Source organism: Afifella sp. IM 167 (assembly GCF_020144925.1).
In the GTDB taxonomy this organism is placed as follows: domain Bacteria; phylum Pseudomonadota; class Alphaproteobacteria; order Rhizobiales; family Afifellaceae; genus Afifella.
In genome coordinates this window covers 1-56,619 of the sequence record NZ_NSLC01000013.1, presented here as the reverse complement: position 1 = coordinate 56,619, position 56,619 = coordinate 1, and the positions used below count along the sequence as shown (strand labels likewise).

The window sequence follows — 56,619 nt, the reverse complement described above, 5'->3', positions numbered from 1 at the left end:
CCGTTGCGGCCTGCCGGCACCGCAGGCCTTCACCTTCGACCATGGGCTGAGGCAGGAGGCGCGCGAAGAGGCCGCCATGGTGGCGGCGGCATGCGACAGGCTCGGTATTTCCCACCACCTTCGTACCTGGCCGGCGGCCGAGCGGCCGGAAACCGGCATCCACGCCGCGGCCCGGCTTGCCCGTTACGCGGCGGCGATCCTTGTCGCCCGGCAAGCGGGTCTTGGCGCAATCGTGACGGCGCATCACCGCGATGACCTTGCCGAAACCGTGGTGATGCGGCTTGCCCGGACTTTAGAGGCGCGGGCGCTCACCGGCATCGAGACGCGCCTCTCCCAGCCGGGCTTTCCCGAGATTGTGCGTCCCTTCCTCCGTATTTCCGGGGCCCGGCTCGGGGCGAGCCTTGCCCGGCTCGGCCTTCCCGCCGTCCAGGATCCCAGCAACAGCGACGCCGCCTATGAGCGCTCGCGCATCCGCGCCGCAATGCCCGCCCTCGCGGCGGCCGGCATCGATGGGGGGCGGCTTGCCGAATTCGCGGCTCGCCAGAGGAAGGCCGCGTGCGCCGTGGAGGAGGCGGCGGACCGCATCCTTGCCGATGCCGAGGTCTCCGCGGACGGGACCATCTTACTTTCCAGGCCGCTCGACCGGCGCGAGGCGGTGGGGACGGCCGCCTGGAGCGCGGCTCTTCGGCGCCTCCTCATGGCTGCGGGCGGCCGGACAGCTTCCGCGGGCGGCGCGCGGATCGAGGCGCTCGACCGGCGCTTTATCTCGTCTCGGCAGGAGGATGGCGGCTGGACGCGCCTGACACTTGCCGGCGCCGCGATCGATCTTAATGCCGACCGGCTGGTTTTCGCCCGCGAATGGGGAAGGGCGGGCCCCGCACCCACAGCGGCCGAAAGAGAAAGATCGGTCGTCTTCGATGGGCGCCATATCGTCGCGCCGCACACGCTCGCCGGTCCGGGTACGTGCATCGCCGGCTTCGGGCGTACCGGCAGGGGCGGGCGCGGCGAGCGCACGTTGCCGGCGCTTTTTGCCGGCGAGCGCCTCCTTGCGGTGCCGCCCTGTCTGGCGGAGAAGGCGCCCAAAGGCTGCCGCACCGACCTGGAATCCACGGAGCTGGTTGGCCGGCGGCTCGCCGATCCCCATATCGGAGGTCTCTACGATCGACTGATCGTGGAAAACCGCTTGCCCGCCACGACCGGCGAGAGGCACAATTCCCACTGACGGCATGGCGCCTTGCCCGTCCGCGGGGGACGTAACGCTTGCACGGCAGAGCTTTCAGTCTTTGCCTTCACATCAACAACCTTGCAACCTATCTAGAAGACAGTCGCAAGGAAGCCCGCACGGATCCGGCGCTCGTGAGGCGCCACGGGGAAGCCAGTATGAATCAGAATTTCCGCAATTTCGCGCTGTGGATCGTCATCCTCCTGCTGCTCGTCGCTCTGTTCAATCTGTTCCAGAGCCCCTCCCGCCAGGGAACGACGCAGGAAGTGACCTACTCGCAGTTCCGCAGCGAGACGATGGACGGCAACGTCAAGGCCGTGACCATCTCCGGCCAGAAGATCGCGGGCACTTATCGCGACGGCAAACGCTTCACCACCTACGCGCCTCCCGGCTCGGAATATGTGACGCTGCTCGAAGACCACGACGTGACGATCCGCGCGGAACCGGACGAGGACCAGATGTCCTTCCTCTCCGTGCTCATTTCCTGGTTCCCCATGCTGCTGCTGATCGCGGTGTGGATCTTCTTCATGCGCCAGATGCAGGGCGCCGGCGGCCGTGCCATGGGCTTCGGCAAGTCCAAGGCCAAGCTCCTGACGGAGGCGCATGGGCGCGTCACCTTCGAGGATGTGGCCGGCGTCGACGAGGCCAAGGAAGACCTGGAAGAGATCGTCGAATTCCTGCGTGACCCGCAGAAGTTCCAGCGCCTGGGCGGCCGTATTCCCCGCGGCGTGCTCCTGGTCGGCCCTCCGGGTACCGGCAAGACGCTGATCGCGCGCGCCGTGGCCGGCGAGGCGGGCGTGCCCTTCTTCACCATTTCGGGCTCCGACTTCGTGGAAATGTTCGTCGGCGTCGGCGCGAGCCGCGTGCGCGACATGTTCGAGCAGGCCAAGAAGAACGCCCCTTGCATCATCTTCATCGACGAAATCGACGCCGTTGGCCGGCACCGCGGTGCGGGCCTCGGCGGCGGCAACGACGAGCGCGAGCAGACGCTGAACCAGCTCCTCGTGGAGATGGACGGCTTCGAGGCCAATGAAGGCATCATCCTGATCGCCGCCACCAACCGGCCGGACGTTCTCGACCCGGCGCTCCTGCGCCCGGGCCGCTTCGACCGCCAGGTCGTGGTGCCGAACCCGGACGTGGTCGGCCGCGAGAAGATCCTGAAGGTGCATGCCCGCAAGGTGCCCCTGGCGCCCGACGTGAACCTGAAGACGGTGGCGCGCGGCACGCCGGGCTTTTCCGGCGCCGACCTCATGAACCTCGTCAACGAGGCGGCGCTTCTGGCCGCCCGGCGCGGCAAGCGCCTCGTGACCATGCTCGAATTCGAGGACGCCAAGGACAAGGTGATGATGGGCGCCGAGCGGCGTACCCTCGTCATGACGGAGGACGAGAAGCGGCTGACCGCCTATCACGAGGGCGGCCACGCCATCGTGGCGCTCAGCGTTCCCTCCACCGATCCGGTCCACAAGGCGACGATCATTCCGCGCGGACGTGCCCTCGGCATGGTCATGCAGCTGCCGGAGCGCGACCAGCTCTCCATGACCTATCAGCAGATGACCTCGCGGCTCGCCATCATGATGGGTGGGCGCGTGGCCGAGGAGATCACCTTCGGCCATGACCGGGTCACCTCGGGCGCGGCCTCGGACATCGAGCAGGCGACCAAGCTCGCCCGCGCCATGGTCACCCGCTGGGGCTTTTCGGAAGAGCTCGGCCGCGTCGCCTATGGCGACAACCAGGAAGAGGTCTTCCTCGGCCATTCCGTGGCGCGCCAGCAGAACATCTCCGAGCAGACGGCCCAGAAGATCGACCGGGAGGTCCGCCGCCTCGTCGACGAGGGCTACGACAAGGCCCGGGAGATCCTGACGGAGCAGCACGACCAGCTGGAGACGCTCGCCCAGGGGCTTCTGGAATACGAGACGCTGTCGGGCGAGGAGATCAAGGCGCTCCTCAACGGCAAGCGGCCCGTGCGCGAGGATCCGAGCGACGACGTGCCGCCGGCCAAGGGTTCTGCGGTGCCGGCGACCGGCCCGCGGAAGAATCCGGGCGGGGAGGGCGATGCGGGCCTGGAGCCGCAGCCGACCTGACCCTTTCGGCGCGGCGCCGTTGCTTGGCGTGCAACAGGCGAGACTTGTTGCACAAATGCTGTGGCGCCCGCTGATACAGTTCGATACATATTTTGAGGCCCGGAGGAAGCTCCGGGCCTTTATGATTCATTTGAGAAACATGCCGGCACGTTGGGGTGCATGACCGCACGCAAGGTCGAAAGCACGACCGGAGCCCAGGGCAAGACGCGCCTGAGTGCTCGACGCAAGCCGGCCGCGGGGCAGGAAATTATGCGACGTTATTTTGGCACGGACGGCATTCGGGGAACGGCGAACAGCTATCCCATGACGCCGGATGTGGCGATGAAGGTCGGTCAGGCGATCGGCCTGCACTACCGCAACGGCCATCGTCAGCGGGTGGTGATCGGCAAGGATACGCGCCTTTCCGGCTACATGATCGAGAATGCGCTGGTCGCGGGCTTTACCTCCGTCGGCGTCGACGTCTTCCTGCTCGGCCCGATTCCGACGCCGGCCGTCGCCATGCTGACGCGCTCCATGCGCGCCGATTACGGCGTCATGATCTCCGCCTCGCATAACGCCTTCGCCGACAACGGCATCAAGATCTTCGGTCCGGAAGGCTTCAAGCTCTCCGACCAGGTGGAGACGGCGCTCGAGACGCTGATCGATTCGGACCTCACGCGCCGGCTCGCCGGCCCGCGCGAGCTCGGCCGCGCCAAGCGGGTGGACGGCGTGCTCGACCGCTACATCGAATTCGCCAAGCGCACGCTGCCGCGCCAGCTCTCCTTCGACGGACTGCGCATCGTCGTCGACTGCGCCAACGGCGCCGCCTACAAGGCCGCCCCCGCCGCCCTGTGGGAGCTCGGCGCGGAGGTGGTGGCGATCGGCGACGAGCCGGACGGCTTCAACATCAACGACGATGTCGGCTCCACCGCGCCGCAGGCGCTCGCCCGCAAGGTGCACGAGGTCCGCGCCGATGTCGGCATCGCGCTCGACGGCGATGCCGACCGCGTCGTCATCATCGACGAGAAGGGCGAGGAGGTCGACGGCGACCAGCTGATGGCGGTGGTCGCGTCCTACTGGAAGGACGAGGAGCGGCTTGCCGGCAACGGCATCGTCGCCACCATCATGTCCAATCTGGGCCTCGAACGCTTCCTCGGCGACCTTGGCCTGTCGCTCGCGCGCACGCCGGTCGGCGACCGCTACGTCTCCGAATACATGCGCCGGCACGGCTTCAATGTCGGCGGCGAGCAGTCGGGCCACATCATCCTGTCCGACTTCACCACCACGGGCGACGGCCTCGTCGCGGCGCTGCAGGTGCTGGCGGTGGTGTGCAAGGAAGGCAAGCCCGTCAGCGAGGTCTGCCATCGCTTCGATCCGGTGCCGCAGGTGAAGCGCAACGTGCGCTACAAGGGCAACCAGCCCCTCGACAGCGAGGACGTGCAGAAGCTCATCATCGACGCGCAGACCAAGCTCGGCAATTCCGGCCGGCTCGTCATCCGCCCCTCCGGCACGGAGCCGGTGATCCGGGTGATGGGCGAGGGCGACGACAGCGTCGTCGTCAAATCCGTGGTCGACGACATCGTGGCCGCGCTCACCAACGCGGCCTAGGGGCGAGACCCGGGGCGGAGCCGGCCGCTTCGCCCTAAGGTGCTGATGCGGTTGCGACACACCGCCTTGCGCCACGAAGGACGTTGACTTCGCTGGCCGACTTCGCCACCTGTCAGAGCATGCAGAAACGTCCGTGCCTCGCCGATCTGGCCATCGCCGCCGGCCCCGCCGAGCGGCGGCGCTCGGTTGCCGTCACCCTCGGTAACGTCACCGTCGGCGGCGATCATCCCATCGTCGTCCAGTCGATGACCAACACCGACACGGCCGACATCGATTCCACCGTCAAGCAGATCGCCGCTCTGGTGCGTGCCGGCTCCGAGCTGGTACGCATCACGGTCGACCGCGAGGAAGCTGCGGCCGCCGTGCCGACGATCCGCGACAGGCTGGCGGCGGCCGGCATCGACGTTCCGATCATCGGCGACTTCCACTATATCGGCCACAAGCTGCTTGCCGAATATCCGGGCTGTGCCGAGGCGCTCGCCAAATATCGCATCAATCCCGGCAATGTCGGCTTCCGCAACAAGCGGGTGAGCCAGTTCGACGCCATCATCGAGACGGCGCTGAAACACGACAAGCCCGTGCGTATCGGCGTCAACTGGGGCTCGCTCGACCAGGAGCTCCTGACGCTGCTCATGGACGACAATGGCCGCGCCGAACGCCCGATCTCGGCGACCGCGGTGATGCGCGAGGCGATGGTGCGCTCGGCGCTGCTGTCGGCCGCGCGCGCCGAAGAGCTCGGCATGGGGCGCGACAAGATCATCCTGTCGGCCAAGGTCTCCGACGTGCAGCAGCTGATCGCGGTCTACCGCATGCTCGGCGCGCGCTGCGACTATGCCCTGCATCTCGGCCTGACGGAGGCCGGGATGAGCTCCAAGGGACTGATCGCCTCCTCGGCGGCGATGGGCATCCTCCTGCAGGAAGGCATCGGCGACACGATCCGCTATTCGCTGACGCCGGAGCCGGGTGGCGACCGCACGCTGGAGGTGAAGGCCTGCCAGGAGCTGCTGCAGACCATGGGCTTCCGGCAGTTCCTGCCGATCGTCTCGGCCTGTCCGGGCTGCGGGCGGACCACCTCCTCGCTCTTCCAGGAGCTGGCGCGCGATATCCAGAAGCACATCAACGAGCGCATGCCGGCCTGGCGCGAGGCCTATCCGGGCGTGGAGAGCATGGCCGTCGCGGTGATGGGCTGCGTCGTCAACGGGCCGGGCGAATCCAAGCACGCCGATATCGGCATCTCGCTGCCGGGCACCGGCGAACATCCGGCCGCACCCGTCTTCATCGACGGCGAGAAGGCGACGACCCTGCGCGGGCCGAACCTTGCCGCCGATTTCACCGCCCTGGTGGAAGACTATGTCGCCCGGCGCTATGGCGCGGAGGCGCAGCGCCAGAACGATGCCGCATGAGGCGGGCCGTCTGGCGGCCCGCTACCTTCAGGTCATCGAAGACGACATCGTCCCCCTGACGGAGGCGGGCGTCGAAAAGGGCAACAAGCTCTTCGGCGCCGCCATCCTGCGGAAATCGGACTTCTCGCTCGTCGTCGCTGGAACCAACCAGGAGAGGCTCAATCCCCTGTTTCACGGCGAGATCTCGGCCCTCAACGCCTTCTTCGCCCTGCCGGCAAGCGAGCGCCCGGATGCGCGCGAGTGCCTGTTCCTGGCCACCCACGAGCCCTGCTCGCTCTGCCTTTCGGCGATCACCTGGGCGGGCTTTGACAATTTCGCCTATCTCTTCGCCTATGAAGATACCCGCGACGCCTTTTCCATCCCGCACGATCTTGCCATCCTGCGCGAGGTCTTCGGCGTCGAAGGGGGAGCCTATCGCCACGACAACGCGTTCTGGAGCGGGCGCTCGCTGGCCGAACTCATCGCCGCCGCCCCCGAAGAGGAGCGGCCCGGTCTTGCCGCGCGCGCGGAGGCACTGTCGAAGGTCTATGCCAGGCTGTCGGATATCTATCAGTCGAGGAAGGGCGAGGGCCCCATCGCGCTCGCCTGAGCGGCGCGTGGCCGCCGCCGGCCTCCTTCTCGTGATCGCCCTTCTGCCCGGCCAGAGCCTTGCCTTCGACGAGGGCGCGGCCATCGGCATCGGGCCGCCGGCGAGCGTCGTGCCGAAGCTCGAACCGGTCGCGGCCGAGCCCGCCGCGATCTGCCGGGCGATCGAGCTGCAGGCGCGGCGCTTCGGCTTCGGCGCGGATTTCTTCGCCCGCCTCATTTTTCAGGAGAGCCGCTTCGACGCCAATGCCGTCAGCCCCAAGGGAGCGGAAGGCATCGCCCAGTTCATGCCGGCGACGGCCCGCGCGCGCGGGCTTGCCGACAGCTTCGACATCGCCGCGGCGCTCTACCATTCGGCCGCCTATCTGCGCGAGCACCGCCGCATCTTCGGCAATTGGGGCCTTGCGGCGGCCGCCTACAATGCCGGGCCGAACCGCGTGCGGCGCTGGCTTGCGGGAGAAAGCGGCCTGCCGGCCGAGACCGAGGGCTTCGTCTACAAGATCACCGGCGCGCCGGCCGCGACCTTCCGCGAGAGGCAGGCCGAACTCGGCGACCTTCGCCTCGACGACAAGCTTTCCTTCCTGGAAGCCTGCGAGAAGCTTCCGGTGCGGCGTACCTCGCCCAAGGTGGCGGGCCTTCAGAGCGGCCCTTGGCATCCCTGGGGGGCGCAGGTGGCGGGCAGCTTTTCGCAGGCGGCGGCGCTTGCCGCCTTCGAGCGCATCCGGGCGCGCGCCGGCGGGCTGATCGACGACACGCCGCCCATGGTGGTGCGCGATCGTACCCCCGGGCGGGGCAGGGCGCCGGTCTATGCGGTGCGCATCGGCATGGACAGCCGCCAGAAGGGCGCCAAGCTCTGCTTCATGCTGCGGGCGAAGGGCCTTGCCTGCGTCATCATGAAGAACCGCTGAGGCATCAGGCTGACCGCAGGAGCGACATGAGCCGGATCGACGATCTGACCGATATCGAAGAGGGGCTGAGGCAGCTCGCGGCGGCCGACGAGCGGCTCGCCCTCGTGATTGCCCGCGCCGGCGACGTGCCGCTTCGCCGCCGCATGGGCGGCTATGAGGGGCTGGCGGAGATCGTCGTCTCCCAGCAGCTCTCCAAGGCGGCGGCCGATACGATCTGGAAGCGGCTGCTGGCGCGGCTCGATCCCTTCGCGCCGGAAACGGTGCTCGCCGCTGCCGACGAGGATCTGCGCGTGTGCGGCCTCTCGCGCCCCAAGGTCCGCACCCTGCGTGCGCTCGCCGAGGCCGCCACCGCCGATTTCCGCTTCGAGGAGCTTGCCGACCTTCCGGCCGAGGAGGCGATCGCCGCCATGACGGCGCTGCACGGCATCGGCCGCTGGACGGCGGAAGTCTATCTCCTCTTCTGTTGCGGTCATGCCGACATCTTTCCGGCAGGCGACATCGCGCTGCAGAATGCGGTGCGCCATGCCTTCGAAATGGAGGAAAGGCCGCCCGAAAAGGCGCTGCGCGAGATCGCCGAAGGCTGGTCGCCCTGGCGCGGCGTCGCCGCCCGCCTGTTCTGGCGCTACTACGCCGTCACCACGAAACGAGACGCGATACCTGTTGGAGCTCCCTGAATGCCGATCACCATCCTCGACGGCCCCCGCCTTCCGCCCCGCTCGGGCGGGCCGGCGAAAAGCCTCGTCGTCTTCCTCCACGGCTTCGGCGCCGACGGCAACGACCTCATCGCCATCGGCCGCGAATGGTCGCGGCTCCTGCCGGACGCGGCCTTTGCCGCCCCGCACGCGCCGGAGCCCTGCGTCGCCTCGCCGGCGGGACGGCAATGGTTCGACCTCACCCAGCGCGATCCTTCCGTCTATGCGCGGGGCGTCGCCGCGGCCCGCCCGTCGCTCGACCGTTTCCTCGACCAGGAGATGGAGCGGCATGGGCTGGATGAGGCGCGCACCGTCCTCGTCGGCTTTTCGCAGGGCACGATGATGGCGCTGCATTGCGGCCCGCTGCGCCCGAAGCGGCTCGCCGGGATCGTCGGCTTTTCAGGCCTTCTGGCCGACCGGCAGGCGCCGGCCACGCCGGGCGCGCACAAGCCGCCGGTACTCCTCCTGCACGGCGACGCCGACGACCTCATCCCGGTGCAGGCCATCTTCATGGCGGCGGAGGGCCTGTCGCAGGCCGAGATCCCGGTCGAATGGCATATCAGCCAGGGGATCGGCCACGGTATCGGGCCGGACGGGCTGGAACTGGCGGGGCGCTTCCTGACCAGGGTGCTGCCCGGCTAGGGCGCTCCGGGCGTGCCGGCGGCCGAAAAATGTCGTCGCCGCCGCGTTGCAACATGACTGTGCATGGCGCTTCACAAGGTTGTCATGGAGCGTATAGACTATATGCAGCGATGACGGGGCGAGGCTTGATTCCGGTGGTCGAAGCACGGCGCAATGACGATACACGTCTCGCCTAACGCGCATCCTGCGCTCGTCCTGAACGCCGATTACCGGCCGCTCAGCTATTATCCCTTGTCGCTCTGGTCCTGGCAGGACGCCATCAAGGCCGTGTTTCTCGACAGGGTGAACATCGTCTCCGAATACGACTTTCAGGTACGAAGTCCGAGCTTCTCGATGAAGCTGCCCTCCGTCGTATCCCTGAAGACCTACATCAAGCCCTCCAGAAACCCTGCCTTCACGCGCTTCAACGTCTTCCTGCGCGACCGCTTCGAATGCGCCTATTGCGGCTCGGAAGACGACCTCACCTTCGATCACCTCGTGCCGCGCTCAAGGGGCGGGCAGACGACCTGGACGAACGTCATCACGGCCTGCGCGCCCTGCAATCTGAAGAAGAGCAACAAGAGCTGCGAGGAGATCAAGATCTGGCCGCGGCACATGCCCTTCGAGCCGACGACGCACGACCTGCACAGCAACGGCCGGCTCTTCCCGCCGAACTATCTCCACGAAAGCTGGATGGACTATCTCTACTGGGACGCCGAGCTGGAGCCCTGATCCGCCCAGCCGTCGCGCCCCGGCTCATGCGAGCTCTGCCTCTTTCCTGTTCCGCCAGCCGCTCGCCAACCGTGCCATCAACCTCGCTTTGGCGGCGCTGCCGCTCGCTTCCGTCAGCCTGGCGCGCCTTCTTTGAGAAGGCCTCAGGCTGCGAAGACGGCTCAGGCCTTCCTGGCGCTCGCCTTGATGCCGAGGAAGGCGACGACGAAGAGGAAAGCGGAGGCAAGGACGTTCCAGCCGGCGAAGGAAAGGCCGAGGAAGCGCCAGACGGCCTCGTCGCAGCTCGGGCCGACATGGCCGGCCTGCAGCGAGTTCAGCATCGAGCCGGCGCTTGACGGGCCGCTGGTCGCGCCGCAGGTGGCCGGCCCTTCCCAGAAGTGCCATTCGACGCCGGCATGATAGATGCCGAGCCAGGCGCTGACGAGCATCAGCAGCGTCAGGAGACCGAAGAGGAGCGCCAGCAGCGGCGGCGGCGCCTTGACGAAGGCAGCGGCGAGCGTGACCGCCGCGAGCGGCAGGGCGATGTAGTAGGGGATGCGCTCGCGCAGGCAGAGCGCACAGGGCTCGTAGCCGCCGATATGCTCATAGCCGAGGAAGGTGAGGATGGTGGCGGCGGATGCCACCAGCAGGATCAGGGCGAGGGCGCGGGGCGAGCGGATGAGGGCGGCCATCAATGGGCTCCCGGAAGAAGGTATTTCACGACGACGAAGCCTCCGATGAGGAGCGCCAGGGAAACGGTGAAGACGAGGCCGAGGCGCTTTTCGATGAAGGCGCGGATCGGCGGGCCGAAGGCGTAGAGCAGACCGGCGACGGCAAAGAAGCGGATGCCGCGCGCCACGATGCTCGCCACGATGAAGACGGGAAGCGACAATCCCGTGGCGCCCGAGGCGATGGTGATCACCTTGAAGGGAAACGGCGTGACGCCGGCGATCAGCACCGCCCAGGCGCCCCATTCGTTGTAGCGTGCCGCGAAATTGCGGAATTCATCGCCGTAGCCGTAGAAGGCGAGGATCGGCTGGGCGAGCGCCTCGTAGAGGAAGGCGCCGATGAGGTAGCCGGCAAGGCCGCCGATCACCGAGGCGATCGTGCAGACGATGGCGTAGAACCAGGCCTTGTGCCGGTTCGCCAGCACCATCGGAATGAGGAGCGTGTCCGGGGGGATCGGGAAGACGGAGCTTTCCACGAAGGCAACGCCCGCCAGCGCGGCGGTCGCGTTGCGGCTCGCCGCAAGGCTCATCGTCCAGTCGTAAAGTCGGCGCAGCATCGCTTCATCCGATAGGGGCGGGATGGCTTATCGCCTCCGCCCTCTTTCCGCTCAAGCCTTATCTGCGGTGACGGTGCGTCCGGGCGTTGCCGGGCTGCGATCCTGTCGCCGCCCGTTCCGTGGCAAAGGCGTCAAACACGATCTTGCGCCATCGCGGCCGAGCGCCTAATCAGCGCCAAGGCTGCGGGCGTGGCGGAACTGGTAGACGCGCCGGACTCAAAATCCGGTTCTGGTGACAGAGTGTCGGTTCGATTCCGACCGCCCGCACCATCCCCGCGTTTCAATCCTTCTCCATCAGCACCGCATCCAGCCGCCAGGTCGCTTCCGCTTCCAGGGCGAACTCGCTCATTTCCCTGTCGATGCGGAACACCTGGACCGACTTGAAGCAGTTGCCGGCGCCTTCGCAGCGGCAGTGGCTCGTCTCCATGTAGTCCCGGCCGCTATAGGCGAGGAAGCGGACGAGGTCGGCGCGCAGGGCGAGCGTGCCCCATGGCAGCTGATCCGACAGGCAGGCGATGGCGGAACCGGTCTCGCAGCCGAGGGCGACGAAGGTCGGCGTGAAGCAGCCCCCGGAGCCGCAGGTGGCCGGCGTATGCGTCGGCCGCAGCAGGGCGATGTTGCCCGAAAGCCCGTCGCGCGCGACGAGGTCGGCACGGGCGGGTTCGGCGAGAACCGTTTCGAGCTCGCCCGCCTCACCGATCCAGCCGGTGAGAAGCGCGGCGTCGTCGCCGAGCGGCGGCTCTTCCGCGGCCTTCCTGAAGAAATCGCGCAGGGCGCCTTTCTCCGGCGTCGCCTGGCTGGAGGAGAAGCCCTTTCCCAGCTCCAGCGCGCTTCGCTCGCCTGGGCCGACACATTCCTGCGGCGCCGGGCTGGAGAGGCCGAAGGCGAATGGCGCCTCGCCCGCCCTTGCGGGCAGGGCGGCTAGCAGCGCGATGGCGAGCGCGCCAAGCGCGAGGGGGAACGATCGGGGCGGGCGCATGGGCTTCTCCGGGGCGATGCTGCGGCCAAGGTTCGCAGAGGAAAAGCGCGGCGTCGAGCCTGCCGGAGCCGGCGCCGCGGGACCGGGGCCGCGCCTCGACGGGGGGCGCCGGGCGCGCCGCCGGCCAAGAGGCTTGGAAGTCGGCGCGGGGCATGGTTTCTTCTGCGCTTCCCGCCGGGCGCACGAAAGAACGGATCGGCGGCAGGCAAGGGGGGCGACACCGCCGCATGGAATGGCTCACAGAGCATAAACTGCCGATCGGCCCGCTCGCCCGCGACGTGGTCGACTGGCTGACGGCCAACGCCTCCGGCTTCTTCGACGCCATCTCCTACGGCCTTTCGCAGATGATCGACGCGCTGCTCTACCTGCTGCAGGCGCCGCATCCGCTCCTCGTCGTCGGGCTCACCTCCGCCTTCGCCTTCCTGCTCAAGCGCAGCCTCGGCTTCACGCTCTTCACCGCCGCCGGGCTGATCCTCATCATCAATCAGGGCTACTGGGAGGAGACGACGGAGACGCTGGCGCTCGTCCTTTCCTCGGCGATCATCTGCATGGCGATCGGCGTGCCGATCGGCATCCTGGCGGCGCGCCGGCCCTGGCTGATGCAGGCGCTGCGGCCGATCCTCGACCTGATGCAGACGATCCCGACCTTCGTCTACCTGATCCCGGCGCTGATCCTCTTCGGCCTCGGCATGGTGCCGGGCCTGATCGCCACGGTGGTCTTCGCCATTCCCGCGCCGATCCGGCTGACGCAGCTCGGCATCTCCTCGACGCCCCGGCCGCTGATCGAGGCGGCCGACGCCTTCGGCGCCACGCCCTGGCAGCGACTTTGGAAGGTGGAGCTGCCCTATGCGCTGCCGCAGATCATGGCGGGGCTGACGCAGACCATCATGCTGTCGCTCTCCATGGTCGTCATCGCCGCTCTCGTCGGGGCCGACGGGCTCGGCGTGCCGACGCTCAGGGCCCTCAACCAGGTCAACATTGCGCGCGGCTTCGAGGTGGGGGTCGCCATCGTCCTCGTCGCCATCATCCTCGACCGGCTGTGCCGCGGCACGGAGGATCGCAAATGAGCGCCCCGGCGAGCGAGGAGACCAAGCGTCCGGTGGTGCGCTTCGACAATGTCGACATCGTCTTCGGCGACGAGCCGAAGACGGCGCTGCCGCTCATCGATGCCGGCCTCAGCCGGGCCGAGATCCAGGAGCAGACCGGCCAGATCGTCGGCGTCAAGCATGCCGATCTGGAGGTCTATGACGGCGAGGTGGTGGTGCTGATGGGGCTTTCGGGCTCCGGCAAGTCGACGCTGCTGCGCGCCGTCAACGGCCTCAACCGGATCACCCGCGGGGAGATCCACGTCTTCGACGGCGACAAGGACATCGCCGTCCATTCCTGCAGCGGGCGGCGGCTCAGGAAGATCCGGCGCAACCGCGTCTCGATGGTCTTCCAGCAATTCGCGCTCCTGCCCTGGCGCACCGTGCGCGAGAATGTCGCCCTCGGCCTGGAGCTCTCGCATGTGGGAAGACGGCGGCGGCGCAAGGATGTGGAGCGGCAGCTCGACCTCGTCGGCCTCGGCGGCTGGGGCGACAAGCGCGTCGACGAATTGTCGGGCGGCATGCAGCAGCGCGTCGGCCTTGCCCGCGCGCTCGCCAACGACGCGCCGATCCTTTTGATGGACGAGCCGTTCTCCGCGCTCGACCCCCTGATCCGCGACCGGCTGCAGGACGAGCTCCTCGATCTGCAGACCCGCCTCAAGCGCACCATCATCTTCGTCTCCCACGATCTCGACGAGGCGCTGAAGATCGGCAACCGCATCGCCATCATGGAGGGCGGCATCATCGTCCAGGTCGGCACGCCGCAGGAGATCGTGCTCAATCCGGCGAGCGACTATGTACGCGCCTTCGTCTCTCACATGAACCCGCTCAACGTGCTGCGCGCCAAGGAAGTCATGCGCCCGGCGGGCGGCGGCGAGGCGATCGAGCTCAAGGACGGCCTTGTGCTGACGCCGGACGGGAAGGTTCTGCGGGACGGCGAGGCGGTGGCGACGGCGCCGCTGGAGGCGCTGGAAACCGGCACGGCCAACGGGGCGGATGGCGGGGCGGCTGGCGCGGATGGCGGGACGGCCAATGGCGCCGGCGCGCCGGCCTGCATCGTGGTGGAGAGCGGCACCAAGCTGCGCGACCTCATCGATGCGCGCCTCAGGCATCCCGGCCCCTTCCTGGTGCGCAACGGGGACGGGTTTTCCGGCGTGATCGGCGACGAGGAGCTGTTCCGCGGCCTGACGCGCGAGCGCAGCGCGCCCGTGCCGGAAGCGGGCTAGAACCTCCAGGCGACCAGAAGCGCGCCGACGGCGATCGCGCCGATGCCGAGCCAGTTGAGCCCCGACAGTTCCTCGCCGAGGAAGAAGGTGCCGAAGACGGCGACGAGGACGATCGACAGCTTGTCGATCGGCGCCACCTGCGAGGCGTTGCCCAGTTTCAGCGCCCGGAAATAGCAGAGCCACGAGGCGCCGGTCGCGAGCCCCGACAGGACGAGGAAGACGTAGCTTTTCGCCGAGATGTGCGGCAGGGCGCGAAATTCGCCGAGGCCGGCGAGAATTGCGCCCAGCGCCACCAGGATGACGATGGTGCGGATGAAGGTGGCGAGGTCGGAGCTCATGTCTTCCACCCCCACCTTGGCGAAGATCGCCGTCAGGGCGGCGAAGACGGCGGCGAGCAGGGCCCAGACCTGCCAGGAAAGAACGGGTGAGGACATATCTTCTCCCTTCCGGTTGCCTGTGCGCCTGCCAGATGCGCCCGAAGTGTTGAAGCGTGCCAGCCAAGTGTGCCCGATTCGCGCCCCCGACATTGACAAAGCGCGGGGGCAACGCCTATCTCACGCCCGAACCAATTGGGCGCGCCGGACGGCGCCGCGAGATAGACCGATGAAGATTCGCAATTCTCTGAAGACGCTGAGAGACCGCCACCGCGACAACCGCATGGTTCGCCGCAAGGGCCGCGTCTACATCATCAACAAGACGCAGAAGAAGTTCAAAGTCCGCCAGGGCTGAGGCTTCCTTCACGCGCTTCATCCGTCCTTTGACGGCGATGCCGGAACGCCCTAGCTTTCCGGCATGACGGGATTCCTGCGTCCGCTTCTGCTCGCCGCTCTCCTCGCCGCCGCTGCCGTTCCGGCCGGTGCCGCGGACGACATGGCGCGCACCCACCCCACCTCCATTCACGAGCTTTCCACCGATCAGCTCTTCGAGATGCTGAAGGTCGCGCCGAGCGAGGCGGCGGCCAAGCCGGCGGAAGCGGAGATCCTGCGCCGCCTCGGACAATCCGGCAGCGACACGGTCGACCTGTTCATGTCCTGGGCCGTCTCGGCCATCAACGACGAGGAATACGGCGCCGCGCTCGACGTCCTCGACCGGGTCGTGACGCTTGAGCCCGGTTATGTCGAGGGCTGGAACAAGCGCGCCACGGTGCATTTCGCCCAGAAGGAATACGGCAAGTCGATCGCCGACATCGAGAGGGTGCTGCGGATCGAGCCACGCCATTTCGGCGCGCTGGTCGGCCTCGGGCTGATCCTCAAGGAGATGGAGGAGAACGAGAACGCCATCTCCGCCTTCAAGGCGGCCCTAGACGTCTATCCGCATCTGGAGAAGGCGCGCGAATTCCTGGAGGAGCTGCAGAAGGAAGAGGCCGGCAAGTCTATCTGACGCCGCCGGCCTTTCGCTGCAATGGCGCTCAGACGCCCGTCATGCCGTCCGGGCTGACGAAGGCAAGCCGCAACAGGTTGGTGGAGCCCGGCGTGCCGAAGGGCACGCCCGCCGTGATGATGATGCGCTCGCCGGGGACGGCGAAGCCCTCCTCGTGGGCGATGCGGCAGGCGCGGTCGACCATCTCGTCGATGTTCATCACATCCTCGCTGACGACGCAGTGCAGGCCCCAGACCAGGGAGAGCCGCCTTGCCGTCGAGCGCACCGGCGACAGCGCCACGATCGGCACGAAGGGCCGCTCGCGCGAGGCGCGCAGCCCGGTCGAGCCGGAGGAGGTGAAGCAGACGATGGCGCCGAGCGACAGCGTCTCGGCGATCTGGCGCGCCGCGGCGGTGATGGCGTCGGCGCCAGTGGCCAGCGGCTCGGGGCGCTGGGCGTTGATGATGTTCGGGTAGTACTGCTCGCGCTCCACCGCCTCGGCGATGGAGTTCATCATCTTCACCGCCTCGACCGGATATTCGCCGGAGGCGGATTCGGCCGAGAGCATGACGGCGTCGGCGCCCTCGAAGACGGCGGTGGCGACGTCGGAGACCTCCGCGCGGGTCGGCGCGGCGGCGGTGATCATCGATTCCAGCATCTGGGTGGCGACGACGACCGGCTTGCCGGCGGCGCGGCCGGCGCGGGTGATGCGCTTCTGGATGCCGGGGACCTTCTCCACCGGAATTTCCACGCCGAGATCGCCGCGCGCCACCATGATGGCGTCGGCGAGCTCGATGATCTCGTCGAGCTGCTCCACGGCCTGGGGCTTTTCGATCTTGGCGAGCACGCCGGCACGGCCGCGGGCGAGCTTGCGGACCTCGGCGATATCGTCCGGGCGCTGGATGAAGGACATCGCCACCCAGTCGATCGTCTCGCCGAGCGCGGCCTCCAGGTCACGCCGGTCCTTCGGCGTCAGCGCGCTCGTATGCAGCGTCGTGTTCGGCAGGCTGACGCCCTTGCGGTTGGAGAGCTTCTTGCCGGAAATGACCTCGGTGACGACATGGTCGCCCTCATGCGTCAGCACCTTGAGGCGCACGCGGCCGTCGTCGAGGAGGATCATGTGGCCGGGAAGCAGCGACTCCATGACGTCGCGGTGGGGGAGCTGGACGCGATGCTCGTCGCCCGGCGCCGGATCGCTGTCGAGGATGAACTTCTGGCCGGCCTCGATCTCGATCGATTCGTTGGCGAATTCGCCGATCCGGAGCTTCGGCCCCTGCAGGTCGACCAGGATGCCGATCGGGCGGCGATGATCGGATTCGACCTGGCGGATCAGCTTCACCAGCCGGCGCATCTCGTCGTGGGTGGCATGGCTCATGTTGATGCGGAAAATGTCCGCACCGGCGAGAAACAGCTCGCTGATGGCCTCGGCCGTGTTGGAGGTCGGGCCGAGCGTCGCGAGAATCTTGACCTTGCGCTTGCGCCTCATTGGCCGGCGCCTCCGCTTGATTGTTCCGTCAATTGCACAGTCCAACTTGCCTGTTCACCGGTATCGACCTCGAAGAAGCCCGTGCGCTGAAAGCCGCGGGCGACGCAGTCGCCGACACCGGAAATGGTGAATTCCTTGTCGCGCGTGCACATGAAGGCGCGGCCGCCCCATTCCCCGCCGCGATCGTAGTCCACCGCATAGATGTAGTAGTAGCGCGCCGAGAGCGCTCCTGCGAGGAGCGTCTCGCACACGCCCGGATCGATGTTCCACCAGCCTTCGGTCTGCCAGCTGCTTTTGCCCTTGTAGCCGATGGCGACTCCGACCCGGCTCGGCGTCTTGTTGCAGAGCCTCAGATCGGCGGCGGCTGGCGTGGCGGTGGCGGCAAATATGGCGCCGAAGGCGATGGCCGCCAGTCCGAGACGTATTGGCGTCATCACGTCGTCTCGACCTTTGTCTGCTTCTGGCTGCCCCACCGCGCTTTTGCGCGAGAGCGCCCCGGCTTGTCAACGATGCCGGGCCCGAAGGATTCCGGCGCTCAAAGAGCTGCGGGGACGGGCCGAGGGTTGCGCGGGCGGGCAATGGCGATGCCGGCGAAGATGGCGGCCGCGCCGATCGCCTGCAGAAGGCCGATCGATTCGGAAAGAACGAGCCAGCCGAGAGCTGCCGCCGCGACGCCTTCCAGGAAGATGACGAGCGAGGAGAAGGCGGCGGGCAGGTGGCCGAGCGCCAGGGCAAGCAGGCCCTGACCGCCGGAATGGCTGACGATGGCGAGGGCGAACAGCGCGGCGACGCCGCCGAGGCCCGCCGGCCAGAGCTGGGTTTCCATGGCGAGGGCCTGAAGGCCGAGGAAGAGCGCCGTGACGATGGAGGAGAGGAAGAGGGTCCGGCCGCCGCCCGCTCCGCGCCGGGCCTTGCGCACGGCGAGGAAATAGGCGCCGAAGAAGAGCGAGGTGACGAGGCCGTAGAAATCGCCGAGCAGGTGTTCGGGCTGGGCCGAGAGGCTGTCGCCGAGGAGGAAGCCGCCGCCGACAAGGCACAGGAGAAGGCCGAAGACGAGTTGGCGTCCCACCGCCTCGCCCAGGAAGAGCCCGGAGCCGAGAGCCACCCAGACCGGCGCGAGCGTTGCCATGAAGGTGGCGTTGGCCACGCTCGTATGAAGGATCGCCAGATGCCAGAAGGTGAGGTCGCCGGCGAAAAAGAGCCCGGCGAGCGCGACGGGCCAGAAGATCTCCTTCAGCGGCGCCTGCGGCGGCAGGCGGCGCGCCTCCAGCCACGACCAGAGCCAGAGGAAGGGCAGGGCGAGGGCGACGCGCCAGAAGGCGCTGGTCATCGGGCCGACCTCGGCGAGGCGCACGAAGACCGGGGAAGCGCCCATGGCCACGGCGCCGAGGACGAGGGCGGAAAGCGGCACCAGATCGGCCGCGGCCTTCGCCTGTCTGTCCTCGCTCGAAAGGGCCAATCTCGTCTCCGCCGCGCCTTGGCGGGAAGGCCGCGCGGGTCTATGTAGGGTGGATCGGCCCTATCACGGGCCGCTCCCCTTGCGAAAGCGTTTCGCCTCATCACGATGACGGATTCAAACGTCGCGCGCGCCGGTAAAGGGGCCGCGCCAGAAGAAGCCTTTGTCAGCCTGTCGGGCAACCTGTCCGGCGGCCTGCTGATCCTGTGCGACCACGCCACCCGGAAGATACCGCCGGAATATGCCGAGCTCGGCATGCCGCAGGCCGAGCTGGAGCGCCATATCGCCTACGACATCGGCGTCGGTCCCCTGACGGAAGAGCTTGCGGAGCGGCTCGACGCGCCCGCCATCCTCACCCAGTTCTCGCGCCTCATCATCGATCCGAACCGGGGCGAGGACGATCCGACCCTCATCATGCGGATTTCCGACGGCGCGCTGGTGCCGGGCAATCGCGGCGTCGACGCGGCCGAGCGGGAGCGCCGGCTCGATCGCTTCTACCGGCCCTATCACCGGACGGTAGAGGAGACGATCGACGCCATGGTCGAGGCCGGCCGGCCTCCGGTCATCTTCTCGGTCCATTCCTTCACGCCCGTCTGGAAGGGCATGCGCCGGCCCTGGCATGCGGGCATCCTCTGGGACAAGGATCCGCGGCTTGCCCTGCCGCTCCTCGACCTCCTGCGCGCCGAACACGGGCTGCGGGTGGGCGACAACGAGCCCTATACGGGGGCGCTCCTGGGCGATACGCTCAATCGGCACGGCACCCAGCGCGGCCTTGCCCATGCGCTGATTGAAGTCCGCAACGACCTCATCGCCCGCCCGGCGGGCGTGGCGGAATGGGCCGAGAGGCTCGAGGCGATCCTGCGCGAGGTGCTGAAGGACGAGGCGCTCTACGAGATGCGCCAGTACGGCTCACATTCCGACGACGCGCCTTGAGGGAGCAGGCCATGGACGAGAACGAGAAGCTGACGACCGAACTGGAAGCCGCCGCCTTCCGCCGGCTGCTGGAGCATTTGCGGGCGCGGACCGACGTGCAGAACATCGACCTCATGAATCTCGCCGGCTTCTGCCGGAACTGCCTTTCCAACTGGTATCAGGAGGAGGCGGAGGCGCGGGGCGTTGCGCTCAGCAAGCCGGAAGCGCGCCAGGTCGTCTACGGCATGCCGTATGACGAGTGGAAGAGCCTCTACCAGACCGAGGCGAGCCCGCAGCAACTGGCCGAGATGGAAAAGAACCACCAGCACTGAGCGGGTGGGGGCCGGTCCGCCGAGGCGGCGGGACGGCGTGGAAAACGTGGAACAACGCGGCGGGACGTTGACCCGCCGGCGCTGCGGGGGCAGGGCTTCTTACTTCACGAGATTGGGGAGAACGACATGGCCGAGCAAGGCACCGGACCGGGCGGGGTCGCCGCCGGGCAACTGCGCGCCTTCATCGAGAGGATCGAGCGGCTGGAGGAAGAGAAGAAGGCCCTCTCGGAGGACATCCGCGATGTCTATGCCGAGGCCAAGGGTACCGGCTTCGACACCAAGGTGATGCGCCAGGTGATTCGGCTGCGCAAGCAGGACAGCGCCGAGCGGCAGGAGCAGGAAGCGCTGCTCGATCTCTACATGCACGCCCTCGGCATGGCGCCTTCCATCGACGAGGACGAGGCCGCCTGAGCTTCGCCGGCCGCGAGCCACGCCACGCATTTTCCAGCCGCTCCGCCGCAGGCGGGGCGGCATTTGCCTTTGCGCTTTCAGGTTGAAAACTTAACGCCGCAGAAACCACCTCAACGCTCAACTGTGGTCCAGGCCGGGCGAATGCGTTTCGACGCATGCAACCGGAACGACTTGTCAGAGCGCGGAGAGGTTGGCAGCGCAGATGCTTCTCGTCATCGACTTGATCGAAAGTGCAGCGGTGGTCATTCTGGCCGTCCTTTCGATCACCTTCATCGGATCCCGTCTCGACAAATCCTTCTGGCTGAGGGGGCTCGCCTGCGGGCTCATCTTCGGCGTCACCGGCCTCGTCAGCATGGCCTCGCCGGTATCGCCGGTGGCGGGCGTGGTCATCGACGCGCGCAATGTGGTCCTGGCGCTGTCGGCGGTGATCGGCGGGCCGGTCAGCGCCGCCATCACCGCCGCGATCCTGGGGGCGATGCGCGCCTTCTACGGCGGCTCCGGCATGATCGCCGGCCTCTTCAGCATCCTTATCGTCGCTCTCGCCTCGTCGGGGCTGTGGCTCTGGCTGCAGCGGCATCAGGGCGGGGTTCTCGGGATTCGCTCGCTCCTCGTCCTTGCCGTCATCGTCGGCTTCCTGCCGCTGATGAGCCTCGTTCTCCTGCCGGCGCTTCCGGCGCAGACGCTCTTCCTGATCGCCGTCCTCGTCGGGCCGGTGAACTTCGTCTCCATCGTCCTGCTCGGGCTCGTCTTCATGGGCGAGGCGCAGCGCCGCTGGGCGATGGGCGCCTATCAGGAAAGCCGTGCCCTGCTCGAGGCGGTGGTCGACAACGCGCCGGCGGTGCTCTTCCAGCTGAAGGAATTGCGGCCGGGCGCGGCGCGCTTCACCTATCTTTCGGCGGGCACCCGGCGCGTCCTCGGCATTAAGGGCGAGGATCTGATCAAAGACCCGAGTTCCGTCACGCGCTTCCTTTCCGCCGACGACATCGCCAGCCTCAGCGCGCGTCTGGCCGATTCCGCCCACGACATGAGCCCGTGGTCCACGGAGGTCGAGCTCAGCGTCGCCGCCGGCGCGCCCATCTGGGTGCGGATCTCCGCCAAGCCGCGGATCGATCCCCATGGCGGCGTTATCTGGGACGGTCTCCTCTTCGACATCACCGAGCGCAAGCGCGTGGAGCAGATGAAGAACGACTTCATCTCCACCGTCAGCCACGAGCTGCGCACCCCGCTCACCTCGATCCGCGGCGCGCTCGGCCTCGTCACGGGCGGCGCTGCGGGCGAACTGCCACCCAGCGTCACGCCGCTCATCAAGATCGCCCATTCCAACGCGGAACGGCTGGTGCGGCTGATCAACGACATCCTCGACATCGAGAAGATCGAATCCGGCCGCATGTCCTTCGAGCTGGTGCCGATGGCGCCCGAAATCGTCGTCAAGCACGCGGTGGAGGCGAGCCGCAGCTACCTGCCGGAGAAGGACGTCTCCATCCGCTTCGTCAACGAGGCGCCGGAGGCCATGGTGATGGCGGATGCCGACAGGCTGCACCAGGTGCTCGCCAATCTCCTGTCCAACGCCATCAAGTATTCGCCCCAGGGCGAGGAGGTGCTCGTCCACCAGCAACTCCTCGCCGGCGGCGGCCTGCGCATCTCCGTCATCGACCACGGCCCGGGCGTGCCGCCCGGCTTCCGCGACCGCATCTTCCGCCGGTTCGAGCAGGCCGATTCCTCCGCCACGCGCGGCCAATCGGGAACCGGGCTCGGGCTCAACATCGTCAAGGCGATCGTGGAGCGCCTCGGCGGGGCCGTCTCCTTCGAAAGCCGCCCGGATGTGGAGACCGCCTTCCATATCGACCTTCGCGAGCACGAGCACTCCGCAGTCCAGTCAAACGAGGCGGAGGAGGCCGATTCCATGGTGGGCCCCGTCCTCATCTGCGAGGACGACGAGGAGATGGCGGTGGTCATCAGCCAGCATCTGCGCGACCACGGCGTGCTTGCCGAAGTCGCGCCGGACCTTAAGGCAGCGGGCGCCGAGCTTGCCGAAAAGGAGTATCTCGCCGTCGTCGTCGACGTCGACCTGCGCGAGCAGAAGTGGCTCTTCCTGATGAAGGAGCTCTGCGCCCGGACAAGCCGGGACGGCACGCCGCTCATCCTGATGTCGGCCGATCTCGTTGAAGCGCGGCAGGCCCTCAACGGCTCGGCCGTCGGGATCGTCGCCTGGCTCGACCGGCCGATCGACGGGATCGGCCTGCGCCGTGCGGCCGCCGCCATCGCCGACAAGCTGCCGCAGCGCAGGCCCCAGATCCTGCATGTGGAAGATGACGACAGCCTCCTGAAGGTCATGTCGGCCGAGCTTGGCCCGGAGGTGCGCGTCATTCCGGCAAGGTCGATGCAGGAGGCCCGCCGCGAGCTTGCAAGGCGGAGCTTCGATCTCGTCATCCTCGATCTGCAGTTGCCGGACGGGCAGGGCGAGGACCTTCTCGATTCCATCCCTTCGGAAACCGCCGTCGTCGTTTTCTCGGCCTCAGATCCGGGCGAAGAGCTCTGCCGGAGGGTGCAGGCCGCGATGACCAAGACGCGCTTTTCCGAAACGGCGATCGGCAACCTCGTTCGCCAGCTGGCTTTCCGGCGCGGTGAAAGCTTGCCGACGAAGGCGCTCAAGCGCCCGATCGCCCGGGCGAGCTGAACGGGACGGTGTTGCGGGGAGCTTCGGCTGCCCGCCGGAGCCGCGTCCTGACCGTCGGCTGATCCGGCGCGGCTGCGCCGGAAAGCGGCTCGCCAGATCGGGCCTCACCTTCAGGGATCCGCCGGAACCCGGCGCAGAAGGAAAAACGGCCGCCCCGTGGGGCGGCCGTTTTCCATCGAACCTGGCTTACTGGAGGTCAGTGCAGCGAGGCGATCAGGAGATGCACCTGGTCCGGCCCGCCGAGCGCGGCGAAGTCGTCGCGCGCCGCGAAGCGGTCCGTGCGCAGCGGCTGCGGCGCGGCGACGGCGCGGGCCGCGCTCTCGCTCACGGGGATGGCGAAGAACTCCGCCGCCCCGTTCGGCCGCGGCGCCTTGAGCAAGGCGAAGATGAAGGTGCGGGTCGTGTCCTTGCCCATGAGACGGGACAGGGAGCCGGCATCCGGCCGCTGGGTGACGAGGCGCGGGCGGGCGCCGGTGGTATCGGTCTCGCCCGAATCCTGGGCGATGGCCGCGGCGAGACTGAGCGGCGCGAAGCGTGCCGTGCCGTTCCCCGCCGCCTGTGCGAGCCGCAGGCGATCCTGGGGTTCGGGCCGCGCATTGGGCGTGGCGTAGGCGAGCGTGCCGCCGGGCGTCTCCGGCCGGCGGGCGCTCTTGGCCCCGGCCGGGCCTGCGGCCGCCTCGATGGCCTGGAAGGGATCTTCCGGGGTAGCCGTTTCCCCATCCGCCATCGCGGCGGTGATGAGCGGCTGCTGGGTGTCGATCGTGCCCGGGGTGTCGACTGCGCGCGGAGTGTCGACTGCGCGCGGCGTGTCGACCGTGCGCGGCATGGGGGCGGCGGGTGCGGTGCCGACCGCGCTTGCAAGGACGAGACCCGCAATGGCGCCGCGTTCGGTCGGCCCTGCGGTGGCGGGATCGGCTTCGGCGAGCGCGCGCTCGTAAAGGGCGGTGAGCTTGCCCGCCTCGAGCGGCAGGTCCGGTTCGGCCGAAGCGAGCACGAACCCCTGCGGCCTTGCGTGTGGCAGGCCGGCATAGGCCATCAGGCCGAGCGCGTCGGAAGGATCGAGGGAGGGGCTTTCGGCCGCGGCGACCTCGATCGTGGAGACTTCGCTGGCGCGCAGCTCGGCGGGGGCTGCACGCGGCAGGAGCGCCGGAGCGACAAGGTCCACGGGTCCGGCGGGTTCGGCGGAGGCAAGGACCGTGGCGCGCGCGGCGGGAACCGGAAGCTGCGGCGCCTCTTCGGCCGTCTGGACGGGCGCGGCCTGAGCCGGCGCGGTCCGGGCGGGAGCCGTGCGCTCAGGCGCGGAACCCTCGTCCTCGTCGCCGTCGCTGAAGACGTTGTTCAGCCAGGCGACGACCGTGCCCTTCTCGCGGCGACCCGAGCCGCTGGCATCGGCAAAGGCGACCGTGCCCAGCGTGTCCTTCCTGCCGCCGCGTCCGTACTTGGCGAGGACCGTCTGGTAGCCGGCGAGCGGCTTTCCGTCGGAGGGAATGTGAAGGGTCTTGCCGTCCGGGAAGAGGGCGATGAGCTGCTGGCGCGTCATGCGCGGCCAGTGGCGGACGCTGCCGACATCGAGATGGACGAAGGGCGAGCCGGAGGTCGGATAAAAGCCGACGCCGCCGACCTGAAGCTTCAGCGCCGTCTCGCGCAGCTTCTTCAGCGGCACGCCCGGGATATAGAAGTCCATCGCCTTGCCGAGCGTGTGCTGGCTATGCTTGGCGACGCCCGAGGAGCGGCTGCGCAGCATATTGTTGGTCTTCAGCGAGCGGAAGGCGGAGACGACGTTGATCTCGCCGGTGGCGCCCGTCTCCTGGTAGACTTCCCAGACGAGATCGAAGAGCCGCGGATCCATGTCCGTCGGCTCGTTCTTGCGCCAGTCGCGCAGGAAATGGTTGAGGCGCTTCAGCTCGCTGCGGTCGTAGCGACCGTTCTTGCGGAACGTGAAGGTGCCGTGCTCGCCCGTGTGACCGAAATAGAGCTTGAGGGTCCTGTCGCCGGATCGCGCCAGAGACGCATCCGAGGCGCCCAGGACGAGGGCGAGAGCGAGAGCCGTGCGCGCCAAGGAGCCACGCAGGCGCGAGAGTTTGAACCCGGCCGATACCAGCAAGCGAAAGTGCCTTCTGTTTCGGGGATTTGCCCCTTCCCCATACCCCAGCAAGCGGAAGGTGCCAGTGTCGCGCACCCTGCTTAACTGCGCATTACCAAAAGGAAAGCTGTGGCGAAAATGCGACTGGAACGCCACTTTTTTGCCCACGGCCGTCCTTGGTTTACAAATTCAGCATCTCCTTCATGCGCGCATCGTAGCCGTAGACGTCTGGCACGGTCAAAAGCGAGCCGTCCGGCTGCGGCACCAGCGTGAAATACGCAAGGTGCACCGGCAGTCTCTTCGACAGGTTCACCTGCGTCTCCTGGCCGCCGAACATCTTCTTCAGCTTCTGCGAATTCCACTGGCTGTCTTCCGACAGGACCGCGTCGGCGAAGTCGAGCGGATCCTGGACGCGCACGCAGCCATGCGAATAGGCGCGCGAGGTCCGCTGGAAGAGGCTCTTGGACGGCGTGTCGTGCAAATAGACGGCATGCCGGTTCGGGAACATGAACTTGATGCGCCCGAGCGCGTTGCTCGCTCCCGGCGGCTGGCGCACGCGCAGGAGCTTGGTGTCGATCGAGTACCAGTCGATGCGCGTCGGATCGAGGTAATAGGTCTTGCCGCGAATATCGGCGAGGAGCTGGTAGCCCGTGGAGGCGAAGTAGCCGTAGGGATCCTGCCGGATCTGCGGCAGCATCTCCTTGGAGACGATCGAATTCGGCACGTTCCAGTACGGATTGACGATGATGTGGTCCATCTCGTCGGAGAAGACCGGCGTGCGGTTCGAGGGCTGGCCGACGACGACGCGCGTCTCGTAGAGCGTGCGGCCGTCGCGATAGACGCGGACCATGAATTCGGGGACGTTGACGAAGACGTAGAAGCGCCCGAGGTCGCGCGGCTCCCAGCGCCAGCGCTCCATGTTGATGGCGAGGGCGGCGATGCGCTCCTCGCGGCGTGCCCCGTTGAGGGCGGCGAGCGTCTGCGGTCCGACCATGCCGTCCACGGTCAGCCCGTTGGCCCGCTGGAAGGCCTCGACGGCCGCGGCAACGTCGGCATCGTAGCTGTCGAGATCGGCGCGATCGAGATAGGGCCTCAGCTCCGGATCGCGCATCTCGGGCGCCTGCATGCCGAGGCGCTGGCGCAGCACGCGCACGCGCTCGTCGTTCACCCCGGGCTTCAGCGTCTTGCCCGGCTCGATGCGCGGCATCGGCTTGCCGTCGTCCTCGGCGCGCAGCTCCGCCAGGTGGCGCTTGAGGACAGCGTACTGGCGCTGCGGGGGCTCGTAGCGCGTCACCGAGACGGCCGTATCGTCGGTGCCGGCCAGATCGGCCAGCGCGGCGGAGATGTCCGGCAGTTCCGGCTTCAGGAAGATGTCCTTCGGCGCGACGCTCGAGGGGTTGATGCGGCCGACGGAAAGATGGGTGATGAAACGCGCGGCGGCCTCGGAGAAGGCGACGTCGTCGCTGGCGATCTCCGTCAGTTCCTCAAGACGTGCGGCAGGCAGCTTCGCGTCCGAATAGGCGGCCGGGTCGAGCCCGTCCTTCGCCGCTTCCCGCATGCGCTCCAGGAGTGCCTCGGCCTGGCGGGTCGGCCGGCCGTCGCGCAGCCATGCCGGCTCGAAGTGGCGCGCCTCGTAGAAGGCGCGGATCTGCGAGAAAACCTTCTTCTCGCGATCGCCTGAAAAGCTGCGGTGATGGCCGAGTTCTGCCCTGATCTCGGAGGCGCCGAGCGAAATGACCGGCCCGGCGACCTCGGAGGCCGCGGCGCTCTCTTCCACGACATTGGCGAGGGTAATGGGCGTGCGTGACGGCACGGTCGCTGCCGGAGCGGCAAGAGCGGGCGCCGCCAGAAAGGAGCCCGCCGCCAGCAACGCCAGGAAAACCGTCTTCTTCTTCAGTGTCATGCCGTGTCTCCGCCCTGCCCGAGCAGGGGTTGCCGCGTATGGTTTCCGGCTTCAGGCCGCATCGGCCTCTGCAATGCCGTACTCTTTCAACTTTCGGTACAAGGTCGAACGGCCGATCCCGAGGCGGCGCGCCACCTCGCTCATCCGGCCACCGTAATGACCGACGGCGAACCGTATCGCCGCCTCTTCGAGCGTTGCGAGCGGGCGAAGTTCTCCGTCCCGATCGACGAGTTGCACCGAACCATAGAGTGACGGCGATTCTTTGTCAGCGCGGGGCGGGAGGTGGCGAAGCGTTTCGCTGCGCCCGTGATGCGCCGCGGCAACATCCTGTAGCGGCAGGCGTAACGCCGGAGCGGCGCCGGAGATTCCGGCGAGGCGCTCGGCCAGGACGGTTTCCTCGGCCTCGTTCTGCCAGGCCTTCACCAGCGCCGAGATGGCGCCGGCGTCGAGCGCGGTCTGGACCTGGGGGAAATCCCAGGGGCGCAGAAGCTCGCCCTCGCAGAGAATGACCGCCCGGTAGATGGCATTTTCCAGCTGGCGGATGTTGCCCGGCCAGGCAAATGCGAGGAGCAGCGCTTCGGCTTCCTGCGAGAGGCCTTTCAGGCGTGAGCGCCCTTCCTCGGCCGCAAAGCGTGTCAGGAAGGCCTGGGCGAGCGGGGCGATATCCTCCGGGCGCTCGCGCAGCGGCGGCAGCCAGATCGGGAAGACGTTGAGGCGGTAGAAGAGGTCCTCGCGGAAGCCGCCCTCGGCGACACGGTCGACAAGGCGGCGCGAGGTCGTCGCGAGCAGGCGGAAATCGGCCCTTTGGGACTTGTCCTGTGCGCCGGTCGAAAGGGTGCCGTCCTCCATGATGGCGGCGAGGCGCGCCTGCGCCCCGGCGGGAAGATCGGCGATCTGCTTCAGGAGAAGCGTGCCGCCCTGCGCCTCCTGCAGGCGGCCGCGGGTCGCCGGGCTGCCCGGGCGGGCGGGCGTGCCGAAGAGGGCGTCCTCGACGGCTTCGGGGGGCATCGCGCCGCAATTGAAGATGACGAAGGGCCGTGCCCGGCGCGGGCTTTCGCCGTGGATCGCGCGTGCCAGCCATTCCTTGCCGGTGCCGGGATCGCCTTCCAGGAGGATCGGGATCGCCGAGCGGGCCGCGCGGCGGGCAAGGTCGACGGTGCGGGCCATGACCGGGGCGTCGGCGGCGAGGTCGGTAAAGCCGACGACGTCCTCGCGGCCGTTGCGCAGGCGTTCCACCTCGCCCGTCAGCGCCGTCAGCTTGAGCGCATTGGCGATGGCGACGCCGAGGCGCTCGGGCGAGGCCGGCTTGACGATGAAGTCGAAGGCGCCGGCGCGCATCGCCGAAACGGCGGTGTCGATGCCGCCCTGCGCCGTCTGGACGATGATGGCCGGCGGGGCCGGCATCTGGCGCACGCGCTCCAGAACCGTCATGCCGTCCGTGTCGGGCATGACGAGGTCGAGGACCATGACGTCGATGCGGCTGGAGGTGGTGTCGGCGAGCCGTTCGAGGGCGGCCTCGCCCCCGGACACGACCTCGGGCAGGTGGCCGAAATGATGGACCATGTTCGCCAGGAGGCGAAGCGTGATCGGATCGTCGTCGACGAGAAGAATGCGTGCAGGCATCAGCGTCGCTTTACCGGGAAGCGTCTCATTCCGCTCCAAGCTGCACCATGTCCGGTTAAGACCCTGTTACCCATGTGGCCCAAATGGGACCGTACGTCGCAAAAGACGCGATCCAATGGGGTGCCGGTTGCCCAGAGGACGAAAATCGCCAGATGAATGGGGCGGAGCTCTCCCGCGGGGAGCCCAAGAGATGAATGAGGAGATGGCATATGCCGACAGATCACGTTCCTTCGCAGGTCGAGCCAGGCCGGAGTCTCGCCGAGGAGAGGGCGGAGGCGGTGCCTGAGGTGCTCGGCAGCCTGCCGGAATGGGACCTTTCGGACCTTTATCCCGCGATGGACGCGCCGCAGATCGCGGAGGACATTGCCTGGGCCGGCGAGGCGGCGGCGGCTTTCGAGAGCGCCAACAAGGGAAAGCTCGCCGACATCGCGGCAGCTGCGGACGGCGGCGACAGGCTGGCGGCGCTGATTTCGGAATTCGAGACGATCGAGGAAACGATCGGCCGGCTGATGAGCTTTTCCAGCCTCGTCTATTCCGGCGACACCTCCGATCCGAAGCGCGCCAAGTTCCACAGCGACCTGCAGGACCGCCTCACGGGCGTTTCCACCAAGCTCCTGTTCTTTCCTCTGGAGCTCAACCGCATCGACGACGCGGTGCTCGACAAGGCGCTGGAAAGCCCGGCGCTTGCCCATTTCAGGCCGTGGCTCGACGAGCTGCGCGAGGAGCGGCCCTACCAGCTCTCCGACGATCTGGAGCGGCTCTTCCACGAAAAGTCGCTGACGGGACGCGGCGCCTGGAACCGCCTCTTCAACGAGACGATGTCGAGCCTTCGCTTCCGCATCGGCGGCGAGGAATTGCCGATCGAGCCGACGCTCAACCACCTCACCGATCATGACGAGGCCAAGCGCAAGGAGGCGGCGGAGGCGCTGTCGAAGACGTTTCGCGCGCATCTGCGGACCTTCACGCTGATCACCAACGTGCTGGCCAAGGACAAGGCGATCTCCGATTCCTGGCGCGGTTTCGTCGACGTTTCGGCCTCGCGTCATCTTGCCAACCGCGTCGAGCCCGAGGTGGTCGACGCGCTCGTCCAGGCCGTCGCCGACGCCTATCCGCGCATCTCGCACCGCTACTACGCCATGAAGGCCGGCTGGCTCGGCAAGGACAAGCTCGACTACTGGGACCGCAACGCGCCGCTTCCCGACACGGTGAAGCGTACGGTCGGCTGGGAGGAGGCGAAGAAGACGGTGCTCGACGCCTATGCCGGTTTCGATCCGCGCATGGCGGAGATCGCCGGCCGCTTCTTCGACAGGAACTGGATCGACGCGCCGACCCGGCCCGGCAAGTCGCCGGGCGCGTTTGCCCATCCGACGGTGCCGAGTGTCCACCCCTACGTGCTGCTCAACTATCAGGGCAAGCAGCGGGACGTGATGACGCTCGCCCACGAGCTCGGCCACGGCGTGCACCAGGTTCTGGCCGGCCCGCAGGGGCTCTTGATGGCACAGACACCGCTGACGCTTGCGGAGACGGCCAGTGTCTTCGGCGAAATGCTGACCTTCCGCTCCATCCTCGACGCCGCGCCGTCGGCGAAGGAGCGGAAAGTGCTGCTCGCCGGCAAGGTGGAGGACATGATCAACACCGTGGTGCGGCAGATCTCCTTCTACCTTTTCGAGCGGCACGTGCATTCGGAGCGGCGCGAGGGCGAGGTGACGTCCGAGCGCCTCGGAGAGATCTGGATGAAGGTGCAGGAGGAAAGCCTCGGCCCCTCGATCCGGCTCGGCGAGGGCTACGACGTCTTCTGGACCTACATCCCCCACTTCATCCACGCGCCGTTCTACGTCTACGCCTATGCCTTCGGGGACTGCCTGGTGAACTCGCTCTACGCCGTCTATCTCGGCGCCGAGAGCGGCTTCCAGGAGCGCTATTTCGACATGCTGAAGGCCGGCGGCACGAAGCGCCATCAGGAGCTTCTCGCCCCGTTCGGCCTCGACGCTTCCGATCCCGCCTTCTGGATGAAGGGCCTGTCGGTGATCGAGGGGCTGATCGACGAGCTGGAGGAAGTGGAGGCGGCCTGAGCGTATCGGGTGCCTGACGCGCCTGTTGACGCAGCGTCGGCGCGGGCCGTGGCGCATTTTTTGGCGCGGCCGATTTTTGTGCTTGATTTTCGTCCGACAGGCTCCAAAATTCGAATCGTTATCAACAATTCGAAAGGAGGTGATCCAGTGTCGAGTGAGAATGGATGGCGGGAATTGCCTGCCGATCACGTGACGGTGGGGCAGCCTCTGCCGGTTTCGTGAGACGCGTGAATCGATTGATTCAAAAAGGGCATTCAACCGCCCGCTTCTCGCGGAGGGCCGCCAATCTGGCGGCCCTTTCGCTTTTTTGGGATGGCGTCTGGAGGCGCCTGCCGGGGTACCTCTTGAGAGGTGCCTCTGCCGGGCATGACAGCTTCAGCCGGTGCGACCTGCGGCGCGCTCAGAGCGATGCGCCGGCTGCTTTCATCCGTTCCTGGAAAACCTCTTGCAAGCGGGTCAGGAAGGCGCGCACGGCCGGATTGGCACGGCGGCTTTCCGGCCAGAGCGCGGTGATTTTGTGCCGCTCAACGGCGAAGTCGGACAGCACCGGTACGAGATCGCCCCGCGCCACATAGGGCGCCGCCAAAAAGGTCGCGCTGAGGCCGATCCCGCCGCGGGCGGCGGGCCGCGCTTGCGCGGGCGCGCCGTTTGCGCCAGTCCTCGGCGATGGCTTTTCCGTCCCCGCCTTTGCGATGACCTTGCTCTTTGCCGGCTTATGGGGCGCTGCTGCCGGCAGCGGCCTCCTCCTCGGCGCGCTGGCGGGCTATTTCCTTCGCCTTCCCCAGCGCCTCATCGCCGGGGCGCTCGCCTTCGGCGCCGGCGTCCTCATTTCCGCGCTCGCCTTCGAGCTTCTCGACGAGGCCTTTCAGCGGGCGGGCGTCCTGCATGTCGCCGCCGGCTTCATGGCGGGCGCCGTCTTCTTCACGCTGGCCAACCGTCTTCTCTCCGCCGTCGGCGCCCGTCAGCGCGGCCGCGATACGCGCAGGGCCGCCGCCGCCGAGGAGAGCCAGGGCGCGGCGCTCGCCGTCGGCGCGCTGATGGACGGCATTCCCGAATCCATCGTCATCGGGCTCGGCATGCTGGAAGGCGGCACGGTCAGCATCGTCACCGTCATCGCCGTCTTCCTGTCGAACCTTCCCGAAGGTCTGTCGGGCGCCTCCTCGATGCGGAGCGCCGGGCATTCGGCCGGCCGCATCTTTGCGATCTGGGGCGGGCTCGTCTGCGTGACGGGGATCGCCGCCATCGCCGGCTACGGGCTCTTCTCGCATCTTTCCCCGATCTGGCTCGCCATCGCGAGCGCGGTTGGCGCGGGGGCGATCCTGGCGATGCTGGTCGACACGATGATCCCGGAAGCCTTCGCGGAAGACCACGATTATGCCGGCGTCATCACCGCTTTCGGCTTCGTGCTTTCCTTCGTTCTGTCCAAGAGCTTCGGCTGAGAGACAATCGGCAGGTGAAGCCGGCGGCCGGGCGCCCTATCTAGGCGGTGCCAGACAACCGGAATTCGAACATGCCTGCTGATCCGCCGCGCGACACCCCGAACGATCCGCGCATTCGCGCAAGCGAGCCCGTGCGGGACCGGGACGAGGAGCGCAACCGCTTTTCCGGCCGTGCGGCGCGCTATGCGCGCGTCGGCGCCGGCGTCGGTGGCATCGCCGCCAAGATGATCGGCTCGCGCGCCTTCGGCGTGGAGATCGACCGAAGCCGCAACGCGGCCGATCTCGCGCGCGCCCTCGGCGGCCTGAAGGGCCCGATCATGAAGGTGGCGCAGCTTCTTGCCACCATCCCCGACGTGCTGCCGCCCGAATACACCGCCGAACTGGCGCAGCTGCAGTCGGATGCGCCGCCGATGGGCTGGGCCTTCGTCAAGCGGCGCATGACCGCCGAGCTCGGCGCCGGCTGGCAGAAGCGCTTCGCCGAATTCGAGCACGAGCCGGCCGCGGCCGCCTCGCTCGGCCAGGTGCACCGGGCAAGGGCCGAGGACGGCACGCTGCTTGCCTGCAAGCTGCAATATCCGGAGATGGCGAGCGCGGTGGAGGCCGATCTCGGGCAGCTCGGGATGATCTTCGCGCTGCACCGGCGCATGGATCCGGCGATCGACACGCGCGAAATGGCCGAGGAGATCGCCGCAAGGGTGCGCGAGGAGCTCGATTACGAGCGCGAGGCCGGGCATATGGCACTCTATGGCGCGATCCTCGCCGATGAACCGCGGGTGCGGGTCCCCGAGCTCAGGCCGGAGCTTTCCACGCGGCGCCTGCTCACCATGAACTGGCTTCAGGGCGAGCGGCTTCTTGCCTACAAGGACCATTCGCTGGAGGAGCGCAATTTCATCGCCTCGGCGATGTTCCGGGCGTGGTGGCACCCGTTCAGCCATTTCGCCGTCATCCATGGCGATCCGCATCTCGGCAACTACACCGTCTTCGAGGAAGACGGCCGGCCGGGCGGCATCAACCTTCTCGATTACGGCTGCGTGCGCATCTTCCCGCCGGGTTTCGTGGAGGGGGTGATCGAGCTTTATCGCGGCCTGCAGGAAGACGACCGGGCGCGCATCGTCGCCGCCTATGAGACCTGGGGCTTCCGGGGCCTTTCCAACGAGCTGATCGACATCCTCAACATCTGGGCGCGCTTCATCTACGGCCCGCTCCTAGAGGACCGGGTGCGGGCAATCGCCGACGGAGTCTCTCCGGCGCAGTACGGGCGGGGCGAGGCCTACCGCGTGCATCAGGCGCTGAAGGAAAAGGGGCCGGTGACGGTGCCGCGCGAATTCGTTTTCATGGATCGTGCGGCGATCGGGCTCGGCGGCGTCTTCCTGCATCTGCGGGCCGAGATGAACTTCTATCGCCTGTTCAACGAGGAGATCGAGGGGTTCGACTATCAGCAGGTGGCGGAGCGGCAGGCGAGCGCGATCAAGGCCGCGGGACTGCCCGCGCAAGAATTCGGATCGAATCGCGACAAGCGGCATTAATGCAGCAACGCGTATTTGAAACCGGAGACTCATTGTGAAGTCAGGAAAGATCGTCGCCGCCGCCCTCCTCGCCGGAACCGCATTCCTTGCCGGCTGCCAGACCGGCGGAGGCGGGAGAGAGATCGCTTCGCCCGTGGAAGGCCGCTGGGCTTCCAGCGACGGCGTCTTCGTCTCGACCTTCCGCCGCGGCTCCATGACCACGGCCGACGCGCAGACCGGGGCGCAGCTCGCCAACGGCAGCTATCAGATGACCGGCCCCTCGACCGTGGAAATCAGCTGGTATTCGATCGCCACCAACCAGCAGCGCGCGGCGACATGCACGCTGGTCACGCCTTCCAGCATGAGCTGCAGCCAGCCCGGCGCCTCCTTTACCCTCAACCGGGTCGGCTGAGCCCCCGCACAGCCCTTCCGCATGCGGCCATTTTCGGGCCGCATGCGGCATTTCGGGGCCGGGGTGGCGTTGCCCTCATTGGAACCGGCGTGGTAAAGGCGCGACCAAGACGTCCCGCCAATAGACGCAAGGGCTTGATTGATGGCTGAAAAGGCGACCACCCTGGAAGGTGCTGCAACCGATTTCGAGCAGCACGAAAAGACTTACGACACCTTCCTGTCGCTCACCATTCTCGGCATCATCCATGTGGTGTCGATCGTCATGATCATCGCGATCTTCGGGCTTGCCGGCGCTCTGTGGCTCGGCTCGATCGCCCTGGCGCTGACGCTGACGACGCTCATGATGGGCCTTTTCATGCGCGGCAACTGGAAGCCGGCGATCTTTTCTTTCGCCGTGACGCTCCTCTTCTTCCTGATTGCCGTCTGAGCAGGCACCCACAAAATGCGTATCGCAGTCCTCAAGGAGCCGAGGGGAGATGAACCGCGGGTCGCGGCAACTCCCGAAACGGTAAAGAAATTCTCCGGCCTCGGCGCACAGGTCGCCGTGGAATCGGGCGCGGGCGCGCGCTCTTCCATCTCCGACGAAGCCTATAAGGAAGCCGGCGCCGAAATTTCGGCGAACCGCGAGGCTGCGCTGAACGGCGCCGATATCGTGCTGGCCGTGCGCCGGCCGGAAGATCTCAGCGGCGTGCCGAGCGGGGCTGCCGTCGTGGCGCTCATGGATCCCTACGGCAACGAGGACGAGCTGAAGAAGCTCGCCGATGCGGGCCTTTCGGCTTTCTCGCTGGAGCTCATCCCGCGCATCACCCGCGCGCAGTCGATGGACGTGCTTTCCTCGCAGGCGAACCTTGCCGGCTACCGCGCCGTGATCGAGGCCGCGGAGGCCTATGGACGCGCCTTCCCAATGATGATGACCGCCGCCGGTACCGTGCCGGCCGCCCGCGTCTTCGTCATGGGCGCCGGCGTGGCCGGCCTGCAGGCGATCGCGACGGCCAAGCGTCTCGGCGCCGTCGTCACCGCGACCGACGTCCGGCCCGCGGCGAAGGAGCAGGTCGAGTCGCTCGGCGGCAAGTTCGTCGCCGTCGAGGACGAAGAGTTCAAGGCGGCCGAGACGGCCGGCGGCTACGCCAAGGAAATGTCGGCGGAGTACCGGGCCAAGCAGGCCGATCTGGTGCGCGAGCACATCGCCAAGCAGGACATCGTCATTACCACGGCCCTGATCCCCGGCCGGCCGGCGCCGAAGCTCGTCGATGCGGAGATGGTGAAGTCGATGAAGGACGGCTCCGTCGTCGTCGACCTCGCGGTGGAGCGCGGCGGCAACGTGGAGGGCGTGGAAGCCGACACCTCGGTGGTGAAGGACAACGTCACCCTGATCGGCATCGTCAACATGGCCGGCCAGATCGCGGCATCCGCATCGGCGCTGCTTGCCCGCAACATCTACGCCTTCGTCGAGCCGATGATCGACAAGGAGACGAAGAGCTTCAAGCCGAACCGCGAAGACCAGATCGTGGCGGCGACGCTTCTCACCCATGGCGGTGCCCTGGCGCACCCGCAGTTTGGCGGCGCGCCGGCTCCGGCCGAAACGCCCGCAGAGGAAAAGGGAGCATAAGATGGCGGACGAAACCGTCAGACAGGCCGTCGAGCAGGCGCGCTCCGCCGCCGAGGCGGCCAGGGAAGCGGCCTCACAGGCCCTCAACGCGCTCGGCGGCGAGGGCGGCGATGCCGCGGGCGCCGTCGCCCATGCGGCCTCCGGCGGCGTGATCGATCCCTTCGTCTTCCGCCTGTCGATCTTCGTGCTGGCGATCTTCGTCGGCTACTATGTCGTCTGGTCGGTGACGCCGGCGCTGCACACGCCGCTGATGTCGGTGACGAACGCGATCTCCTCGGTCATCATCGTCGGCGCGCTCCTTGCCGTCGGCGTCGATCTCGTGGGCGAGGGAACCGGCGTTGCGCGCTGGTTCGGCTTCTTCGCGGTCATCCTTGCCAGCATCAACATCTTCGGCGGCTTCCTCGTCACGCATCGCATGCTGTCGATGTACAAGCGGAAAGAGAAATAGGATGAGCCTTCTGCCGAACAGCGCAGCGGCTGCGGCCGCTGCTGAGGGGGCGCGCGTCTGATGTCGGCCAGCCTCACCGCCTTTCTCTATCTCGTCTCCGGCGTCCTGTTCATTCTGGCGCTGAGGGGGCTTTCGCATCCCGAAACGAGCCGCCAGGGCAACCAGTTCGGCATGGCCGGCATGGTCATCGCCGTGCTGACGACGCTGATCGGGCATCCGCCTTCCGGCTTCGGCTCCTGGGGCCTGATCATTCTCGCCATCGGTATTGGTGGCGGCATCGGCGCGTTGATCGCCAAGCGCATCGCCATGACGGCGATGCCGCAGCTCGTCGCCGCCTTCCATTCGCTGGTGGGCCTGGCCGCCGTTCTCGTGGCGGCAGCGGCGCTCTATGCGCCGGAAGCCTTCGGGATCGGCACCGTCAGCGATATCCACGGGGCGAGCCTCATCGAGATGTCGCTCGGCGTGGCGATCGGCGCGGTGACCTTTACCGGTTCGATCATCGCCTTCCTGAAACTCGACGGGCGCATGAGCGGCAAGCCGATCATGCTGCCGGCCCGGCATGCCATCAATATCGGCCTTGCCGCGGCTCTCCTCATCCTCATCATCGTGTTCACGGCGAGCGAGGCGCATGCCGCCTTCTGGCTGATCACGCTGGTCAGTCTGGCGCTCGGCGTTCTCATTATCGTCCCGATCGGCGGCGCCGACATGCCGGTGGTGGTGTCGATGCTCAACTCCTATTCGGGCTGGGCGGCGGCGGGCATCGGCTTCACGCTGGGCAATACCGCGCTCATCATCACGGGCGCGTTGGTCGGCTCCTCGGGCGCCATCCTCTCCTACATCATGTGCAAGGGGATGAACCGGTCCTTCATCTCCGTCATCCTCGGCGGCTTCGGCGGCGAGACGACGGCAGCGGCGGGCGGCGACGACGACCGGCCGGTGAAGCAGGGCTCAGCCGAGGATGCGGCCTTCCTGATGAAGAACGCCTCCAAGGTCATCATCGTGCCGGGCTACGGCATGGCCGTGGCGCAGGCGCAGCATGCGCTGCACGAGATGGCCAACATGCTGAAGAAGAACGGCGTCGAAGTGAAGTACGCCATCCACCCGGTGGCGGGACGCATGCCGGGGCACATGAACGTGCTCCTGGCCGAGGCGAACGTGCCCTATGACGAGGTCTTCGAGCTGGAGGACATCAACTCTGAGTTCGCGCAGGCCGACGTCGCCTATGTCATCGGGGCCAACGACGTGACCAATCCGGCGGCGCGCGACGATCCGCAGTCGCCGATCTACGGCATGCCGATCCTGGACGTCGACAAGGCCGGCACGGTGCTCTTCGTGAAGCGCTCCATGTCGTCCGGCTATGCCGGCATCCAGAACGAGCTGTTCTTCCTCGACAAGACGATGATGCTCTTCGGCGATGCCAAGAAGATGACCGAAGAGATCGTCAAGTCGCTCGACTAGAACGGGCTGCACCCTTTCGAGATCACGAGCCCGGCCCCTGCGGCCGGGCTTTTTCGTATCTGCGTTGGCTTTGGACCGCGGTGCTCCGAAGTGCGATCGCTAGGTATTTCATACTTATACTTGATAATACACAGTGTTTAGTGAAGTAATATTGAATATTAACAGGTTAATGATAATAATATTATTGACATATGAAATATTTTTGTCTCAATAGTGTCAAAAGGCCGCAATGGCCAAGTCTAGGGGGGCTTAGACATGACGGTGAGAACAAAGGGCGCTCCGTCCGATGCGGGGTGGAGGCCGGCTCTCGCCGCCGCCCTGGCGGGCGGCGCGATCGGCCTTGCGGCGTTGCTTGGGCCGGAGCTTGCGGGGGCGGATGAAACGCCTTCCGGTGAACAGCATCAGGACGAGGGCGAGCCGGCACTGGCGCAGGAAGAGGGCCACGCGCACGATGCCAGCGAGGCCATGCACGACAACTATATCTTCGGGCGGCCAGCCGAGCCGAGCGAAACGTGGCTGATCTCCATCGGCGGGCGCATCTACGACAATTGGTGGATGGCGCTGAACCGCGACGCGCCGGAGGAGACGCATCCGGGGTGGCCTTCGTCCAACACGCAGAAGGCCGGCGACGTGACCTGGCGCTGCTCGGCCTGCCACGGATGGGACTATCTCGGGGCGGACGGGCAGCACGGCAGCGATGACTACCGCACGGGCGTCGGCGGCGTGCGCACGGCCGAGGGCAGGGCGCTGGAGGAGATCGCGACCATCCTGCGCGACGAGCGCCACCGTTATTCGGAGGCGATGATCTCAGACGGCGAGGCGCTCTGGCTCGCCCGCTTCCTGAGCCGCGGCCAGCACGAGGCCGATGCCCTCATCGACAAAGCGAGCGGGCGCGCCCTGGGCGATCCCCAGCGCGGCAAGGAGATATTCCAGAATATCTGTGCGGCGTGCCACGGCTACGACGGCACCGCGCTGGACTGGGGCGAGGGGACCGCGCACGCGCATGTCGGCACGGAGGCGAACGGCAATCCGTGGGAGGTGCTGCATAAGATCCGCAACGGCAATCCGGGGCACGAAATGATCTCGCTGCGGGCCTTCACCATCGAGGACGCGGTCAGCGTCCTCACCTACGCGCAGAGCCTGCCTCGATAGGGCATTCGTCAGAGACAGCCGCCCGGACGCGCCTGCGCGCCTCCGGGCAGGCGTGACGGTTTGCGATCTCGGCCCTCGGACCGACCGTGCCGTTGCTGCCGGGGATAAGCGGCGGGACCTGGCCGTTTCGCGGATCCCTTCTCGCCGATCCCGACCAGCGGCGGGCGATGGAATGCGGTTGCCTTTCCGGCTGCGAGGCCCTCCGACGGAGCGCCTACATTCGGAGCGACGGCCAAGCCGGTTTGGGTCCGGAAGGGCCTTGAACGAAGGCGGGCCAGGGGAAGCATCCTTGCGGGAATGTTTGCCGGCCAAGAATGGGCCGGAAGCTTGCAGGCACTACCCGCGCACCACATGCGGTCCACGGCCGCGCCCCGGCGTCGCTTTCTCGGTCCGCATGCCTCAATTTTCAGCGTTCAAGCTCTTGGTATGTGGACCAAGTTTGGCGATAAAGCCCACCGGAATGGGGCAAGGCGGATTTCATATGCGTCGTGAAGTCGAGAGGGAGCGCTGGCTCCCGGCACCGTCATGAGAATGGCCGGCATGGGAGCGCGCCCGTGCAACTGACGAACGCGCTGCTGCTCGTGCTCGAGCTTCTGCTCTACTTCACCGTGATGGCCGGGCTTTTCCGGCTTCGCCACCGCCTCGGCATTGGCATTTTCTTCTGCGCCCTCGGCGTGATGCATTTCCTCGAGACCTATCTCGCGGCGATCCTCTATATCCCCTTCTTCATGGGTTCGGCGATCTCCCCGGGATCCACGATCCTGTTCTCGGGCAAACTCGTCATGCTGCTCCTCCTCTATATCCGGGAGGACGCGCAGACGGTGCGGCAGCCGATCTACGGACTTCTGATCGGCAATTTCCTCACCGTCGCCCTCGTCTTCATGGCGCGCGCCCATTTCGTTTCCATCACCGCCGGGCGCGTGCCCGACTACTCCTTCATGGACGAGATGGGCGGGCTGATGGTGTGGGGGACGCTGCTCCTCTACGTCGACAGCATCCTCATCATTCTGCTCTACGAGAGGCTTGGACCGTGGCTCAGGCGCTTCCAGGCGCTTCGTCTGTGCATCGCCGCCATGGTCATCCTCAGTTTCGACCAGGTCGGCTTCTGGCTCGCGTTGCACCTTGTCATCGGGGCCCCGGTGGAGGTGCTCGTCGGCGGCTGGGCCGCCAAGATGGTCGCGGCGTGCTGCTATGGTGTGCTTGTCTGGGGTTATCTGCGCTATGTGGAGCGCGCTCCGCTCACCATTCCGCGTCCCCAGCGGATTTCCGACATCTTCGACCTCCTCACCTACCGCGAAAAGTACGAGGACCTTCTGCAGAGCGTCGGGCGTGACAAGCTCACAGGCGCGTATGACCGCAGCCGCCTGCCGCTGGAGGAGGACCGCAGCTCGAGCCTGTTCGGCCGGCAGCAGCGGCCCTTCTCGCTTCTCGTGGTCGACATCGACCGGTTCAAGAGCATCAACGACGATTTCGGCCATGCGGCGGGCGACGAGGTGCTGCGCCAGGTGGCGGCGGCGATGCAGAGCGTCCTGCGCAAGGAGGACCGGCTCATCCGCTACGGTGGCGACGAGTTCGTGGTCTGCTGTTCGGGTCTCGACGGGCGGGAAGCGGGGGCGCTTTCGGAGCGGATCGCCGGGCGCATCGCGGCGCTGCAGGTCGAGCGCGTCAGCCGGCCGGTGACGGCGAGCATCGGCACGGCGACCGCACCCGACGACGGTGTCAGTTTCGACGAATTGTTCGCGCAGGCCGATCACAGGCTCTACGAGGAGAAGAAGCGGCGGCATGCTGGCGATCCGGGCAGCGGTGCCAGCGGCAATCCGCTGAGCTTCCAGCCCGTCTGAGGCAGACGGGAGCGGCCGCTCAGACTTTTGAGGCCGGCTCGAAGGTGTGGACGTGATTGTCCCAGCGAAAGCCGGGATGCGCCTCGCTCCGCCCGCCAATCTCCGCGAGGGTGCCGTCGCCGCGCGTGGCGAGGAAGGTGGAGGCACCGGAGGCGGTGATCCCGCAGGAATCGGGGATCGGCGCCGCCTCGATGAGGTTGCCCGACAGGTCCCAGACGAGGATGCGGTTGCCGCGCGGCGCCGATGTCGCCACCCGCAGGCCGTCGGCGCTGACGGCGACGTCGCCAATGTAGTTGCGCATTGTCGCCTGTACCGCTTCGGGAGCGGAGAACAGGGCAACGTCCCCCTCTTTTCCGAGCCGGCCGACGAGCGGCGGGGTCTGCGTTGCCGGGCCCTCCGACTGGCAGCCGATCCAGATGTCGTCGTTGGCGTCGACGCCCATGTGGCGGATGGAAAGGTCGCGGCTTCCCGCCGGCGTGCGGAAGGTCGCCAGGATCTCGCCGTGGGCAGGATCGATGAGGCAGAGATTGGAATCCAGACGCGACAGGTTGAGCTTGCGCCGGCCCGTCGCCGGATGGGTCTCCACGCCGCCATTGGCGACGATGAGGCGGCGGGCGGACAGGAAGACGAGCTCGTGCGGGCCGATGCCGCCGGAGAAGAACTCGCCGATGCGCCGGTACCCGGCAGCCGGATCGTAGATGCCGACGATGCCTCTCGCGCCGTCGAAATCGTTCTCCGTCGCATAAAGGAGCCGGCCGTCCGGCGAGAAGGTGCCGTGGCCGTAGAAATGGCGCCCCTCGGGCGATGAAAAGATCTGCGGCTCGCTCTGCCGGGTCAGGTCGAAGGCGGCCGCGAAGGTGCCGGGACGGCGGGCGAAGACGACGGCGCTCCGCCGATCGGGCGACAGCGCCACGTCGTGTCCGCGCGCCGGCAGGCGATAGGTGAAGCGCACGCCGCCGGAAAGGCCGAAGACGGCAAGGCCGTAACTGCCGTCCGGGAGCTGGCAGGTGGAGGCAAAGAGCTCCTCGCGCGCGCCGGAAAGGCCGAGCGCACGGGCCGGCATCGGCGCCAGCGCGATCGCCGTGCCGAAGAGAAAGGTGCGGCGATCAATCTCCATCGAGCGCATTGAATCCCAGCTGGATGCCGAGGCCCTGCGGCAGGGCGGTGGCGACGAGGTCGCGCACATTGCGCAGGGTGAAGGCGGCGCGCATGAGCTCGGCGCGTTGCTTCTCGTCGCGCACGGCCTCGGTGAAGGGGGAAGAGGCGCCGGCAAGGGCACTCTCCACATTGGCGATCTCGAAGGCGAGGGAATCGCTCACCCAGCGCTGCTGTTCGGCGAGGGCAGGCTTGAAGTCGGCCACGGCCAGCATGTCGCCGATGCCGGCAACGAGGCTCGAAGCATGGGCGGTCGTCAGGTCGCTGCGCCAGAAGATGGCGCGTTTGGGATGGGCCGTCTCGGCGCTTTCGCCGAGTGCCCTGCCGAGCGAATTGTCCTTCAAGAGCTCGATCGTCGCGCCGGCATTGTTGAGAAGGTCCTCCGCGGCTTCGCCGTGGTCGCGGTAAGCGGGATTTTGAGGGCCCGGTTCGGTGAAGATCGCGGGAAAGGGGGCGCCCTCGGCGAAAGCTTCCTGCAGATTAAGGGCAATGCGCGAAAGGTTGCCGCCGATCGCCGATCCATAGCGGCAGCGGAAGTCGGCACCCGGCGCGGCGAGCGCCTCGGCATCCGTGCCGAAGAGGACGAATTCCAGCGCCCCGAGGCCCTGCAGCGCGACGCTCTTGCCGGCGAGAGAAGCCGCTTCGGTCGCCGTCTCGTCCTTTTCGGCCAGAAGCCCCTGTACCTGGCGCAGGCCGATGCCGCGCGGGTCGGGCCAGAAATGAAAGCGCTCCAGCCGGTGATCTTCCACAAAGGGCGCAAGGCGCAGAAAGCGCAGGCGCGCCCAGCCACGCACGACCTCGCCGAAGGCGCCGCGGGCGCCTTCAAGGCTCGCTCCGGACGGCTCCTCGCAAAGCCCGTCGAGCGCGTTCGCCAGCGCCAGCGTCTCCTGGCGGAGCTCCGCGATCTGCGGGCGGATGTAGTCGTCCAGCACCCGCCGGTCCGCGGCGGCGACGGCGCTCTCGTCGATCGCCTGCGCCAGAGCCGGCGCAGAGGCGAATGCCGCGCCGGCCGCGATGAGGAGGGGGAGGATAAGGCGACGCATCAAAGCGACTCCACGAAACGAATGAGGGCGGCGCGGTCTTCCGGCGGCAGGTCGGTGACGGCGTCGCGCGCGGCCTCTGCCTCGCCCCCATGCCAGAGGATCGCCTCCAGGATGCTGCGGGCGCGCCCGTCATGCAGATAGAGGGTGTGGTCGCTGACCTGTTTCGTCAGGCCGATCCCCCAGAGCGGTGCGGTGCGCCATTCGCGCCCATCGGCAAGGCCCTGCGGGCGATGATCGGCAAGGCCTTCGCCCATGTCGTGGAGGAGAACGTCCGTATAGGGCCAGATGAGCTGGCGGCGAAGCGCCGGCGGAACCGCCTCGGTGTCCATCGTGACGTATTTCGGCGTGTGGCAGGAGGTGCAGCCGAGGGCATAGAAGACCTCCTTGCCACGCAGCACTTCCTTGTCGTCCACATCCCTGCGTGCCGGCACGGCGAGATGGCGGGCGTAGAAATCGACAAGCGCCAGGAGGTCGTCGGGCACTTCGTGCTCGCCTTCCCCGGCGCCGATCGGGGCGGCGAGGCAGGCTTCCTGATTTTCCGTGCAGTCGCCGCGCGGCTCCGGCACGACCGAGGTATCGAGGCCCATATCGGTTGCAAAGGCGAAGGAGCTCTGCTGCAGGATGGTCGGCTGGATCGCCTTCCAGCCGAACCGACCGATCGCGGCCTTGCCGGTCGCAAGGTCGATATGGCGGTTGGCCTTGCCGGAGATGCCGTCGCCATCGGCATCGTCCGGGTCGGCCTTGGCCATGATGTCGTTGTCGTGGATCGCCTCGATGAGGCCGAGACCGATCATCTGCGGGGCGATGCGCGGCGAGATCATCGTGTCGGGGTGGAGCGGCCCGTAGGCAAGGTCCTCGATCGTGTAGGTCGGCTTGCGGAGCGTGGCGGTCTCGCCCCCCGAGAGCGGCACCTCGATCTCTTCGTAATCGATGCGGATGCGCCCCTCGCGGGCGACGCCGCCGACGGCGAAATCCTGCAGCTGGGCGCCGTAGGTCGGCTCGGGGATCACCTGCTCGGAGGAGGTCTGCGGCTCTTCGGCCGTGCCTTCCAGCGCCGGCACCGACAGGCCGATCAGGAAGGAGACGGCGTCGTTGTCGTCCGGGCCCGGCGGATGGCCGCGCCCGTCCTTCAGATGGCAGCGCTGGCAGCCGCGGGCGTTGTAGAGCGGCCCGAGCCCGTCGGAAGACCTGGTGGAGGAAGGGGCCGCCACCCAGAGCTTCCTGAAGACGCCGTTGCCGATGGAAAAACGGGAGCGGCCCTCGAAGGAAAGGTTCGCGGCCGGCTGGGAGAAGGCGTCCCGGTCGAAGCGCTCCACGGAGGTCGCGCCGCCGGGCAGTTTCTCAAAACGCTCCGGCTTGGAGAAATCGTCGGTCGGCTCAACGACGGCGCGCGCCCGCTTGAGGAAGGCGGCGTCGAGATCGGGCCGTTCCGGCGGCCCTGCATCCGCAGCGAGGGCGAGGCCGGAGGCGAGGGCCGAGGCGGCGAGGATGGCCCCGCGAAAGAAGGGAAGAAGTTTCATTGCACCTGAAATGATGACCGGGCGGCAAGGCGCCGCCCGGCTTTCATGGACCTGTTCTTACTGAAAGACCGCGTCCGGATTGTCGAGGCTGTCGGAGCCTTCCAGCGAGATGCTGCCGAGATCGAGCGCGGCGATGGCCCGCTCGATCGACTGCGTCTGCGCCACCAGACCGTCGATGGCGGCCTGGACGACGGCATTGCCCTCGTCGTTGCCCTCGCCGATCATCTGGTCGTAGGCCTCGCCGCCCTCGGCGCGATCCTTCATCCTCTGCATCGCGGCCATGGTCTCGTCGAGGCGCTTGACCAGCTCCTCATGGACCTCGGGCGCGGCGGCCTTGACGAGGTCGGCCGGGCTCGGGCCCTCGACGACCTTGCCGTCCGGACCCTCATAGCGTCCGAGGTAGACGTTCCGCACGCCCTTGGCGTCGTAGTAGTGCGAGTTGTGCGTGTTGTCGGAGAAGCAGTCGTGCTCTTCCTCCGGATCGTGGAGGATGAGGCCGAGCTTCATGCGCTCGCCGGCGAGCTCGCCATAGGAAAGCGAGCCCATGCCGGTGAAGATGGCGACGAGCCCTTCCTTGGGGTCGCCTTCCAGAAGGCCCGTGCGGGCCTCTCCACCCTCCTGCCAGTTCTCCGCCATTTCCTGCAGATCGGAGACGAGGAGCTCGGAAGCGGCCTTCAGATACTCGGCGCGCCGCTCGCAATTGCCGCCCGTGCAGTTCTCGGTGGAGAAGTCCGTCCAGGGCCGCTCGCCGGCGCCTGCATCGGTGCCGTTGAGATCCTGGCCCCAGAGGAGGAACTCGATGGCGTGGTAGCCGGAGGCGACATTAGCCTCGACCCCGCCGACCTCGTGCAGCGTCGTGGAGATCAGCTCGGGCGTGATCTTCTCCGCATCGATGGCCACGCCGCCGACGGAGGTCTGCGGGTTGGCGATGATGTCGGCGGTGTAGAAGGCGTTCTCGTCCGATTCGGAGCCGTAGCCGCCGGCGACGTAGTCGATCAGGCCCTCGTCGAGCGGCCAGGCGTTCACCCGGCCTTCCCATTCGTCCACGATGGGGTTGCCGAAGCGGTAGACCTCGGTCTGCTGGTAGGGCACGCGGGCGGCAAGCCAGGCCTGCCTCGCGGCCTTCAGGCTCGCCTCGCTCGGCGCGTCGATGAGCTTGTCGATCGCCGTGTCGAGCTCCTTCGCGGTGGCGAGGGAATCGGCATAGCCGGCCGCCGCGATATCGGCGTAGGTCGCGAGGACGGCCGTGGCGTCAGGCGTATCGGCACGGGCAAACCCCGCTGCCGATGCCAGTGTCAGGCCGCTTGCGACCAGTATTCTTCCGATCATGTCGATCTCCGTCTGAGTTCAAGGGTCAGTGAGAGGGCCATGGATGACCTAATGATATGTGCGGGGCAGGGGCGTCTCCACCAATCCCCGCACGACTTCGCAGGGCACCGGCATCAGCCGCTGGCCCTGCGAATCCAGGACGGAGGCGAAGCTGAGCGCCGCCTCCAGAGGTTCGCTGCGATCGGCGAATCCGCAGAAACGGCCGAGGCAGAATTCGAGGCAGGTGCTGTCCTGGTTCTGGCACGCCGAGATCATGGAAACGGCCAGGCACTCGTCGCGGCAGATATGCGGACAGCCCGAAGCGAAGCAGCGGATGGGATCGCTGCGCCACAGGAAGATGGAGCGCACCCAGTAGGCAAGCTGGGTGACGGAGGTGCGGGCCCGTGAATCGCCGACACGCTGGGCGAAGAGGTTCCAGGCCTCGCTCCAGTGTTCGATCTCGCCGGTCTGATAGCCGGCGACCCAGAGGCGAAAGCCGTTGACCACCAGCTGTTCGGCCGGCCGATCGAGATAGCCGCAATATCCGGCGAAGGGACAGGCGTTCATGGCCTGCACCATCTGCCACGGCGGGAGCCGATAACGCCCGCATTCCGGCCGGTCGGGAGATGAGGCGCCGCAGCATGAGGCGCGGCGAGAGACAAAAGTAACCGCGGCGCGGCGGCCACGGCGGGATACTCTACAGACATGAAGTCCTCCAATCGAAAGGGTTCAAGGCCCTGACATCAAAGGAAAGCTGCAGCTGTTGCTGTAGCGGCGCGGAGCCAAGCAGAACGCCCAGGGCAGGTCAAACACTATGTTCTGGAGCCGTTCTAAGGAGCTGCGCGCGCTGGGCTTTCGCGCCGTTCGCGGGAGAAAAGAGGGGGCGGCGCGGACGCGCCCGCCGAGCCGGGCCGGAGCGGCAGCCCGGCGGGATTAGGCGTTTGTTAAGACTAACGGACGTGGTTAACCCGCATGGTTAAGTCCTTCTTAAACAATGGTCTGTAGTTCTTTCAGCGTTGAACGGCTTCCCCGCTTTCCGCGTGCCGCAAACGAGATGAGGACGACCATGCTGAACCGTGCCATCATGGCGCTCGCTGCCAGCGTCACGGCCTTGACCGCGGCGCCGGCAGCCTACGCCGCCGACCTTCTTCCCCCGATCGTGCAGCCGGAGCCCCTGCCGGTTCCGCCTTCCTTCGGCGGCTGGTATCTGCGCGGCGACATCGGCATCACCAACCAGGGCGTCGACGACCTGCACAATGCGGTGCTCGATTCGGCGGCTTCCTGGGAGTACGTGAACGATCCGAGCTTCGACAGCGGCGGCCTCGTCAATGTCGGCGTCGGCTACCAGTTCAATTCCTGGGCGCGCGTCGACCTGACCGGCCAGTATCGCGGCAAGACGAGCTTCCACGCCTTCGACCGCTACGACACCAACGGCAACGGCTACCTGCCGACCGACACCGACAATGGCACGAACCAGTACACGGCGATGAAGTCGGAGTGGCTGTTCCTCGCCAACGCCTATTTCGACCTCGGCACCTGGAACGGCATCTCGCCCTATGTCGGCGCGGGTATCGGCGCATCGCGCAACACCATCCACGGCATCACCGACATCAACGACCGCACGGGCGGCGGCGGCTATGGCGGCGAGCACAGCGAGTGGAACCTCGCCTGGGCGCTGCATGCGGGCGTCGCCTACCAGATGACGCAGAATCTCGCCATCGACCTCGGCTACTCCTATGTCAGCCTCGGCGATGCGAGCTCGGGCGACATCGTCGACTTCAACGGCAACAGCACGATCTACAACCCGGCCGAGTTCGAGGATCTCTACTCGCACGATATCAAGCTGGGCATGCGCTACACCTTCGGCGGCCCCTCCATGCCGGCCATGCCCTCCTACGGAGAGCCGGCCTACGGAGCGCCGGTGGCGGCGGCCTACTAAGCGCAACATCTCTCTCTGCCTGGAGCGGGCCGGCATCAGCCGGCCCGTTCTGGTTTTGGGGAAGGGGGTTTTGGGGGGCGCTCGGGTGGGCAGCGCGGAGGGCTGCAGCGGGCACCTGAGGTGTCTGCCGAAACGTCGCAGTTGCACGCCGGGCCGAACTTCTCTAAACGCGGCGGCGGGACACTCCGCCCCAACGCGGAGCGCCTATCTGAAAGGGTAGACTGACATGAGCATGACTCCGCAGCCGGCAACGCGCCCGGCCAATCCCCGCTTTTCCTCCGGACCCACCGCCAAGCGCCCAGGCTGGACGCTTGAAGCGCTTTCCGATGCCTTTCTCGGCCGCTCGCACCGCTCCAAGGGCGGCAAGGCCAAGCTGAAGAAGGCGATCGAGGACACCCGCGACATTCTCGGCGTGCCGGCCGACTACAAGATCGGCATCGTGCCCGCCTCCGATACCGGCGCCGTGGAAATGGCGCTGTGGTCGATGCTCGGCGCGCGCGGCGTCGACGTGCTCGCCTGGGAGAGCTTCGGCTCCGGCTGGGTGACCGACATCGTCAAGCAGCTGAAGCTGAAGGACGTGCGCGTTCTGGAAGCCGGCTATGGCGAGCTTCCCGATCTCGGCGAGGTCGATTTTTCCCGCGACGTGATCTTCACCTGGAACGGCACGACCTCCGGCGTGAAGGTGCCGGACGGGGAGTGGATCCCGGCGGGCCGCGAAGGCCTGACGATCTGCGACGCGACCTCCGCCGCCTTTGCCCAGAACCTTGCCTTCGACAAGCTCGATGTCGTCACCTTCTCCTGGCAGAAGGTGCTCGGCGGCGAGGCGCAGCACGGCATGCTGGTGCTGTCGCCGCGGGCCGTGGAGCGGCTGGAAAGCTACGCGCCCGCCTGGCCGCTGCCGAAGATCTTCCGCATGACGAAGGGCGGCAAGCTCAACGCCGAGATTTTTGAAGGCGCGACGATCAACACGCCGTCGATGCTCGCCGTCGAGGACTATCTCGACGCGCTCGACTGGGCGCGTTCCGTCGGCGGCCTTGCGGGCCTTGTCGCCCGCGCCGACGCCAATACGGCGGCGCTCGCCGGCTGGGTGGAGCGCACGGACTGGGTGGACTTCCTCGCCGCCGATCCGGCGATCCGCTCCAACACCTCCGTCTGTCTCAGGATCGTCGATCCGGCGATCACGGCGCGGCCGGAGGCCGAGCAGGCGGCCTTCGCCAAGGCGCTCACGGCGCGGCTGGAGGCCGAAGGCGTCGCGCTCGATATCGGCGCCTACCGCGACGCGCCTCCGGGCCTGCGGATCTGGTGCGGCGGCACGGTTGAGACGGCGGACATCGAGAAGCTGACGCCGTGGCTCGACTGGGCCTTCGCCGAAGAGATGAACGCCGCCAAGAAGGCGGCCTAGCCGATACCGCCCGCAGGCCGGCGCCTGCGGGCGCCGGTCCCCGTTCAACCCGAAGAGATCAATGCCGGTTTTCGGCGCGGCGCGACAGCGCGCGCGGCCGGAGCGGCGCATCAAGGAACAGCATCATGACCAAGCCCCGCGTCCTCATTTCCGACGCCCTTTCCGACACCGCGGTCAACATCTTCAAGGAGCGCGGCGTGGAAGTGGATTTCCGCCCCGAGCTCGGCAAGGACAAGGAAGCCCTGCTCGCCGCGATCGGCGAATATGAAGGCCTTGCCATCCGCTCCGCCACCAAGGTGACGGACAAGGTGCTCGCCGAAGCCGCCAAGCTGAAGGTGATCGGCCGCGCCGGCATCGGCGTCGACAACATCGACGTGCCGGCCGCCACGGCCAAGGGCATCATCGTGATGAACACGCCCTTCGGCAATTCCATCACCACGGCCGAGCACGCCATCGCCATGCTCTTTGCCTGCGCCCGCCAGATTCCCGCCGCCGACGCCTCCACCCAGGCCGGCAAGTGGGAAAAGTCCAAGTTCATGGGCGTGGAGATCACCGGCAAGACGCTCGGCGTGATCGGCTGCGGCAATATCGGCTCGGTGGTGGCACGGCGGGCGATCGGCCTTTCCATGCGCGTCGTCGCCTTCGATCCGTTCCTGTCGCCCGAGCATGCGGCCGATCTCGGCGTGGAGAAGGTCGAGCTGGAGGACCTCTTCCGGCGCGCCGACTTCATCACCCTGCATACGCCGCTGACGGATCGCACGCGCAACATCATCAGCGCCGAGGCGATCGCAAAGATGAAGAACGGCGTCAGGATCGTGAACTGCGCCCGCGGCGGGCTGATCGACGAAGCGGCGCTGCGCGCGGCTCTCGACAGCGGCAAGGTGGCGGGCGCGGCGCTCGACGTGTTCTCGGAGGAACCGGCCAAGGAGAACATCCTCTTCGGCGCGCCGAACGTCGTGTGCACGCCGCATCTGGGCGCCTCCACCACGGAGGCGCAGGAGAACGTCGCCATCCAGGTCGCCGAGCAGATGGCCGACTACCTGACGACCGGGGCGGTCACCAACGCGCTCAACATGCCGTCGATCTCGGCGGAGGAGGCCCCGCGGCTTACCCCGTTCGTGCGGCTGGCCGAGCAGCTCGGCTCCTTCGCCGGGCAGCTGACGGAGACGGGGGTGCGCCGCGTGCGGCTCGAATACGAAGGCGTCGTCGCCGACATGAACACCAAGGCGATGACGGCCGCCGCGCTGACGGGCTTCCTGCAGCCGCTCCTGCAGACGGTGAACATGGTCTCCGCCCCGGCGGCGGCGAAGGAGCGCGGCATCCAGGTGGAGGAGGTGCGGCGCGAGCAGCGCGGGGCCTACGAGACCTATATCCGCCTCACCATCGCGACCGAGAAGCAGGAGCGCTCCGTCGCCGGAACGGTCTTCGCCGACGGCAAGCCCCGCATCATCCAGATCAAGGGCATCAACATGGAGGCGGAGCTTTCCGAGCGCATGCTCTACATCACCAACAACGACAAGCCGGGCTTTATCGGGCGAATCGGCACGCTGCTCGGCGAAGCCGGGATCAACATCGCCCGCATGCAGTTCGGCCGCGATTTCGAGGGCGGCAACGCGATCGCGCTCGTCTCCGTCGACCAGGCCGTGGCGCCGGATCTGATGGACGCCATCAACAAGCTCGACAATGTGCAGCAGGTGAAGCCGCTCGTCTTCTGAGCGGGGAGGGCGCCCGGGCGAGTGTGAGCTACATCATGCTCGCCCGCGGCAAAGCGCGATAGATCGGCGGGCTCCGGGGGAAGACCCCTCCAAGGAGCCCGACATGAACCGCTACCTCATTGCCGCCTATGGGTTCTTTGCCTATGCGGCCTTCAATCTCGTGTTTCTCTATCTGCCAGGATTCCTCCTGGAGCTGCCGCTGCCGAAGACGATCAACAGCGCGAGCGACACCCCGCCCGGTGCCGCCCTCGCCGTCGATCTCGGCCTGATCGCCCTCTTCGGCTTCACGCACAGCCTGATGGCCCGGGAGGGCTTCAAGCGCCGGCTGACCCGGTTCATCCCGAAGGCGGCCGAACGCAGTACCTTCGTCCTGCAGTCGACGTTCTTTCTCGCTCTCCTCATCTGGCAGTGGCGCGCCCTGCCGGCGACCATCTGGGCGTTCGACGGCGCGGGCGCGGTCCTGGCCTATCTCCTCTTCGGGTTCGGGCTCGCCCTCGTCCTGCTTTCCACCCATGCGATCGACCATATGGCCCTCTTCGGCGTGGCGCAGGTGCGCCGGCATTTCCATGGCGAGCCGGAACCGGAGGCGGAATTTTGCACGCCCTTCCTCTACCGGATCGTGCGCCATCCGATGCAGGCCGGGATGATCGTGCTCTTGTTCGCGACCCCGCATATGACGGTCGGACATCTCGTCTTCGCAGCGGCGATGACGGCCTACATCCTCATCGGCCTTTACTTCGAGGAGCGCTCGCTCATCCGCGAATTCGGCGATACCTACCGCCGCTACCGGGCCTGCGTGCCGATGCTGGTGCCCCGGCCGGCGGTCCTTCCCGAAGGCACGTTCGCCCGCGCACCGGGATAAGAACCGGCATCGGCAAAAAAGTCAGGGCACCGGCGACATGCGGTCGCCGGTGCCTTTTCCGCCTCAATCCGGGCAAGGATCGCCGCCATGGTTGACGGCAGGCCTGAAAAGAGGGCAGTCGCTCTCGGGTATTTTCAGGATGCCTCTCGGAAGGGCTCTCATCAAATGGCGAATGTGGTGGTCGTCGGCTCGCAATGGGGCGACGAAGGCAAGGGAAAGATCGTCGACTGGCTGTCGGAGCGCGCGGATGTGGTCGTGCGCTTCCAGGGCGGGCACAATGCGGGACATACGCTCGTCATCGACGGCGTCTCCTACAAACTGAGCCTTCTGCCCTCGGGCGTCGTGCGGCCGGGCAAGCTCGGCGTCATCGGCAACGGCGTCGTGCTCGACCCGCATGCGCTGATCGCCGAGATCGACCGGCTGGCCGAGCTCGGCGTCACGGTCACGCCCGAGACGCTGCGCATCGCCGACAACGCCTGCCTCATCCTCTCGCTGCACCAGCGGCTCGACGGGCTGAGGGAAAACGCCGCCGCGCCGGGCGCGAAGATCGGCACGACGCAGCGCGGCATCGGCCCGGCCTATGAGGACAAGGTCGGCCGGCGGGCGATCCGCGTCATGGATCTTGCCGAATGGGACACGCTGCCGGCGAAGATCGACCGGCTTCTCGTGCACCACAACGCGCTCCTGCGCGGTCTCGGCGAGAAGGAAATCGAGCCGGCGAGCCTCATGGCGGAGCTGGAGGCGGTACGCGAGCGCGTCATGCCGTTCGCCGAGACGGTCTGGGCGCTTCTCGACCAGCGCCGCAAGGCCGGCGCCCGCATCCTGTTCGAAGGCGCGCAGGGCGCGCTGCTCGACATCGACCACGGCACCTATCCCTATGTGACCTCGTCGAACACGGTGGCGGGCCAGGCCTCGGCCGGCTCCGGCATCGGGCCATCGGCGCTCGACTACGTGCTCGGCATCACCAAGGCCTATACGACGCGCGTCGGCGAAGGCCCCTTTCCCACCGAGGACAAGGGCGAGATCGGCAATTTCCTCGGCGAACGGGGCCGCGAATTCGGCACGGTGACGGGGCGCAAGCGCCGCTGCGGCTGGTTCGACGCCGCGCTGGTGCGCCAGACGGTCAAGGTGTCGGGGATTCAGGGAATCGCGCTCACCAAGCTCGACGTTCTCGACGGGCTGGAGGAGATCAAGGTTTGCGTCGGCTACGAGATCGACGGCGAGCGAATCGCTTTCCTGCCGGCGGGAATCGCCAAACAGGAGAGGCTGAAGCCGATCTACGAGACGCTGGAAGGCTGGTCCGGCTCGACCGCCGGGGCGCGCAGCTGGGTCGATCTGCCCGCGCAGGCCGTGAAATATGTGCGCCGAATCGAGGAACTTATCGAGGCCCCAGTCGCTCTCCTGTCGACGAGCCCGGAACGTCTCGATACCATCCTTGTCCGAGACCCGTTTCAGGACTAAGCCTTGTCGTTAACCTGACAGCCACCCAGTTTTCCCAAGCAATATGCCCGATTACGTCGCAATTCTAAGACGCTCTATCGCCAGCCTGCCCGATGACGGGCCGGATATGCGGCAGGCCGTCTATGAGCGGGCACGTTCCGCTCTCGCCCGGCAGCTGACCTCCGTGGAGCCGCCGCTGCCGGCCGACGAGATCGAGGGCCATCACCAGGCCCTGGAAGAGGCGATCGACACGGTCGAGACCGAATTCGCCGAGGCGGGTGGCTACGAGGAGCCCGACGAGGAGCCGGAACGCGAGGCGGAACCGCCGCCCCCGCCGGAACGGGCAGCGCCCGTGCCGGCGCCGGCGGCCGCAAGGCCCGTTCCCGAGCCGAAGCCCGCCGAAAAGCCGGCCGCACCGAAGGCGGAGGAGGCGCGCCCGCAGGAGCCGCAGCCTTTCAAGCCCTCGCCCTACCAGCCGAGGCCGCAGGAGCCGAAGGCAGCCGAACCGAAGGCGGGCGAGCCGAAGACCGGTGAACAGAAGAACGGCGAGCCGAAGCCTGGCGCGCCGAAGAACGGCGATGCGAAGCCGGCGCCTGTGGCGGCGCCGTTGCCGGGGCCTGCCGGGCGCAAGCCCGACGACGGCAAGAAGGTTGCCGGCGCGCCCGGACCCGCCGGCAAAGCGGAGCCCGGACCTGCCGGCAAGGGGACGCCCGCGCCGGGCGGCAAGGACAAGAAGGGCCCCGCCGACGACGCGCCTCCGCCCTATCCCTCCGAGCGGGTGGAGACCTCACGCGCGCCGGCTCTCGTCGCGTTCGTGCTGATCGTCCTCATCCTCGGCGGCGTCGGCGCGCTGGCCTACACGCAGTGGGACACGATCGTCACCGCCTATCACGACATCACCGACCAGTCGGGCAGGACGGCTTCGGACGAAAATGCCGGCAGCGACACGGCCGGAACCGATGCGGGCGGAACCGGGACGGCCGGAAGCGGCATGACGAGCAGCGAACAGGCCGCCGAGGCGCCTTCCTCGCCGCTCACCGGTGTGGTGGAAGCCGACCGGGTGGAAGGCAAGGACGAGGACAGGCTGCTCTCAGGGCCCGCGACCACGCCGGCCCCGTCGCCCTCGACGGCCGAAGAACAGCCGATGGATATGGGTACCGACGAGCCGGCGCCGGACGCCGAAGCGGGTGCGGGCACCGAGCTTGCCGGCCCTGCGCCCAGCAGCGAGCAGGCGGCTCCTCTCGTCGGCCAGCGGGCCATCTTCTACGAGCAGGGTGCCGACGGCGCGGCCGGACAGGCCGTCAACGGCGCCGTTTCCTGGACGAGCGTCGAAAAGGACGACGGCAGCCCGGCGATCCAGGCGACGATCGACATTCCGGACCGCAATTCGACCGTCACCATCACCATGTCGAAGAACAGCGACGTGGCCCTGCCGGCGAGCCATCTCATCGAGATCGCCTTTTCCGGCGTGCTGGTGGATGGAACGACGGTGCAGCGGGTGCCGGCTCTGGTGCTGAAGCCGAACGAGCAGGCGCGCGGGCAGCCGCTGGCCGGCGCGGCCGTGGACGTGACGGGCGACCTATTCTGGATCGCGCTTTCCGACACGCCCGATCAGGTGGACCGGAACCTGGAGCTTCTGCGCAGCGGGTCCTGGTTCGACCTGCCGATCCTCTTCAACAGCGGCCAGCGGGCCCTCATCACCTTCGAGAAGGGTATTCCCGGCGACAAGGTGTTCGAGAACGTCATGCAGCAATGGGCCCCGTGAGAGGCCCATTGCCTTTCTGATCAGTCGAGCGCGCGGGCGTAGGTGGAAAGCTCCGGCAGCTCGTTCTTCACCAGCCCCTGCTCCTTCATGAAATCCGCAAAGCGGCGGTAGCGCGCGGCATCGAGCGCGGCCGGGCTCTTGGCAAAGCGCGGCAACGTATCGACGAAGGCGCGGCGGTTGAGGTCGTCGTCGAGGTCCGGATGGGATTTCACGAAGACTTCCAGCGCCTCCTCCGGGTGATTGGTCAGCCAGAGCGTCGCCTTTTCCACGGCCACCAGGAAGCGCGGCAGGCGGTCGTCATCGAGCCTGTCGCGATGGGCGACGTAGATGAGCTCGTCATAGGGCGGCACGCCGTTTTCCTCCGGATAGAAGGCGAGGCCCGGCTTTCCCTCGATATCGAGCTGGTTGAGCTCGAAGTTGCGGAAGGCGCCGATGACGGCGTCGACGCGCCCGGCGAGCAGGGCCGGGGAGAGGGCGAAGTTGACGTTGACGAGCTTCACGTCATCGAGCGTCATGCCTTCCCCGGCGAGCATCATCTTCAAGAGCGCATCCTCAAAGCCGCCGACGGAAAAGCCGACCGTCTTTCCCTTGAGGTCGGCAAGGCTCTTCACCGGCCCGTCCTTCAGCGCCACGAGCGAATTGAGGGGCGTGGCCACCAGCGTGCCGAAGCGGGCGAGCGGCAGGCCTTCCTCGACCTGGAGATAGAGATTGGGCTGATAGGAGACGGCGATGTCGCCCTCGCCGGCGGCGACGAGGCGCGGCGGGGCGCTCGGATCGGCCGGCGGGATGATCTCCACGTCGAGGTTCTCCTCGGCGAAATAGCCCTTCTCCTTGGCGATCACGATCGGGGCGTGGTCCGGATTGACGAACCAGTCGAGGAGGAGGGTGAGGCGGTCGGCCGCCGCGGCCGGGGCACTCCACAGGAGGAGGGCGGCGAGGGCGGAAATGAGACGTGCCGGCATGGCTTTCCTTTCGTTGTTGTTCTTACGAGGCCTCGCCCGGAACCCAGGCGAGGAGGCGTTTGAGGACGAGGTCGACGGCCCAGCGCAGGCCGATCGCCATCGCGGCGAGGAGGAAGAGGGCGACGAAGACGCGGTCGGTCTGCATGCGGGCATTCGCCTGCAGCATGATGAAGCCGAGGCCGGCCGAGGCGCCCACCCATTCGCCGACGACGGCGCCGATCGGGGCGATGGAGGCGGCGACGCGCAGGCCCGAGGCGAGGGAGGGCAGGGCGGCGGGGATGCGAATCAGGCGGAAGGTGGCGGTGCGCGAGGCGCGGTTCAGCCTGGCGAGATCGAGAAGGCCCGGATCGGTGCGCTTCAGCCCGTCGGCGAAGGCGGTGGCGACCGGGAAGTAGATGATGAGGCCGGCCATGACGATCTTGGAGGCCATGCCGAAGCCGAACCAGATGACGAGGAGCGGGGCGATGGCGAAGACCGGCAGGGCCTGGCTCGCCGCCAGCAGCGGCATGGCGAGCCGCTCCAGCGCCGGGGAGGCGACGACGAGGATGGCCGTCGCGGCGCCGAAGGCCGCCCCGACGAGAAGACCGACCAGGATCTCGGCGAGGGTGACCCCGGCCTCGGAGAGGAAATAGCCGGGCATCGCCATGAAGGCGGAAAGGAGCGCGCTCGGCGCCGGCAGGATGTAGCGCGGCACGCCGGTGGCGCGCGCCAGGCCTTCCCAGGCAAGCAGGAGCGCGACGACGAGGAGGAGGCGGAGGCCGAAGATGCCCAGCACGAAGCCCTTTTCGTTGTGGCTCATGCGCGTGCTGGAGAGACGGCCCGTCCCTTCGCCGGCATGACCCGGATCAGGTTCAAAGGGTTCGACCGATGCCACGGCCATCTCAGCGCGGTTTCCCGCACACCCCTCGGATGCCTCCTCTTAGCGCGGCGGGGCGGGGTTTGGAAA

50 protein-coding genes, 1 tRNA gene, 1 pseudogene and 1 riboswitch (1 of these 53 only partly in view) are annotated in these 56,619 nt (G+C 67.4%); of the genes and pseudogenes, 34 read left to right on the top strand and 18 right to left on the bottom strand.

Translation table 11 applies throughout. From position 1 onward, the window contains the following. The 9 genes from tilS to CLD20_RS19040 all read left to right on the top strand — a co-directional run. Positions 1-1,222, top strand: partial view of a tRNA lysidine(34) synthetase TilS gene (tilS, locus tag CLD20_RS19080; protein ID WP_224408264.1) — the 3' portion only. It extends 158 nt beyond the left edge of the window; 1,222 of the gene's 1,380 nt are visible here — the last part of the coding sequence; its start codon lies off the left edge, out of view; the stop codon is at positions 1,220-1,222. Between the two features lie 158 nt (positions 1,223-1,380). Beyond that, the gene (gene ftsH / locus CLD20_RS19075; RefSeq protein ID WP_224408263.1) at positions 1,381-3,303 is read left to right on the top strand and encodes an ATP-dependent zinc metalloprotease FtsH; all 1,923 of its coding nucleotides are present in this window, start codon (positions 1,381-1,383) and stop codon (positions 3,301-3,303) included. Positions 3,304-3,552: 249 nt separating this feature from the next. Then, positions 3,553-4,890, top strand: coding sequence for a phosphoglucosamine mutase (gene glmM, locus CLD20_RS19070; protein ID WP_224408262.1), 1,338 nt, complete (start codon positions 3,553-3,555; stop codon positions 4,888-4,890). Positions 4,891-5,009: 119 nt separating this feature from the next. Beyond that, complete coding sequence (gene ispG / locus CLD20_RS19065; RefSeq protein WP_224408300.1) at positions 5,010-6,293, top strand: flavodoxin-dependent (E)-4-hydroxy-3-methylbut-2-enyl-diphosphate synthase; 1,284 nt, start codon at positions 5,010-5,012, stop codon at positions 6,291-6,293. Next, positions 6,283-6,882, top strand: a complete 600-nt coding sequence (locus CLD20_RS19060) for a nucleoside deaminase (protein WP_224408261.1) — start codon at positions 6,283-6,285, stop codon at positions 6,880-6,882. The genes ispG and CLD20_RS19060 overlap by 11 nt, the downstream gene beginning before the upstream one ends. 7 nt (positions 6,883-6,889) lie before the next feature. Beyond that, on the top strand, positions 6,890-7,786 hold the full coding sequence (locus tag CLD20_RS19055) for a lytic transglycosylase domain-containing protein (protein WP_224408260.1): 897 nt from the start codon (positions 6,890-6,892) through the stop codon (positions 7,784-7,786). A 26-nt stretch (positions 7,787-7,812) separates the two neighbouring features. Continuing rightward, on the top strand, positions 7,813-8,460 hold the full coding sequence (locus CLD20_RS19050) for a DNA-3-methyladenine glycosylase (protein WP_224408259.1): 648 nt from the start codon (positions 7,813-7,815) through the stop codon (positions 8,458-8,460). 6 nt (positions 8,461-8,466) lie between these two features. Next, positions 8,467-9,120: an alpha/beta hydrolase gene (locus CLD20_RS19045; protein WP_370636945.1), complete on the top strand. Its 654-nt coding sequence runs from the start codon at positions 8,467-8,469 to the stop codon at positions 9,118-9,120. Positions 9,121-9,273: 153 nt separating this feature from the next. Continuing rightward, complete coding sequence (locus tag CLD20_RS19040; protein WP_224408257.1) at positions 9,274-9,831, top strand: HNH endonuclease; 558 nt, start codon at positions 9,274-9,276, stop codon at positions 9,829-9,831. Positions 9,832-9,992: 161 nt separating this feature from the next. On the opposite strand, the gene CLD20_RS19035 is transcribed toward CLD20_RS19040, so the two are convergent. Together CLD20_RS19035 and CLD20_RS19030 are read right to left on the bottom strand one after the other, a co-directional pair. Beyond that, positions 9,993-10,502: a disulfide bond formation protein B gene (locus CLD20_RS19035; RefSeq protein WP_224408256.1), complete on the bottom strand. Its 510-nt coding sequence runs from the start codon at positions 10,500-10,502 to the stop codon at positions 9,993-9,995. Further along, on the bottom strand, positions 10,502-11,095 hold the full coding sequence (locus CLD20_RS19030) for a YqaA family protein (protein ID WP_224408255.1): 594 nt from the start codon (positions 11,093-11,095) through the stop codon (positions 10,502-10,504). The genes CLD20_RS19035 and CLD20_RS19030 overlap by 1 nt, the downstream gene beginning before the upstream one ends. A 183-nt stretch (positions 11,096-11,278) precedes the next feature. Between CLD20_RS19030 and CLD20_RS19025 the strand changes: the two genes are divergently transcribed. Beyond that, positions 11,279-11,365: transfer RNA gene (locus tag CLD20_RS19025), tRNA-Leu, on the top strand. A gap of 10 nt (positions 11,366-11,375) precedes the next feature. On the opposite strand, the gene CLD20_RS19020 is transcribed toward CLD20_RS19025, so the two are convergent. Further along, the gene (locus CLD20_RS19020) at positions 11,376-12,074 is read right to left on the bottom strand and encodes a hypothetical protein (protein WP_224408254.1); all 699 of its coding nucleotides are present in this window, start codon (positions 12,072-12,074) and stop codon (positions 11,376-11,378) included. Between the two features lie 227 nt (positions 12,075-12,301). On the opposite strand from CLD20_RS19020, the gene choW reads away from it, so the two are divergent. After that, the gene (gene choW / locus CLD20_RS19015; protein ID WP_224408253.1) at positions 12,302-13,141 is read left to right on the top strand and encodes a choline ABC transporter permease subunit; all 840 of its coding nucleotides are present in this window, start codon (positions 12,302-12,304) and stop codon (positions 13,139-13,141) included. Then, entirely contained in the window at positions 13,138-14,385 is a 1,248-nt protein-coding gene (gene choV, locus CLD20_RS19010; RefSeq protein ID WP_224408252.1) for a choline ABC transporter ATP-binding protein, read from the top strand. The genes choW and choV overlap by 4 nt, the downstream gene beginning before the upstream one ends. Here choV and CLD20_RS19005 read toward each other — a convergent pair. Then, positions 14,382-14,819: an EamA family transporter gene (locus CLD20_RS19005; protein WP_224408251.1), complete on the bottom strand. Its 438-nt coding sequence runs from the start codon at positions 14,817-14,819 to the stop codon at positions 14,382-14,384. The genes choV and CLD20_RS19005 overlap by 4 nt on opposite strands. 169 nt (positions 14,820-14,988) lie before the next feature. Between CLD20_RS19005 and ykgO the strand changes: the two genes are divergently transcribed. Together ykgO and CLD20_RS18995 are read left to right on the top strand one after the other, a co-directional pair. After that, on the top strand, positions 14,989-15,114 hold the full coding sequence (gene ykgO, locus CLD20_RS19000) for a type B 50S ribosomal protein L36 (RefSeq protein WP_224408250.1): 126 nt from the start codon (positions 14,989-14,991) through the stop codon (positions 15,112-15,114). Between the two features lie 63 nt (positions 15,115-15,177). Beyond that, the gene (locus CLD20_RS18995; RefSeq protein WP_224408249.1) at positions 15,178-15,765 is read left to right on the top strand and encodes a tetratricopeptide repeat protein; all 588 of its coding nucleotides are present in this window, start codon (positions 15,178-15,180) and stop codon (positions 15,763-15,765) included. A 28-nt stretch (positions 15,766-15,793) separates the two neighbouring features. On the opposite strand, the gene pyk is transcribed toward CLD20_RS18995, so the two are convergent. The 3 genes from pyk to CLD20_RS18980 form a co-directional block, all read right to left on the bottom strand. Next, entirely contained in the window at positions 15,794-17,230 is a 1,437-nt protein-coding gene (gene pyk, locus CLD20_RS18990) for a pyruvate kinase (protein ID WP_224408248.1), read from the bottom strand. Next, the gene (locus CLD20_RS18985) at positions 17,227-17,664 is read right to left on the bottom strand and encodes a DUF1036 domain-containing protein (protein WP_224408247.1); all 438 of its coding nucleotides are present in this window, start codon (positions 17,662-17,664) and stop codon (positions 17,227-17,229) included. The genes pyk and CLD20_RS18985 overlap by 4 nt, the downstream gene beginning before the upstream one ends. 101 nt (positions 17,665-17,765) lie before the next feature. After that, a complete protein-coding gene (locus CLD20_RS18980) occupies positions 17,766-18,689 on the bottom strand; it encodes a DMT family transporter (protein WP_224408246.1) in 924 nt (307 codons plus the stop codon). A gap of 105 nt (positions 18,690-18,794) precedes the next feature. On the opposite strand from CLD20_RS18980, the gene CLD20_RS18975 reads away from it, so the two are divergent. From CLD20_RS18975 to CLD20_RS18960, 4 genes are all read left to right on the top strand, one after another. Beyond that, positions 18,795-19,619: an N-formylglutamate amidohydrolase gene (locus CLD20_RS18975; protein ID WP_224408245.1), complete on the top strand. Its 825-nt coding sequence runs from the start codon at positions 18,795-18,797 to the stop codon at positions 19,617-19,619. 11 nt (positions 19,620-19,630) lie between these two features. Next, a complete protein-coding gene (locus tag CLD20_RS18970) occupies positions 19,631-19,930 on the top strand; it encodes a DUF1244 domain-containing protein (RefSeq protein WP_224408244.1) in 300 nt (99 codons plus the stop codon). A gap of 126 nt (positions 19,931-20,056) precedes the next feature. Beyond that, positions 20,057-20,341: a DUF2312 domain-containing protein gene (locus tag CLD20_RS18965; protein WP_224408243.1), complete on the top strand. Its 285-nt coding sequence runs from the start codon at positions 20,057-20,059 to the stop codon at positions 20,339-20,341. A gap of 190 nt (positions 20,342-20,531) precedes the next feature. Then, complete coding sequence (locus tag CLD20_RS18960; RefSeq protein WP_224408242.1) at positions 20,532-23,018, top strand: ATP-binding protein; 2,487 nt, start codon at positions 20,532-20,534, stop codon at positions 23,016-23,018. A 196-nt stretch (positions 23,019-23,214) separates the two neighbouring features. Here the strand turns inward: CLD20_RS18960 and CLD20_RS18955 are convergent, their stop codons facing one another. The 3 genes from CLD20_RS18955 to CLD20_RS18945 all read right to left on the bottom strand — a co-directional run bounded on the left by CLD20_RS18955 (position 23,215) and on the right by CLD20_RS18945 (position 28,627). Continuing rightward, positions 23,215-25,077 carry a DUF882 domain-containing protein gene (locus CLD20_RS18955; RefSeq protein WP_224408241.1) on the bottom strand — a complete coding sequence of 621 codons (1,863 nt, stop codon included), beginning with the start codon at positions 25,075-25,077 and terminating at the stop codon, positions 23,215-23,217. 205 nt (positions 25,078-25,282) lie between these two features. Beyond that, positions 25,283-27,004 (bottom strand): murein L,D-transpeptidase, encoded by a 1,722-nt coding sequence (locus CLD20_RS18950; protein WP_224408240.1) that lies wholly within the window; start codon positions 27,002-27,004, stop codon positions 25,283-25,285. Positions 27,005-27,055: 51 nt separating this feature from the next. Next, the gene (locus CLD20_RS18945) at positions 27,056-28,627 is read right to left on the bottom strand and encodes a sigma-54 dependent transcriptional regulator (RefSeq protein WP_224408239.1); all 1,572 of its coding nucleotides are present in this window, start codon (positions 28,625-28,627) and stop codon (positions 27,056-27,058) included. Between the two features lie 209 nt (positions 28,628-28,836). Here CLD20_RS18945 and CLD20_RS18940 point away from each other — a divergent pair, with 209 nt between their 5' ends. Beyond that, positions 28,837-30,699 carry a M3 family oligoendopeptidase gene (locus tag CLD20_RS18940; RefSeq protein ID WP_224408238.1) on the top strand — a complete coding sequence of 621 codons (1,863 nt, stop codon included), beginning with the start codon at positions 28,837-28,839 and terminating at the stop codon, positions 30,697-30,699. A 400-nt stretch (positions 30,700-31,099) separates the two neighbouring features. On the opposite strand, the pseudogene CLD20_RS18935 reads toward CLD20_RS18940, so the two are convergent. Next, positions 31,100-31,321 (bottom strand): annotated as a pseudogene (locus tag CLD20_RS18935) (LysR substrate-binding domain-containing protein); the annotation flags it as partial. Positions 31,322-31,391: 70 nt separating this feature from the next. Here CLD20_RS18935 and CLD20_RS18930 point away from each other — a divergent pair. The 9 genes from CLD20_RS18930 (at position 31,392) to CLD20_RS18890 (ending at position 40,562) form a co-directional block, all read left to right on the top strand. Then, entirely contained in the window at positions 31,392-32,138 is a 747-nt protein-coding gene (locus CLD20_RS18930; RefSeq protein ID WP_224408237.1) for a ZIP family metal transporter, read from the top strand. A 71-nt stretch (positions 32,139-32,209) separates the two neighbouring features. Continuing rightward, complete coding sequence (locus CLD20_RS18925) at positions 32,210-33,664, top strand: AarF/ABC1/UbiB kinase family protein (RefSeq protein WP_224408236.1); 1,455 nt, start codon at positions 32,210-32,212, stop codon at positions 33,662-33,664. A gap of 34 nt (positions 33,665-33,698) precedes the next feature. Next, the gene (locus CLD20_RS18920) at positions 33,699-34,055 is read left to right on the top strand and encodes a hypothetical protein (RefSeq protein ID WP_224408235.1); all 357 of its coding nucleotides are present in this window, start codon (positions 33,699-33,701) and stop codon (positions 34,053-34,055) included. Between the two features lie 141 nt (positions 34,056-34,196). Beyond that, entirely contained in the window at positions 34,197-34,481 is a 285-nt protein-coding gene (locus tag CLD20_RS18915; RefSeq protein WP_224408234.1) for an aa3-type cytochrome c oxidase subunit IV, read from the top strand. 15 nt (positions 34,482-34,496) lie between these two features. Next, complete coding sequence (locus CLD20_RS18910; RefSeq protein WP_224408233.1) at positions 34,497-35,663, top strand: Re/Si-specific NAD(P)(+) transhydrogenase subunit alpha; 1,167 nt, start codon at positions 34,497-34,499, stop codon at positions 35,661-35,663. A gap of 1 nt (position 35,664) precedes the next feature. After that, complete coding sequence (locus CLD20_RS18905) at positions 35,665-36,111, top strand: NAD(P) transhydrogenase subunit alpha (RefSeq protein ID WP_224408232.1); 447 nt, start codon at positions 35,665-35,667, stop codon at positions 36,109-36,111. A 60-nt stretch (positions 36,112-36,171) separates the two neighbouring features. Continuing rightward, positions 36,172-37,569, top strand: coding sequence for an NAD(P)(+) transhydrogenase (Re/Si-specific) subunit beta (locus CLD20_RS18900; protein ID WP_224408231.1), 1,398 nt, complete (start codon positions 36,172-36,174; stop codon positions 37,567-37,569). Positions 37,570-37,824: 255 nt separating this feature from the next. Then, positions 37,825-38,721: a c-type cytochrome gene (locus CLD20_RS18895; RefSeq protein ID WP_224408230.1), complete on the top strand. Its 897-nt coding sequence runs from the start codon at positions 37,825-37,827 to the stop codon at positions 38,719-38,721. A gap of 554 nt (positions 38,722-39,275) precedes the next feature. Beyond that, complete coding sequence (locus CLD20_RS18890; protein WP_224408229.1) at positions 39,276-40,562, top strand: GGDEF domain-containing protein; 1,287 nt, start codon at positions 39,276-39,278, stop codon at positions 40,560-40,562. A gap of 19 nt (positions 40,563-40,581) precedes the next feature. Here the strand turns inward: CLD20_RS18890 and CLD20_RS18885 are convergent, their stop codons facing one another. The 5 genes from CLD20_RS18885 to CLD20_RS18865 are packed head-to-tail and all read right to left on the bottom strand — an operon-like array spanning position 40,582 to position 46,155. Further along, positions 40,582-41,679, bottom strand: coding sequence for a DUF1513 domain-containing protein (locus tag CLD20_RS18885; protein ID WP_224408228.1), 1,098 nt, complete (start codon positions 41,677-41,679; stop codon positions 40,582-40,584). Then, positions 41,669-42,760, bottom strand: a complete 1,092-nt coding sequence (locus CLD20_RS18880) for an imelysin family protein (RefSeq protein WP_224408227.1) — start codon at positions 42,758-42,760, stop codon at positions 41,669-41,671. The genes CLD20_RS18885 and CLD20_RS18880 overlap by 11 nt, the downstream gene beginning before the upstream one ends. After that, positions 42,760-44,280, bottom strand: coding sequence for a di-heme oxidoredictase family protein (locus tag CLD20_RS18875; RefSeq protein ID WP_224408226.1), 1,521 nt, complete (start codon positions 44,278-44,280; stop codon positions 42,760-42,762). The genes CLD20_RS18880 and CLD20_RS18875 overlap by 1 nt, the downstream gene beginning before the upstream one ends. A 57-nt stretch (positions 44,281-44,337) precedes the next feature. After that, the gene (locus CLD20_RS18870) at positions 44,338-45,609 is read right to left on the bottom strand and encodes an imelysin family protein (protein ID WP_224408225.1); all 1,272 of its coding nucleotides are present in this window, start codon (positions 45,607-45,609) and stop codon (positions 44,338-44,340) included. Positions 45,610-45,657: 48 nt separating this feature from the next. Next, positions 45,658-46,155 carry a hypothetical protein gene (locus CLD20_RS18865; RefSeq protein WP_224408224.1) on the bottom strand — a complete coding sequence of 166 codons (498 nt, stop codon included), beginning with the start codon at positions 46,153-46,155 and terminating at the stop codon, positions 45,658-45,660. 499 nt (positions 46,156-46,654) lie between these two features. On the opposite strand from CLD20_RS18865, the gene CLD20_RS18860 reads away from it, so the two are divergent. From CLD20_RS18860 to CLD20_RS18835, 6 genes are all read left to right on the top strand, one after another. Further along, positions 46,655-47,527, top strand: coding sequence for an outer membrane protein (locus CLD20_RS18860; protein ID WP_224408223.1), 873 nt, complete (start codon positions 46,655-46,657; stop codon positions 47,525-47,527). A gap of 226 nt (positions 47,528-47,753) precedes the next feature. After that, positions 47,754-48,929, top strand: a complete 1,176-nt coding sequence (locus CLD20_RS18855) for a phosphoserine transaminase (RefSeq protein ID WP_224408222.1) — start codon at positions 47,754-47,756, stop codon at positions 48,927-48,929. Between the two features lie 125 nt (positions 48,930-49,054). Continuing rightward, a complete protein-coding gene (gene serA / locus CLD20_RS18850) occupies positions 49,055-50,644 on the top strand; it encodes a phosphoglycerate dehydrogenase (protein ID WP_224408221.1) in 1,590 nt (529 codons plus the stop codon). A gap of 103 nt (positions 50,645-50,747) precedes the next feature. Continuing rightward, entirely contained in the window at positions 50,748-51,506 is a 759-nt protein-coding gene (locus tag CLD20_RS18845; RefSeq protein ID WP_224408220.1) for an isoprenylcysteine carboxylmethyltransferase family protein, read from the top strand. A gap of 165 nt (positions 51,507-51,671) precedes the next feature. Further along, entirely contained in the window at positions 51,672-52,967 is a 1,296-nt protein-coding gene (locus tag CLD20_RS18840) for an adenylosuccinate synthase (protein ID WP_224408219.1), read from the top strand. A 106-nt stretch (positions 52,968-53,073) separates the two neighbouring features. Beyond that, entirely contained in the window at positions 53,074-54,711 is a 1,638-nt protein-coding gene (locus tag CLD20_RS18835; protein ID WP_224408218.1) for a hypothetical protein, read from the top strand. Positions 54,712-54,731: 20 nt separating this feature from the next. On the opposite strand, the gene CLD20_RS18830 is transcribed toward CLD20_RS18835, so the two are convergent. Continuing rightward, complete coding sequence (locus CLD20_RS18830; RefSeq protein ID WP_224408217.1) at positions 54,732-55,673, bottom strand: ABC transporter substrate-binding protein; 942 nt, start codon at positions 55,671-55,673, stop codon at positions 54,732-54,734. 22 nt (positions 55,674-55,695) lie between these two features. Continuing rightward, positions 55,696-56,472, bottom strand: a complete 777-nt coding sequence (locus CLD20_RS18825) for an ABC transporter permease (RefSeq protein ID WP_224408216.1) — start codon at positions 56,470-56,472, stop codon at positions 55,696-55,698. Between the two features lie 6 nt (positions 56,473-56,478). Beyond that, positions 56,479-56,589: riboswitch (TPP riboswitch) on the bottom strand. Between the last annotated feature and the right edge of the window lie 30 nt (positions 56,590-56,619).

Excerpts from the sequence above, each read along its gene's own strand:
- CLD20_RS18870 (WP_224408225.1), bottom strand. The coding sequence starts at position 45,609 with ATGATCGGAAGAATACTGGTCGCAAGCGGCCTGACACTGGCATCGGCA.
- CLD20_RS18835 (WP_224408218.1), top strand. The coding sequence starts at position 53,074 with ATGCGGCAGGCCGTCTATGAGCGGGCACGTTCCGCTCTCGCCCGGCAG.
- choW (WP_224408253.1), top strand. The coding sequence starts at position 12,302 with ATGGAATGGCTCACAGAGCATAAACTGCCGATCGGCCCGCTCGCCCGC.
- CLD20_RS18900 (WP_224408231.1), top strand. The coding sequence starts at position 36,172 with ATGTCGGCCAGCCTCACCGCCTTTCTCTATCTCGTCTCCGGCGTCCTG.
- CLD20_RS19035 (WP_224408256.1), bottom strand. The coding sequence starts at position 10,502 with ATGGCCGCCCTCATCCGCTCGCCCCGCGCCCTCGCCCTGATCCTGCTG.
- CLD20_RS18925 (WP_224408236.1), top strand. The coding sequence starts at position 32,210 with ATGCCTGCTGATCCGCCGCGCGACACCCCGAACGATCCGCGCATTCGC.
- CLD20_RS18995 (WP_224408249.1), top strand. The coding sequence starts at position 15,178 with ATGACGGGATTCCTGCGTCCGCTTCTGCTCGCCGCTCTCCTCGCCGCC.
- serA (WP_224408221.1), top strand. The coding sequence starts at position 49,055 with ATGACCAAGCCCCGCGTCCTCATTTCCGACGCCCTTTCCGACACCGCG.
- CLD20_RS18845 (WP_224408220.1), top strand. The coding sequence starts at position 50,748 with ATGAACCGCTACCTCATTGCCGCCTATGGGTTCTTTGCCTATGCGGCC.
- CLD20_RS18825 (WP_224408216.1), bottom strand. The coding sequence starts at position 56,472 with ATGAGCCACAACGAAAAGGGCTTCGTGCTGGGCATCTTCGGCCTCCGC.
- ispG (WP_224408300.1), top strand. The coding sequence starts at position 5,010 with ATGCAGAAACGTCCGTGCCTCGCCGATCTGGCCATCGCCGCCGGCCCC.
- choV (WP_224408252.1), top strand. The coding sequence starts at position 13,138 with ATGAGCGCCCCGGCGAGCGAGGAGACCAAGCGTCCGGTGGTGCGCTTC.
- CLD20_RS18975 (WP_224408245.1), top strand. The coding sequence starts at position 18,795 with ATGACGGATTCAAACGTCGCGCGCGCCGGTAAAGGGGCCGCGCCAGAA.
- CLD20_RS19030 (WP_224408255.1), bottom strand. The coding sequence starts at position 11,095 with ATGCTGCGCCGACTTTACGACTGGACGATGAGCCTTGCGGCGAGCCGC.
- CLD20_RS18910 (WP_224408233.1), top strand. The coding sequence starts at position 34,497 with ATGCGTATCGCAGTCCTCAAGGAGCCGAGGGGAGATGAACCGCGGGTC.
- CLD20_RS18930 (WP_224408237.1), top strand. The coding sequence starts at position 31,392 with ATGACCTTGCTCTTTGCCGGCTTATGGGGCGCTGCTGCCGGCAGCGGC.
- CLD20_RS18950 (WP_224408240.1), bottom strand. The coding sequence starts at position 27,004 with ATGACACTGAAGAAGAAGACGGTTTTCCTGGCGTTGCTGGCGGCGGGC.
- CLD20_RS18970 (WP_224408244.1), top strand. The coding sequence starts at position 19,631 with ATGGACGAGAACGAGAAGCTGACGACCGAACTGGAAGCCGCCGCCTTC.
- CLD20_RS18880 (WP_224408227.1), bottom strand. The coding sequence starts at position 42,760 with ATGCGTCGCCTTATCCTCCCCCTCCTCATCGCGGCCGGCGCGGCATTC.
- ykgO (WP_224408250.1), top strand. The coding sequence starts at position 14,989 with ATGAAGATTCGCAATTCTCTGAAGACGCTGAGAGACCGCCACCGCGAC.
- glmM (WP_224408262.1), top strand. The coding sequence starts at position 3,553 with ATGCGACGTTATTTTGGCACGGACGGCATTCGGGGAACGGCGAACAGC.
- CLD20_RS18965 (WP_224408243.1), top strand. The coding sequence starts at position 20,057 with ATGGCCGAGCAAGGCACCGGACCGGGCGGGGTCGCCGCCGGGCAACTG.
- CLD20_RS18940 (WP_224408238.1), top strand. The coding sequence starts at position 28,837 with ATGCCGACAGATCACGTTCCTTCGCAGGTCGAGCCAGGCCGGAGTCTC.
- CLD20_RS18985 (WP_224408247.1), bottom strand. The coding sequence starts at position 17,664 with ATGACGCCAATACGTCTCGGACTGGCGGCCATCGCCTTCGGCGCCATA.
- CLD20_RS18855 (WP_224408222.1), top strand. The coding sequence starts at position 47,754 with ATGAGCATGACTCCGCAGCCGGCAACGCGCCCGGCCAATCCCCGCTTT.
- CLD20_RS18830 (WP_224408217.1), bottom strand. The coding sequence starts at position 55,673 with ATGCCGGCACGTCTCATTTCCGCCCTCGCCGCCCTCCTCCTGTGGAGT.
- CLD20_RS18915 (WP_224408234.1), top strand. The coding sequence starts at position 34,197 with ATGGCTGAAAAGGCGACCACCCTGGAAGGTGCTGCAACCGATTTCGAG.
- CLD20_RS19060 (WP_224408261.1), top strand. The coding sequence starts at position 6,283 with ATGCCGCATGAGGCGGGCCGTCTGGCGGCCCGCTACCTTCAGGTCATC.
- CLD20_RS18840 (WP_224408219.1), top strand. The coding sequence starts at position 51,672 with ATGGCGAATGTGGTGGTCGTCGGCTCGCAATGGGGCGACGAAGGCAAG.
- pyk (WP_224408248.1), bottom strand. The coding sequence starts at position 17,230 with ATGAGGCGCAAGCGCAAGGTCAAGATTCTCGCGACGCTCGGCCCGACC.
- CLD20_RS18865 (WP_224408224.1), bottom strand. The coding sequence starts at position 46,155 with ATGAACGCCTGTCCCTTCGCCGGATATTGCGGCTATCTCGATCGGCCG.
- CLD20_RS19005 (WP_224408251.1), bottom strand. The coding sequence starts at position 14,819 with ATGTCCTCACCCGTTCTTTCCTGGCAGGTCTGGGCCCTGCTCGCCGCC.
- CLD20_RS18945 (WP_224408239.1), bottom strand. The coding sequence starts at position 28,627 with ATGCCTGCACGCATTCTTCTCGTCGACGACGATCCGATCACGCTTCGC.
- CLD20_RS18905 (WP_224408232.1), top strand. The coding sequence starts at position 35,665 with ATGGCGGACGAAACCGTCAGACAGGCCGTCGAGCAGGCGCGCTCCGCC.
- CLD20_RS18875 (WP_224408226.1), bottom strand. The coding sequence starts at position 44,280 with ATGAAACTTCTTCCCTTCTTTCGCGGGGCCATCCTCGCCGCCTCGGCC.
- ftsH (WP_224408263.1), top strand. The coding sequence starts at position 1,381 with ATGAATCAGAATTTCCGCAATTTCGCGCTGTGGATCGTCATCCTCCTG.
- CLD20_RS18895 (WP_224408230.1), top strand. The coding sequence starts at position 37,825 with ATGACGGTGAGAACAAAGGGCGCTCCGTCCGATGCGGGGTGGAGGCCG.
- CLD20_RS19020 (WP_224408254.1), bottom strand. The coding sequence starts at position 12,074 with ATGCGCCCGCCCCGATCGTTCCCCCTCGCGCTTGGCGCGCTCGCCATC.
- CLD20_RS19050 (WP_224408259.1), top strand. The coding sequence starts at position 7,813 with ATGAGCCGGATCGACGATCTGACCGATATCGAAGAGGGGCTGAGGCAG.
- CLD20_RS18860 (WP_224408223.1), top strand. The coding sequence starts at position 46,655 with ATGCTGAACCGTGCCATCATGGCGCTCGCTGCCAGCGTCACGGCCTTG.
- CLD20_RS18885 (WP_224408228.1), bottom strand. The coding sequence starts at position 41,679 with ATGGAGATTGATCGCCGCACCTTTCTCTTCGGCACGGCGATCGCGCTG.
- CLD20_RS19040 (WP_224408257.1), top strand. The coding sequence starts at position 9,274 with ATGACGATACACGTCTCGCCTAACGCGCATCCTGCGCTCGTCCTGAAC.